This is a genomic window from Methylobacter sp. (genome assembly GCF_004322395.1).
Taxonomy (GTDB): Bacteria; Pseudomonadota; Gammaproteobacteria; order Methylococcales; family Methylomonadaceae; genus Methylobacter_A.
Genome location: NZ_SCTW01000110.1, coordinates 1 through 57,671 on the forward strand (window position 1 = coordinate 1; position 57,671 = coordinate 57,671).

General features: G+C 47.3%; 45 protein-coding genes and 1 riboswitch. Of the genes, 23 read left to right on the forward strand and 22 right to left on the reverse strand.

Annotation, left to right across the window (positions count from 1 at the left end; translation table 11 throughout):
* The 4 genes from EPO18_RS14990 to EPO18_RS15005 all read right to left on the reverse strand — a co-directional run.
* Positions 1–280 (reverse strand): Rnf-Nqr domain containing protein (locus EPO18_RS14990; protein ID WP_292434580.1); only part of this gene is annotated, 280 nt, incomplete at its 3' end.
* The gene (locus EPO18_RS14995; protein WP_292434582.1) at positions 277–1,200 is read right to left on the reverse strand and encodes a Na(+)-translocating NADH-quinone reductase subunit C; all 924 of its coding nucleotides are present in this window, start codon (positions 1,198–1,200) and stop codon (positions 277–279) included. The genes EPO18_RS14995 and EPO18_RS14990, both read right to left, overlap by 4 nt.
* Positions 1,193–2,395: an NADH:ubiquinone reductase (Na(+)-transporting) subunit B gene (locus EPO18_RS15000; protein ID WP_292434584.1), complete on the reverse strand. Its 1,203-nt coding sequence runs from the start codon at positions 2,393–2,395 to the stop codon at positions 1,193–1,195. Before EPO18_RS15000 ends, EPO18_RS14995 begins: the two co-directional genes overlap by 8 nt.
* On the reverse strand, positions 2,395–3,744 hold the full coding sequence (locus EPO18_RS15005; RefSeq protein ID WP_292434586.1) for a Na(+)-translocating NADH-quinone reductase subunit A: 1,350 nt from the start codon (positions 3,742–3,744) through the stop codon (positions 2,395–2,397). The genes EPO18_RS15000 and EPO18_RS15005 overlap by 1 nt, the downstream gene beginning before the upstream one ends.
* A 429-nt stretch (positions 3,745–4,173) precedes the next feature.
* On the opposite strand from EPO18_RS15005, the gene EPO18_RS15010 reads away from it, so the two are divergent.
* A complete protein-coding gene (locus tag EPO18_RS15010; protein ID WP_292434587.1) occupies positions 4,174–7,113 on the forward strand; it encodes a chemotaxis protein CheB in 2,940 nt (979 codons plus the stop codon).
* A 571-nt stretch (positions 7,114–7,684) separates the two neighbouring features.
* Positions 7,685–9,910 carry a sensor domain-containing protein gene (locus EPO18_RS15015; RefSeq protein ID WP_292434589.1) on the forward strand — a complete coding sequence of 742 codons (2,226 nt, stop codon included), beginning with the start codon at positions 7,685–7,687 and terminating at the stop codon, positions 9,908–9,910.
* A 574-nt stretch (positions 9,911–10,484) separates the two neighbouring features.
* Here the strand turns inward: EPO18_RS15015 and EPO18_RS15020 are convergent.
* The 4 genes from EPO18_RS15020 to EPO18_RS15035 all read right to left on the reverse strand — a co-directional run bounded on the left by EPO18_RS15020 (position 10,485) and on the right by EPO18_RS15035 (position 16,034).
* A complete protein-coding gene (locus tag EPO18_RS15020; protein ID WP_292434590.1) occupies positions 10,485–13,334 on the reverse strand; it encodes a methyl-accepting chemotaxis protein in 2,850 nt (949 codons plus the stop codon).
* Positions 13,335–13,623: 289 nt separating this feature from the next.
* Positions 13,624–14,109, reverse strand: a complete 486-nt coding sequence (gene ssb, locus EPO18_RS15025) for a single-stranded DNA-binding protein (RefSeq protein ID WP_292434592.1) — start codon at positions 14,107–14,109, stop codon at positions 13,624–13,626.
* A 35-nt stretch (positions 14,110–14,144) separates the two neighbouring features.
* Positions 14,145–15,527: an MFS transporter gene (locus EPO18_RS15030; RefSeq protein WP_292434684.1), complete on the reverse strand. Its 1,383-nt coding sequence runs from the start codon at positions 15,525–15,527 to the stop codon at positions 14,145–14,147.
* A 177-nt stretch (positions 15,528–15,704) separates the two neighbouring features.
* Positions 15,705–16,034: a hypothetical protein gene (locus EPO18_RS15035; RefSeq protein ID WP_292434594.1), complete on the reverse strand. Its 330-nt coding sequence runs from the start codon at positions 16,032–16,034 to the stop codon at positions 15,705–15,707.
* An 88-nt stretch (positions 16,035–16,122) separates the two neighbouring features.
* Between EPO18_RS15035 and uvrA the strand changes: the two genes are divergently transcribed.
* Entirely contained in the window at positions 16,123–18,939 is a 2,817-nt protein-coding gene (gene uvrA / locus EPO18_RS15040; protein WP_292434597.1) for an excinuclease ABC subunit UvrA, read from the forward strand.
* Positions 18,940–18,947: 8 nt separating this feature from the next.
* Here the strand turns inward: uvrA and EPO18_RS15045 are convergent, their stop codons facing one another.
* The 5 genes from EPO18_RS15045 to EPO18_RS15065 form a co-directional block, all read right to left on the reverse strand.
* A complete protein-coding gene (locus tag EPO18_RS15045) occupies positions 18,948–19,877 on the reverse strand; it encodes a DNA adenine methylase (RefSeq protein WP_292434599.1) in 930 nt (309 codons plus the stop codon).
* Positions 19,878–19,890: 13 nt separating this feature from the next.
* Positions 19,891–21,363, reverse strand: a complete 1,473-nt coding sequence (locus EPO18_RS15050) for a hypothetical protein (protein ID WP_292434601.1) — start codon at positions 21,361–21,363, stop codon at positions 19,891–19,893.
* 210 nt (positions 21,364–21,573) lie between these two features.
* Positions 21,574–21,984, reverse strand: a complete 411-nt coding sequence (locus EPO18_RS15055; RefSeq protein WP_292434603.1) for a type II toxin-antitoxin system HicB family antitoxin — start codon at positions 21,982–21,984, stop codon at positions 21,574–21,576.
* The gene (locus EPO18_RS15060) at positions 21,975–22,148 is read right to left on the reverse strand and encodes a type II toxin-antitoxin system HicA family toxin (protein WP_292434604.1); all 174 of its coding nucleotides are present in this window, start codon (positions 22,146–22,148) and stop codon (positions 21,975–21,977) included. The genes EPO18_RS15055 and EPO18_RS15060 overlap by 10 nt, the downstream gene beginning before the upstream one ends.
* 929 nt (positions 22,149–23,077) lie before the next feature.
* The gene (locus EPO18_RS15065) at positions 23,078–23,524 is read right to left on the reverse strand and encodes a hypothetical protein (protein ID WP_292434606.1); all 447 of its coding nucleotides are present in this window, start codon (positions 23,522–23,524) and stop codon (positions 23,078–23,080) included.
* A 158-nt stretch (positions 23,525–23,682) separates the two neighbouring features.
* Between EPO18_RS15065 and EPO18_RS15070 the strand changes: the two genes are divergently transcribed.
* Together EPO18_RS15070 and EPO18_RS15075 are read left to right on the forward strand one after the other, a co-directional pair.
* Positions 23,683–24,345, forward strand: coding sequence for an ABC transporter ATP-binding protein (locus tag EPO18_RS15070; protein WP_292434609.1), 663 nt, complete (start codon positions 23,683–23,685; stop codon positions 24,343–24,345).
* Positions 24,332–25,123: an ABC transporter permease gene (locus EPO18_RS15075; RefSeq protein ID WP_292434610.1), complete on the forward strand. Its 792-nt coding sequence runs from the start codon at positions 24,332–24,334 to the stop codon at positions 25,121–25,123. The genes EPO18_RS15070 and EPO18_RS15075 overlap by 14 nt, the downstream gene beginning before the upstream one ends.
* Positions 25,124–25,224: 101 nt before the next feature.
* Here the strand turns inward: EPO18_RS15075 and EPO18_RS15080 are convergent, their stop codons facing one another.
* Together EPO18_RS15080 and EPO18_RS15085 are read right to left on the reverse strand one after the other, a co-directional pair.
* Entirely contained in the window at positions 25,225–26,181 is a 957-nt protein-coding gene (locus EPO18_RS15080; protein ID WP_292434612.1) for a bile acid:sodium symporter family protein, read from the reverse strand.
* Between the two features lie 150 nt (positions 26,182–26,331).
* Positions 26,332–26,895, reverse strand: coding sequence for an amino acid kinase family protein (locus tag EPO18_RS15085; RefSeq protein WP_292434614.1), 564 nt, complete (start codon positions 26,893–26,895; stop codon positions 26,332–26,334).
* 320 nt (positions 26,896–27,215) lie between these two features.
* Here EPO18_RS15085 and EPO18_RS15090 point away from each other — a divergent pair, with 320 nt between their 5' ends.
* Positions 27,216–27,704, forward strand: a complete 489-nt coding sequence (locus EPO18_RS15090; RefSeq protein WP_292434616.1) for a flavin reductase family protein — start codon at positions 27,216–27,218, stop codon at positions 27,702–27,704.
* 254 nt (positions 27,705–27,958) lie between these two features.
* Positions 27,959–28,168: a cold-shock protein gene (locus EPO18_RS15095; RefSeq protein WP_292434617.1), complete on the forward strand. Its 210-nt coding sequence runs from the start codon at positions 27,959–27,961 to the stop codon at positions 28,166–28,168.
* 438 nt (positions 28,169–28,606) lie between these two features.
* On the opposite strand, the gene glnA is transcribed toward EPO18_RS15095, so the two are convergent.
* Positions 28,607–30,016 carry a glutamate--ammonia ligase gene (gene glnA / locus EPO18_RS15100; RefSeq protein ID WP_292434619.1) on the reverse strand — a complete coding sequence of 470 codons (1,410 nt, stop codon included), beginning with the start codon at positions 30,014–30,016 and terminating at the stop codon, positions 28,607–28,609.
* Positions 30,017–30,432: 416 nt separating this feature from the next.
* On the opposite strand from glnA, the gene EPO18_RS15105 reads away from it, so the two are divergent.
* From EPO18_RS15105 to EPO18_RS15170, 14 genes are all read left to right on the forward strand, one after another.
* Complete coding sequence (locus EPO18_RS15105; RefSeq protein ID WP_292434620.1) at positions 30,433–31,806, forward strand: porin; 1,374 nt, start codon at positions 30,433–30,435, stop codon at positions 31,804–31,806.
* 125 nt (positions 31,807–31,931) lie between these two features.
* Entirely contained in the window at positions 31,932–32,270 is a 339-nt protein-coding gene (glnK, locus tag EPO18_RS15110) for a P-II family nitrogen regulator (protein ID WP_292434622.1), read from the forward strand.
* 15 nt (positions 32,271–32,285) lie between these two features.
* Positions 32,286–33,683, forward strand: coding sequence for an ammonium transporter (locus EPO18_RS15115; protein WP_292434624.1), 1,398 nt, complete (start codon positions 32,286–32,288; stop codon positions 33,681–33,683).
* 200 nt (positions 33,684–33,883) lie between these two features.
* Positions 33,884–34,222 carry a P-II family nitrogen regulator gene (gene glnK, locus EPO18_RS15120; RefSeq protein ID WP_292434626.1) on the forward strand — a complete coding sequence of 113 codons (339 nt, stop codon included), beginning with the start codon at positions 33,884–33,886 and terminating at the stop codon, positions 34,220–34,222.
* Positions 34,223–34,237: 15 nt separating this feature from the next.
* A complete protein-coding gene (locus EPO18_RS15125; RefSeq protein WP_292434628.1) occupies positions 34,238–35,533 on the forward strand; it encodes an ammonium transporter in 1,296 nt (431 codons plus the stop codon).
* 114 nt (positions 35,534–35,647) lie between these two features.
* Positions 35,648–38,662, forward strand: coding sequence for a DUF748 domain-containing protein (locus tag EPO18_RS15130; RefSeq protein ID WP_292434630.1), 3,015 nt, complete (start codon positions 35,648–35,650; stop codon positions 38,660–38,662).
* Positions 38,663–38,696: 34 nt separating this feature from the next.
* A complete protein-coding gene (locus tag EPO18_RS15135; RefSeq protein ID WP_292434632.1) occupies positions 38,697–39,488 on the forward strand; it encodes a hypothetical protein in 792 nt (263 codons plus the stop codon).
* Between the two features lie 50 nt (positions 39,489–39,538).
* A complete protein-coding gene (locus EPO18_RS15140; protein WP_292434634.1) occupies positions 39,539–39,745 on the forward strand; it encodes a (2Fe-2S)-binding protein in 207 nt (68 codons plus the stop codon).
* 158 nt (positions 39,746–39,903) lie between these two features.
* Positions 39,904–39,980: riboswitch (cyclic di-GMP riboswitch) on the forward strand.
* A gap of 514 nt (positions 39,981–40,494) precedes the next feature.
* Positions 40,495–43,149: an MGH1-like glycoside hydrolase domain-containing protein gene (locus tag EPO18_RS15145; RefSeq protein ID WP_292434636.1), complete on the forward strand. Its 2,655-nt coding sequence runs from the start codon at positions 40,495–40,497 to the stop codon at positions 43,147–43,149.
* Positions 43,150–43,282: 133 nt separating this feature from the next.
* Positions 43,283–44,728, forward strand: coding sequence for a phosphomannomutase (locus EPO18_RS15150; protein ID WP_292434638.1), 1,446 nt, complete (start codon positions 43,283–43,285; stop codon positions 44,726–44,728).
* A gap of 410 nt (positions 44,729–45,138) precedes the next feature.
* Positions 45,139–45,327, forward strand: a complete 189-nt coding sequence (locus tag EPO18_RS15155; RefSeq protein ID WP_292434640.1) for a hypothetical protein — start codon at positions 45,139–45,141, stop codon at positions 45,325–45,327.
* A 461-nt stretch (positions 45,328–45,788) separates the two neighbouring features.
* The gene (locus tag EPO18_RS15160) at positions 45,789–47,558 is read left to right on the forward strand and encodes an ArnT family glycosyltransferase (RefSeq protein ID WP_292434642.1); all 1,770 of its coding nucleotides are present in this window, start codon (positions 45,789–45,791) and stop codon (positions 47,556–47,558) included.
* A gap of 1 nt (position 47,559) precedes the next feature.
* Entirely contained in the window at positions 47,560–49,431 is a 1,872-nt protein-coding gene (gene asnB, locus EPO18_RS15165) for an asparagine synthase (glutamine-hydrolyzing) (RefSeq protein WP_292434644.1), read from the forward strand.
* A gap of 181 nt (positions 49,432–49,612) precedes the next feature.
* Positions 49,613–50,356, forward strand: coding sequence for a hypothetical protein (locus tag EPO18_RS15170; protein WP_292434646.1), 744 nt, complete (start codon positions 49,613–49,615; stop codon positions 50,354–50,356).
* Positions 50,357–50,504: 148 nt separating this feature from the next.
* On the opposite strand, the gene EPO18_RS15175 is transcribed toward EPO18_RS15170, so the two are convergent.
* The 6 genes from EPO18_RS15175 to EPO18_RS15200 form a co-directional block, all read right to left on the reverse strand.
* Complete coding sequence (locus tag EPO18_RS15175; RefSeq protein WP_292434648.1) at positions 50,505–51,755, reverse strand: tyrosine-type recombinase/integrase; 1,251 nt, start codon at positions 51,753–51,755, stop codon at positions 50,505–50,507.
* A 1,193-nt stretch (positions 51,756–52,948) separates the two neighbouring features.
* Positions 52,949–53,629 (reverse strand): 3'-5' exonuclease, encoded by a 681-nt coding sequence (locus tag EPO18_RS15180; protein ID WP_292434650.1) that lies wholly within the window; start codon positions 53,627–53,629, stop codon positions 52,949–52,951.
* A 287-nt stretch (positions 53,630–53,916) separates the two neighbouring features.
* Positions 53,917–54,249, reverse strand: a complete 333-nt coding sequence (locus EPO18_RS15185; RefSeq protein ID WP_292434652.1) for a helix-turn-helix domain-containing protein — start codon at positions 54,247–54,249, stop codon at positions 53,917–53,919.
* Positions 54,250–54,258: 9 nt separating this feature from the next.
* Positions 54,259–54,492, reverse strand: coding sequence for a type II toxin-antitoxin system RelE family toxin (locus EPO18_RS15190; RefSeq protein WP_292434654.1), 234 nt, complete (start codon positions 54,490–54,492; stop codon positions 54,259–54,261).
* Positions 54,493–54,666: 174 nt separating this feature from the next.
* Positions 54,667–55,434 (reverse strand): hypothetical protein, encoded by a 768-nt coding sequence (locus EPO18_RS15195; RefSeq protein WP_292434656.1) that lies wholly within the window; start codon positions 55,432–55,434, stop codon positions 54,667–54,669.
* Between the two features lie 266 nt (positions 55,435–55,700).
* Positions 55,701–56,720 (reverse strand): hypothetical protein, encoded by a 1,020-nt coding sequence (locus EPO18_RS15200; protein WP_292434658.1) that lies wholly within the window; start codon positions 56,718–56,720, stop codon positions 55,701–55,703.
* A 423-nt stretch (positions 56,721–57,143) separates the two neighbouring features.
* Between EPO18_RS15200 and EPO18_RS20735 the strand changes: the two genes are divergently transcribed.
* Both EPO18_RS20735 and EPO18_RS15205 read left to right on the forward strand, forming a co-directional pair.
* Positions 57,144–57,314: a BrnT family toxin gene (locus EPO18_RS20735; RefSeq protein WP_363331516.1), complete on the forward strand. Its 171-nt coding sequence runs from the start codon at positions 57,144–57,146 to the stop codon at positions 57,312–57,314.
* Complete coding sequence (locus EPO18_RS15205; RefSeq protein ID WP_292434660.1) at positions 57,307–57,645, forward strand: BrnA antitoxin family protein; 339 nt, start codon at positions 57,307–57,309, stop codon at positions 57,643–57,645. Before EPO18_RS20735 ends, EPO18_RS15205 begins: the two co-directional genes overlap by 8 nt.
* Positions 57,646–57,671: the final 26 nt, after the last annotated feature.

Below are 57,671 nucleotides of genomic sequence, written 5' to 3' on the forward strand. Positions count from 1 at the left end.
CCTTCAATATCTGATCGACCACGATAACCAGCGAAGCAATAATAGTCATCTGCACGATGATCCTGATGCTGCCGGGAATGTGGTTTCTGATCGCACTGATTGCCGCACTGGAAAACGCGGTCACCAAAGTCAACGCCAACGCCATAATCAGCGAAGTCGACATTTGTGAAGTTACCGCCAACGCTGAACAGATACCCAGAACTTGTAAAGTAATCGGGTTGTTGTCAACTAATGGCTCTATCAATACTTTTTTGGTTTCATCATTTAAAATTTCACTCATGACTTAACTCCTTTAACCGCTCTTACTTTAGCTATATACGGGGCAAAACCTTCTTTGCTCATCCAATATCTGACTAGGTTAGTCACACCGGCGCTGGTTAATGACGCACCCGCCAGACCATCGACCTGATACTGCGACCCCGGCTTGCTGTTATCGACCACGCCTTTAATCAAGGCTAGCGCAGGCTCGCCAATCTCGGCTTCCTCTATAACGCCTTTTTCCAATGAAGCCTGCTCAGTTTCGGCATAGACTTTTTTGCCTTTCCACAGCGCACGCCAGTTCGGGTTGACTACTTCACCGCCCAATCCCGGAGTTTCCGCTTGGTCGTAAAAATTGATGCTTTGTACGGTTTGTCCATCGGGATCCAATGACAGGAAGCCGTATAAGGTTGACCATAATCCATAACCGTTTATCGGCAGAATAATCGACTTAAGAGCTCCACCTTCCTTAACTAAAAAGACTTTCGCATATTTGGCTTTTACCCTGATATGAGCAATATCTTTCTCTTTAGGAATCACAACGCTTAAATTAGGATCTTTTGCCGCTTTACGTTGATCGTATTCAGCAGGATTCATATCCTCAACATAATCGCCCGTTTCCAGGTTGACGATTTTAGCTTCGATTTTGTCGCTAAACGCCTTGTCAATATCGCCACTTTCCTGAAGCAAGCCCGCCACATCAAGAATATTCCTCTTCATGTCCAGTTCTTTGTTATTGACTTGAAGCGGCTTTAACGCAACTGCGGAAAATGAAACCAGAACCGCGCAAACCAAGCAAAGCGCAACCGCGATGGCAATAGTTTTTTCCAGGCTGTCATTGCCCATGGCAAGGACTTTATCCCGGTAGACTTTAAACTTCTGGTAATGCTCGCATTTATCCAATGTTTCGCAAATTTTATTAAACTGTTCGCATTTAAGCATGACGTTTCATCCTTCTTCTGATATTGGCCTGAATGACAAAATAATCAATCGTAGGCGCGAACATATTGGAAAATAGAATTGCCAGCATAATGCCTTCCGGGAATGCCGGATTAACAACCCTGATTAATACCGTCATAACTCCGACTAGCCCCCCGAATATCCAGCGGCCGGTATCGGTCATTGCCGCGCTGACCGGGTCGGTGGCCATATAAACCATACCGAAAGCAAAGCCACCCATCGTCAGATGCCAGTACCAAGGCACCGCAAACATGTGATTGGTGTCGCTGCCGATAAAGTTGAACAACAACGCAGTAGCAACCATGCCTAGAAACACGCCGCCCATAATGCGGTATGATGCCACCTTGGTGTATAACAGGAAGGCCGCGCCGATCAAAATAGCCAGCGTTGATGTTTCGCCTAAACAGCCAGGTTCGAAACCAAAGAAAGATTGCATCCAACCGTAGTTAGCTGCGTAAACCGCATCCATACCGCCATTTGCCGCCAAACCTAAAGGCGTTGCCGCAGTATAACCGTCAACCGCAACCCAAACGGAGTCGCCGGAAATGGACGCAGGATAAGCGAAATATAAAAACGCCCGTCCGGTCAACGCAGGATTCAAGAAGTTTTTACCTGTGCCGCCGAATACTTCCTTACCGATAACAATACCGAAAGAAATACCCAAAGCCACCTGCCATAAAGGCATATCGGGCGGCATAATCAATGTGTACAACATTGACGACACCAGGAAGCCTTCGTTCACTTCATGTCCGCGAACGGTTGCGAACAATACTTCCCAAACACCACCGACAGCCAGCGTCACAATGTAAATAGGCAAAAAATACAAAGCGCCGTGCACCAGGTTGGAAAACGGATTCATCGTACTGTACCCAAAGATCATCATCGGGATACTGCGCCAGCCCTGAGCTTGTTCCAAGCCCATTTTTGCCATGGCCAAGTTAGCTTGATAACCTGTGTTATACAGGGCCATCAAAATACAAAAAAACGTAGCGATGACCACAAAAGTCATGGTTCGTTTCAAGTCATTGCCGTCGCGAACATGCGTGGCGCCACGCGTTACATCGGCCGGCGTGTAAATAAAAGTATCCACCATCTCGTAGAGGCCGTAATACTTTTCGAACCGCCCACCCTTGGTGAAATGCGGTTCCATGCTATCTAAAATATCTCTAGGCGACATTATCCTTCCTTCTCAATTTTAGTTAAATTCGCTCTCAGAACAGGAGCGAAATCGTGTTTACCAGGATCCACAAACGTAAATAAGGACACGTCTTCCTCATCAAGCTCCAAACAGCCTAACAATTGAGCCTGATCCGAATCTCCCACTACCAGCGCTTTTAGCAGCGGCGTAGGTAAAATATCCAGCGGCATCACGGCTTCATAAACGCCGACCGGAACAATCGCCCGGTTGCTGCCGTTTTTGGTGGTTGTTAATGGAAACTTACGATCCAGCTTACGATCAACGCTTGATGTATAAACATTAAGTGCGGAATATTTGTCTTTACCGGGAACAATCCAGCCGAACAATTCGCGGGCACGACCTTCTTGCAATACCGAAACCTGAGTATTGTAGCAGCCCAAAAAAGCAGCCCAATCTGCCGCAAGATGCCCATAAAGCACTGAACCCGAAATCACCCGGTTTTCAACTTCTTCCAATTGACCGGCAACCAAATCATCGGTGTTAGCGCCGGCACGGGTACGAATCAATCTTGGCTTCTTAACAGTAGGGCCTGCCAATGAAACAACGCGCTCGACATTGATTTTGCCGGTAGTAAACAATGCGCCGATTGCAATCACCGCTTGATAATCCAGATGCCAGACGAATTTATCGATAGCAACAGGATCAATCAGATGAATATGAGTGCTTGGCAATCCCGCAGGATGAGGGCCGGAAAACTCGGCGACGGTTACAGGCGCATTACCGGTTGCAACATCAGCACCGGTCGCCTTACAAACATAAGTTTTACCTTCCGTCAGCTTGGCAATAACAGCTAAACCATTAGCAAAATCATCACCGCGCTCTTTAATAATAACCGCAGGATTAGCCGCTAACGGGCTGGTGTCGATTGCAGTTACAAAAATAGAACGAGGTTTGCTGTCCACAGTAGGAATTTTGCCGTATGGACGCGTGCGAAGCGTCGTCCACAACCCGGACGCCAACAGGTTTTCTTTAACCTGGTCTGCCGATAAACCACTTAACTCGGAAACCTTGTATTTTGCAAACGACTCCTGCGCCGTTCCTTTCAGTTCGATAACAACAGATTGCAAAACCCGCTTTGCGCCGCGATTAATAGATTGAACAACACCCGCACCGGGCGAAGTAAAATTGACACCAGGATTTTTCTTGTCAGTAAAAAGCACTTGGCCCAGCTTGACCGTATCACCTTCACTAACCATCATGGTAGGCTTCATGCCTACATAATCCATCCCCAGAATAGCAACGGATTTAACCTTATTGCCATCCTCAATAACTTGTTTGGGCTCTCCCGTGATAGGTAGATCCAAACCTTTTTTAATAATAAATCGCATAGTTAATAGCCTGCTCTCCAATCAAGTTGCGGCGAAACCATCCTTTCATTTCAAATACCAATAAAACAAAGGCGCATAAAGACGTAAAACCGCAGTATTAAACCATAAAAACGGGGCATTCTCAACACTGGCAAGGCTTACTTCAAGCCTTTTAAGCGGCTTAAAAACATTGATTTCTATAGCCCGGACTTACCTGACTTTTTCCTACGGCCCGTAAACCATAAAAGAAAACGCAAGCCGGTAGCCGAATCGATAAAGATAAATTGATTTCTCGCCATCAATTTATTGGCTTTTTGCTTCCGCTCACTCGAATTTGATTCTTCAGTGCTAAGGGGTTGACTTTACTCTGGCAAAACATCATTAAACTTGATAAATTCAAGCAATTCGCTTACCAGCCGCATCATCGCCGCACAAACAGAGCATATCGCAATGACCCAAAATCAAACCAAATCGACTCAAACAACTCCTCCGGAAAATCAACCTAACCGCGCCAGCGGTTTCCCCATTGCCGGCTTGGGCGCATCCGCCGGCGGCCTGGAAGCTTTGGAGCAGTTCTTTCACCATGTCCCTGCCGATAGCGGCATCGCCTTCGTAATAATCTCGCATCTCGATCCTAGCCATGCCAGCATTCTCACAGAAATTTTGCAACGAACCACGCCAATGCCGGTGATTGAGGCGCAAGATCAAATGCAAGTTGAGCCTAACTGCGTCTATGTGATTCCTCCTAACCGCGACATGTCTATCTTTCACGGTTCATTGCAATTAAGCATACCGACAATGCCGCACGGGCTGCGCATGCCCATTGATATGTTCCTGCGCTCGCTGGCTGAAGATCAGTCGGAAAAGGCCATCGGCATTATCCTATCCGGGACCGGCAGCGACGGCACATTGGGATTACGCGCCATCCTAGGCGTTGGCGGCATTACACTGGCGCAAGAGCCTACTACGGCTAAATTCGACGGCATGCCGTCCAACGCCATTCAGGCAGGCTATGTCAGTCATGTTTTACCGGTAGAGAAAATGCCGGAAGTACTGATGTCCGACGCGCGAACACTGATCCTTCAAGAGTCGGCCCTCACTCCTCCTAAGTTAAGCGGCTTCAATCACATCATGATGCAGTTACGCACCGCCACCGGCCACGATTTCTCTCTCTACAAAAAGAGCACCATTAATCGCCGCATTCAAAGACGCATGTCGCAAAACGGCATTGAAGACACCGAAATCTATGCCCGCTACCTGAAGGAAAAACCATCCGAGGTTACGTCGCTGTTCAAAGAACTGCTGATTAATGTCACCAACTTTTTTCGCGACCCGGAAGCCTTTGTTGTGCTTAAGCAGGATATCCTGCCGACAATGCTTGCGAACAAACCTATTGAGTCTGTTTTCCGTGTCTGGGTGGCTGGTTGCGCCACAGGTGAAGAGGCCTACTCCTTCGCGATGGTATTGCGCGAACTAATGGATGAAAAGCACTACGAGTTTAAAGTGCAAATTTACAGCACCGACCTTGCCGAAGATACCATCGCTATCGCCCGCGCCGGCTTATATCCGCCCAACATCACTATCGACGTCACGCCTGAACGGTTGCGCCGTTTCTTTATCAAGGAAGACGGCGGCTATCGGGTGAAGAAAGAAATACGCGAGATGATAGTATTCGCCGTGCAAAATATCATCAAGGATCCGCCTTTTACCAAGCTCGATCTGCTCAGTTGCCGCAACCTGATGATTTATCTGGAGCCGGAACTGCAAAACCGCCTGATTCCGGCCTTTCACTACGCACTCAAGCCGGGCGGCGTACTGTTTCTGTCACCGTCGGAAGGTATTGGCAACCATACCGAACTGTTTACGCCGCTCAACCGCAAATGGAAGTTTTACAAGGCCGCTCCCACCCCGGCATCAACTCGAGTTATGTTGACCAGTAATTTGAACTGGACGGCAGAACCGGCATATAAAGCGCCTGAAGAAATCATAAAAACCGCCAAAGACAGCAATTTGGCCGAACTGACCCGGCGGATGCTGCTCCAATTCTACTCGCCCGCCTCGGTGTTAACGGACATCAAAGGCAATATCCTCTATGTCTATGGCGAGACCGGCAAATATCTACGCCCTGCACCCGGCCATGCCAGCCTTAACATCATCGAGATGGCGCGAGAAGGTCTGCAGATGGAACTGCGCTCCATTATCCAGTCAGCAGGCCAAGACACAACGACAATCCTGAACCGGGAACTCTCGGTCAAGACCAACGGCGATTTTCACCCGGTACTGCTTAGCGTACGCACCGTATCGAATCCTCAAGATCAGCAAAGCCTGCTGCTAATGAGTTTTCAAGAAATAAAGTACCCGGCGACATCCTACAAATCGACGCCCACCAAACACAAACGCGCTTCCAAACCGAACGAACTGCACCATATCGAGGACCTTGAGCGCGAGCTGGCTTATACCAAAGAGAGTCTCCAAGCCACTATCGAAGAACAGTTTGCATCCAACGAAGAGCTTAAATGCACCAACGAGGAGATGCAATCTACCAATGAAGAGCTGCAATCCACCAACGAAGAACTGGAAACCTCCAAAGAAGAACTGCAATCCATCAATGAAGAACTAATCACTGTAAACTCCGAACTACAAGCCAAAATTGGGCAACTGGCCGACATGCAGAATGACATGAAGAACCTGCTCGACAACATCCATATCGGCACTATCTTCCTCGATCAACACCTGATCATCCGGCGTTTCACGCGCGAGGCAACGCAAATCTACCGTCTGGTTGCCTCTGATGTGGGCCGCGCATTGAGCGACATTAAACCCGAACTGGAAGGTGAAGATTTGCTGGATGCCGCTCATTCCGTGCTCGATAACCTGGTACCCGTCGAACGTGAAGTAAAGACAGTGAACGGCAACTGGTATCTGGCGCGCGTCCAGCCCTACCGGACACTGGAAAACATGATCGACGGCGTGGTGCTGACCTTCACCAACATCACCGATCGTACCCAGGCTACACAGGCACTGGAAACGAGGCTATTGGCCGAAGACATCGCCAAAACAGTGCGCGAACCGCTACTTGTACTTAATGATAAATTAGAGGTCGTCACCGCCAGCCGCTTGTTTTACCAAAGCTTTCAGGTTACTGCTAATGATACCGTGAGTTATCCGATCTACGAACTAGGTAACGGCCAATGGAATATCCCCGTCTTGCGCAATCTGCTGCAGGCCGTTCTGTTGCACAATCAGGCTTTTGAGGACTATCCGGTGGAGCATGATTTTCCCGCCATCGGTCAGCGCAAAATTCTGCTCAACGCCCGCAGCATCATCGGCCTGACCGGTGAGCCGCAATTGATTCTGCTGGCGCTGAATGATGTTACCGGCAAGGCGTAAACAGGATTTATCGTTCTTACGTTTCGGCGCACCTCGACATGCACAAAGTTTTCGGAGAATTGGCATACCGGCAGGAAAGCCGGTCCAACGCCATGGATGATAAGTTGCCATATACTCCGAGGCTTGAGTTAGACAGCTCGTATTCTTATAACCGGAACCGGCATCACTATTCAACCGCTGAGCTGTGACGATGTAAAGCACTAGTCCAACAAACAGCTCGCCTGATAGGTGATAGTACTTATTGATTGAATCAGTTGAACTCCCTATCCTACCCCCCCTTGTATGACAATGCTGTTGACTTAAGCAGTACAAAGCCCTCTCCAGAGGGAGAGGGTTGGGTGACGACTGCAAGGATGCAGGAGGTAGAGCAACGCAGGGAGCAGTTGCCGAGGGGAAATTCAAATAAGGAAAAAAGCTTATTTACCCCCCTCATCCCAGCCTTCTCCCTAAGGGAGAAGGGGCGCACACGCTTAAGTCAACAGCATTACCCTTGTATGACACCAGCCGATTTTTAGGATATTCCCAAGGAACAAACCGTGCAGGCTATCTAAAATATCGGTGAGAAGTTTATATGAGCAGCAAATCCACGAAACTGAATCATCAATTAAAGCCACGTACCGACCCCCAGGAACGACGTACCCGAATCACCAAAGAACCGCCGTCCCGCTCTATAGAAGAACTGCTGCATGAACTACAGGTGCACCAGATCGAGCTGAAGATGCAAAACGAGGAGCTACAGCGCGCCCGTGACGATCTTGAAGCATCCCATAACCGCTACCTCGATCTTTATGAATTCGCTCCCGTTGGTTATTTAACCCTGACGGTCGAAGGTGAAATCATCGAGACCAATCTTACCGCCGCCGCTTTAGTCGGAGTGGAGCGCTGCAATCTGATCAATCGTCATTTTTCCAGCTTGATCTCACCCAAAGACGGCGACCGTTGGCATCTTCTACTCAAGAAACTGCTAGACTGCGAAGGAGAACAGAATAATCTCGAACTGAGGTTGAAACGCGGCGACAGCTACTTCCATGCCCGGCTGGACTGCCTGCCGGCAATAACCGGCGACCATACGCCAGTGCTGCGCATTACCCTTACCGACATCAGCGAAAGCAAGCATGCCGAAGAGGAATTACGTATCGCCGCCGCGGCCTTTGAAGCTCAAGAAGGCATCATGATCACCAATGCCGATAATATGATTTTGCGGGTTAACCGGGCCTTTACCGAGATTACCGGCTACAGCACCGAAGAACTCATCGGGCAAACGCCCCGCATATTCAAATCGGGACAGCACGACTCGGCCTTTTACGCTGAAATGTGGGATTGCATCAATCGTACCGGGTCCTGGCAGGGCGAAATATGGGATCAACGCAAAAATGGTGAAATCTATCCCAAACGGCTAACCATCACCGCAGTAAAGGACAGCGATGGCAACGTCACTCACTATGTCGGCTCGCATACCGATATATCCACACGTAAGGCCTCGGAAGAGGAAATAAAACAACTGGCTTACTATGATCCGTTGACCGCCTTGCCGAACCGCAGACTGCTGCTGGACAGGCTGCAACAAGCATTGGCCACCAGTACGCGTAGTAGAAAATACGGCGCATTGCTGTTCCTTGACCTGGATAACTTCAAATCCCTTAATGACCATCTGGGGCATGATATGGGCGACATATTGTTGCAACAGGTCGCACAGCGCCTAATGGATTGCGTGCGGGAAGGCGACACCGTGTCACGTCAAGGCGGCGATGAGTTTGTGATCATGCTGGAAGAACTGAGCGAAAATATTGAAGAAGCCGCTGTCAAGGCTAAAACCATAGGCGAAAAAATTATTGCTTCATTAAACCAAGCCTACCAGCTCAGCAAGCATGAGTATCGAAGCACCCCGAGCATCGGCATCACGCTATTTATCGATCATCGGCATGAAATAAACACCCTGCTGAAACGGGCGGATATCGCCATGTATGGCGCCAAAGCGGCAGGCCGCAACACCTTGCGTTTCTTCGACCAGGACATGCAAGAGGCGGTTACGGCTCGGGCCGCTCTGGAAGCGGATTTACGCTTTGCGCTGATGAAAAATCAATTCAAGCTCTATTTCCAGCGGCAGGTGCACCATAATGGACAGATTATCGGCGCCGAAATGTTGTTGCGCTGGAAACACCCTAAACGTGGCATCGTCTTGCCGCATGAATTCATTCCACTGGCTGAAGAAATCGGCTTAATAATACCTATTGGGCAGTGGATGCTGGAAGCCGCCTGCGCCCAGCTTAAACGCTGGGAAAGCCATGCACAAACCCGCGACTTGCAGCTTGCCGTTAACGTCAGTGCGCGTCAGTTCCATCAACCTGACTTTACCGAACAAGTACGCGCCATGCTGAACAAATTCGCCATCAAAGCGGATCGGCTCAAACTCGAATTCACCGAAAGCCTGTTATTCGACGACATCGACGATACCATTGCCAAAATGAAGACACTTAAAGAGCTTGGCGTGAGCTTCTCCATTGATGACTTCGGCACCGGCTATTCATCCTTGGCTTGTCTAGCGCAACTGCCGTTCGATCAGCTGAAAATCGATCAGTCATTCGTAAGCAATATCGGGATCAAACCCGCCGATACGTTGATCGTGCAAACCATCATCGGCATGGCCGATAACTTGGGGATGGACATCATTGCCGAAGGCATAGAAACAGAAGAGCAACGCGCATTTCTGGAACTTCACGGCTGCCATGCCTTTCAGGGCAACCTGATAGGCATGGCAATGCCGCTGGCGGAGTTTGAACGTTTCTTGGGAGATTAAAGTATTGTGATCCAAGGTTAGGTATGGAGTAATGTTGACTTAGGCTCCTCCCTTAACACCTATCACTTTACTCAAATAGCACGTCATACCGGCATGGACTGCCGGTATCCAGAACACATGGATGTGATGTCTGAGTCTTGCCATCCCTGGCTTCTGGATTCCGGCAGTCCATGCCGGAACGACGTATTGGATATTCTCGTTAAACTGATAGGTGTTAAGGGCTCCTCCCATTTACCCTGATATTTCTACAATATCCCCTTAAGATAACGAGTTTTGATTCATGCCGGGCGCGCTAAGAAACGCTCAGGCTTAAAACTAAAAAACTTGGGTCCGATACTTCCGGGCGACCGGCCGGCAATGCTGTTGACTTAAGAGTACGTACCCCTTCTCCCTGAGGGAGAAGGTTGGGATGAGGGGGGGGTAAATCAGCTTTCTTCCTCATTTTGATTTCCCCTCACCCAACCCTCTCCCTCTGGAGAGGACTTTGCGCTGCTTAAGTCAACAGCATTGCCGGTCCCGGTCGCCCCTATAATGGTCACAATGCTTTGGTTAACTGATTTTTTAGGATTACGTACTAAAACTCTTCCCAGTCATCGCTGGAAGATTGGAGGATCGGTTTAGGTTTAACTGATGCCGATTTTTTAACTGCTCCGGCTTTAGCGATTGCGGTCTCTCTTTGCGGCGGCGCTGCACGGAAAGAGCTTACTTGAGCCATGCTGTTATGCGCATAGCGAGAGTAACCCTCCACTTTGAATTGCGCTACGGTGGCCGATAGGCTTTGCGCCTGTTCTTCCAATGATTCCGCTGCGGCGGCAGCTTGCTCTACCAAAGCGGCATTTTGCTGAGTTACGTCGTCCATTTGACTGATAGCTTGATTAACCTGCTCGATGCCGCTCGTTTGTTCCGCTGAAGCGGCGCTAATTTCAGACATCATGACGGTAACGCCGCGAATGGAATTAACAATTTCTTCCATAGTTTGACCGGCTTGTGTTACTAATTTACTGCCGCCGGTAACCTTGACGACCGAGTCGTCAATCAAGTTTTTGATTTCTCCGGCTGCTGTAGCGGCGCGCTGCGCGAGGTTGCGCACCTCTACAGCCACCACGGCAAAGCCCCTGCCCTGTTCGCCGGCGCGCGCCGCTTCAACGGCAGCGTTCAGGGCAAGAATGTTAGTTTGAAAAGCAATGTCGTCGATCACCGAAATAATGTCGCCAATCCTGCGGGAAGAATCATTAATAGTATCCATCGTCTTAACCACTTGACCGACCACTTCAACGCCTTTGCCGGCTATATTGGATGCATCAACGGCTAGTTGATTAGCCTGTTTGGCGTTTGCGGCATTATGCTGTACCGTTGAAGTCAGTTCCTCCATGCTGGCCGCTGTCTCTTCCAGGCTGGCGGCTTGTTCCTCGGTGCGATGCGACAAGTCATTGTTCCCGGAGGCGATTTCTTTAGCCCCGGTGTTGATGCCGTTGGTCGCGTCCTTGATTTGCCCGATGATTTCCTTAAGTTTTTCCACCGTGGTATTGGCGTCATCCTTGAGTTGTCCGAAACTGCCGGCATAATCATTGGTAATAGTTTGTGTCAAGTCACTACGGGATAGAGCGCCCAATACGCGTACCACATCGTTAATGCCGCTCTCGGTCGTTTCCAGCAGTTCGTTCAGCCCTTCGCCCAATTGTTTAAAGAAGTCTTCTTTGCCCTGTATGTTAATACGCCTTGTAAAGTCCCCCATAACCGCACCATGCACAAGGGCGGCCACTTCCTGCTCTACAGCGACTTCATTGGTGCGGTCCTGCCATTCGGCTACCGCGCCCAGCCGTTGGCCCTGTTCATTAATGACCGGATTGGCGCTCACCACCATAGATCGTCCGCCGAGATTTATTTTGGCGACATAGGTATTGTTGAAAGTAGACAAAAGTTTTTCTTGCTGCGAAGGAGCTAGGTGAAAACCGTCAATATTGGTGCCGACCAGATTGGCCGCTGAGAAGTTCGGCAACTGTTTACGAATATCCGCTTCGGCCTTGCCGAGGATATCAACCACAGATTTGTTAACATAAATAATGTGGCGAGCATTGTCTGCGATCATCACGCCGGTGCTGACATTATCCAGGCCGATTTTGATGCGTAAACTCTCGTCGGCAATGCGTTTGCTTTCCGCCATATCGAAACCGAGCTTGGTCTGCATGGATTTAAGCGCTTCCATGACCTTGCCGATTTCATCCTGGCGTTCAATGTCTATGGCATTGTTATATTTGCCTTGGGCTATGCGGCCGAAGTGGCTGATAACGGCAGCAAACGGGCGCGCAATCCCGCGGATCAGAGTAAAACCCAGCCATAGGGCCAGCATAATGCCTAGCGCGATCAAGCCGATGGCGATGTTGCGAGTGTGGCCGTAGCGGGACTGCGCCGATTCAAACTCCTGCTTGGCGACATCGATCTGTAATTGCATCAGCCGGTTGATGCCTTCACCGACAGGTTTATAAAGCGGGTTAATCCGGTCTACGACAAGCTTGTTGGCGAGTTCGAGGTCATGGGCTTTCAGCGCTGCCATAGTGGGCTTCAAACTTTCTTCTACGAATAATTTCCTGTCGGCGGCGAATTTGTCGGCCAGGTTTTTTTCCTCCGGGGTTAAGTAAGTGGCCATGTAAGCAGCCCAAATCCTGCTTATTTCCGTAATGTTTTGTTCCACTTCAGCACTATTTTTCTGGATCATCTCAGCAGTTGGCGTAAGCAAGACGGAGGTAATGTTCAGCCGGTTGGTCAACAGCAGTTCCTTGATAGTGGATATCTGGTCCATCGGCATTGTGCGATCCTCATACACTGTGCGCAAGCCTTCGTTGGCCTTGCTCATGCCATGTAAGCCCATGCCGCCGATAATTATCATTAGTGCGCTGAGCATGCCGATAACATTGATTAAACGGCTTTTGATCGTGAGACTCTTGAATGGGTTAAGTTTTCCCGGAAAAGTCGATTTGACGACTTTCCCGTCCTGTATTTTCAGGTTGCCGGCCTTGCCTTCCTTAAACAGCCGGTAGGCGGCATCTGCCGCATTGATTTGTTCGAAGCTGGGTTTGCTGCGCACCGACATATAACCGGCCAGTTGGTCGTTTTCATAAAAGGGTATGGCATTGGCCAGCACCCAGTAAAAATCCCCGTTTTTGCAGCGGTTTTTTACCAACCCGGTCCACGGGCGATTCTCTTTCAACGCCTTCCATAGATCCGCAAACGCTTCCGGCGGCATGTCCGGGTGCCGCACTATATTATGCGAGACACCGATCAGCTCTGCTTTGGTAAATCCGCTAATGCGCAGGAAGTCCTCGTTGATATAGGTAATCGTCCCCCTCAAATCAGTCTTGGATACTATGGAATCAGTCTCTTTAAGCTTGTATTCCACGTTAGTTACCGGCATGTTGATTTTCATAAACTGTCTCTTAATGATTTTTTTGGCAGGAGAGTTGGCGAATGCTTAAAGTCATATATATTTGATGGTGATTTACATCCTGAATCAGCAAACCACCAGAGAAGCGCTGAACAAATTATTTTTCAGCCATAAATTGCGACCCTGATTTTTTAAAAAGCGATACGTTGAGTTTGAAATTAGACTATCAAAACCAATTTGTAAAGGTACAAAAAATTTTCTTTGCACCAATAAAAAAGCCCCTGATAACAGAGGCTTGGCAACATTACATACAATTTCTACAAAACAATTTCTAAAACGGAATATCGTCGTCGAAATCGTCGTAATTAGGCGGTGGCGGCATGGAACCGGACGGATGTTGCGGCGATTGTTGGGGCTGAGCGGGTCTTGATGAAGGCGCTGCATATCCGCCCTGAGGCTGCTCGCCGCCAAACTCGGAAGTGCCGCCACTGCGGCTGTCCAGCATGTTCATGGTGTCGGCAACGATTTCAGTCGTGTAGCGGTCCTGACCGTCTTGGGCTTGCCATTTCCGAGTACGAATATGCCCCTCTATATAAGCTTGACTGCCTTTTTTCAAATATTCGCCGGCGATTTCAGCCAAACGATTAAAAAGCACCACTCTGTGCCATTCGGTTTCTTCGCGGCGCTCACCGGTTTGCTTATCTTTCCAGCGCCTGGAAGTCGCCAGACTCAATGTCGTAACTGCACCGCCGCTAGGCATGTAACGAACTTCAGGATCGGCGCCCAGCCTTCCTATCAACATCACTTTGTTAAGCATATATTTCTCCTATGGTTTTTTCGGATTCTATCAGATTATGCGTTGACGTAGTGTGTAATCAAACTTTGTAATTGCTCTTTATTCAATTGTTGATTATCAACTTTAAGATAAACCAAAGCCTCTTCATAATGCAGCGTGACGTCTTCTACACCATTGATTTTAAGCATTTCGGCAACGAATTCATTTGCGTCCTGCTCACTGAGCCGTTCCAATGCAATCAGCAAATTTGCCACATAGCGAGGCGGTTTCATCCACAGCGATACTATCAACCAGCTGAACGCAGCAGCAGCGCAAAATAAAAACACCGCCGTAACCCCAAACTTACCGTTAAACCAGCCGCCCACCAGTCCGCCCATAAAAAGCCCCATGAACTGCGAACTCGAATAAGCGCCCATCGCCGTACCTTTCAAGTCAGCCGGTGCAGTCTTCGATATTAAAGAAGGCAGTGTCGCTTCAAGCAAATTAAAGCCGCAAAAAAACAACCACAAGAAACCTACAATCCCGATCAAATCTTGATGAATCGCCGACAAGCCCAATTCAGCCATTATCAACACCGCGATAGCGCCCAAAAACACCTGTTTCATTTTGCGCTTCTTTTCTGCCAGAATCACGAACGGCACCGCGAATGCCATTGAAATAACAAAAACCGGCAAATAAACCTGCCATTCATGTCCGGCTATTAATCCCGCGTTTCTCATCAACGACGGCACCACGACAAAGATAGCCATTAAAATCAGGTGCAAAGTAAAGATACCGTAATTCAGGCGCAACAGATCCGGATTTTTCAGCACATGCAACATTTCCTCGGGAACGACTTCCGCATCCCGATGCAATTTGGATTGTTGAGGATTAGGCACGATATAAATGATCGTTAAAATAGCCAGAAGCGTGAGCACCGCAGTCACCCCAAAAACGCCCTGCACACCGCCGAATCCGGAAATAACAGGCCCGGCAATGATGCCGACACCAAAGGATGCACCGATACTGATTCCGATAATCGCCATGGCTTTGGTACGATGAACTTCCTGAGTCAAATCCGCGACCAAGGCCATGATAACCGCCGAAACCGCGCCGGCGCCCTGGAAAGCCCTACCGACTAAGACTCCGTAAATGCTTGTCGACAGCGCCGCAATTACGCTGCCGATAAAGAACAATACCAAGCCGATAATAATCATTTTTTTACGGCCGAAGCGATCCGATAGCAGACCGAACGGGATTTGCAACAAAACCTGAGGCAAGCCGTAAATACTCATAGCCAGACCGATCAGTGCAGGCGTTGAACCTTCAAGCTGCTCGGCAAATAACGACAACACCGGCAAAATCATAAATAGCCCCAGCATCCGCAACGCATAAATGCTTGCCAACGACCATGTGGCGCGTTTTTCCGATGACGTCATCGAACTTGTAATGTCTTGCATTGTTGTCAAAACCAGCTTCTCCTTTTTGAACCAATTTCAATAAATGTAGAGTGCGCATCGCGCACCTTTACTGGGTTTAGAAAAATGGCATGTATACATACCTCACTAACCCAGTGGTTTATCTCACTATTTTAATGGCGTCCATTATAACAAGCTTTGTCCGCCCATTTCCGCTGATTAAGTAAACAGCGCGACGACTTGACTTAAAAAGTGCTGCCAGACGGACTGAAAATCAACGACAGAAAAATGACTGGCCCTGAACATGCCGACAATGCCGACCATAATCCAGAACACGTTCAGCAAGGTATAGGCGCTGTCTTTCTTGAGCATCGAACACCAGGAAAGTATCACCGCATCGGTGGTATTAAAAGCCCATACAAACAGAAACGGACTTTCCGGCCCCAACCAACTGACCAGCGAAAAACTGAAAATCCGCATCAGTACGCCGAGCATTTCGATGAATTTAATGTATTTAAAAATGAATGAATTTAATGTATTGATGAGCATTGTTTAAGGCCGTCCAGTATGTAGCCGTTTGTGTTAATAAGGCTTTGCTCGTATATTATACGGTTGTTTAAATTGCCGGATTTATTTAATGGATACGATCAGCATTCGTGGCGCCAGAACCCATAACCTAAAAAATATCGATCTTGACCTGCCCCGAGATCAGCTCATCATCATTACCGGACTGTCCGGTTCGGGCAAATCGTCGCTGGCATTCGACACCATTTATGCCGAAGGACAACGGCGCTATGTAGAATCTCTGTCTACCTACGCGCGCCAGTTTTTGTCGATGATGGAAAAGCCCGATGTCGACCATATCGAAGGCTTGTCCCCGGCCATTTCAATTGAGCAAAAATCCACTTCGCACAACCCGCGCTCCACGGTTGGCACCATCACCGAAATTTACGATTATTTAAGACTGCTCTATGCCCGAGCCGGTACGCCGCGTTGTCCTGAACACCAGGTTTCACTGGAAGCGCAAACGATCAGCCAAATGGTTGACCATGTACTATCGCAACCACAAGATCAACGCTGGATGCTGCTGGCGCCGGTGGTTAACGACCGCAAAGGCGAGTATATCCAGTTGCTTGATGACCTTCGCGCCCAAGGCTTCATTCGCGCCCGGATCGACGGCACCGTATACGACCTGGACGAGACGCCGGCGCTGGATTTAAAAAAGAAACATACTATTGAAGTCATCGTCGACCGCTTCAAGATTCGCGACGACATCGCGTTAAGATTGGCCGAATCGTTCGAAACTGCGTTGCGCATCGCCGACGGCATCGCCATCGCCGCCTGCATCGATGATGCGGCCGAACTGCTGTTTTCCGAGCGCTACGCCTGCCCTCATTGCGGCTACTCGCTGCCCGAACTGGAACCGCGCATCTTCTCGTTCAACAACCCGAAAGGCGCATGCAGCAGTTGCGACGGTTTGGGCGTGCGGCAGCATTTCGATCCCGAGTTGATTATCCATAACCCGGACATCAGTTTGGCAGGCGGCGCGATTCGCGGCTGGGACCGACGCAACGCCTATTATTACCAAATCATCTGCTCGCTGGCCAAACACTATAACTTCGACCCGGAAGTGCCGTTTTCGGAACTGTCCCAAGAAGTCCAGGACATCATTCTTTATGGCAGCGGCCGTGAATCGATTGAATTCAAGTTCATGACCGGAAACGGATCGGTCAAAAAGCGGCGCCACAGTTTTGAAGGCATCGTCGCCAATATGGATCGGCGTTACCATGAGACCGATTCGCAAATGGTGCGCGATGAGCTGGCTAAATATTTATCCAACAAACCCTGTAACGCTTGCGAGGGTGCGAGGCTGAATGTTTCAGCCAGGAACGTGTTTATCGAAGATTTGCCGCTACACCACCTGACCCGCTTCCCAATCCGTAAATCGTTAGACTTTTTTGCCCATCTTCAGTTAAGCGGCAGACGCGGCGAAGTTGCGGTAAAAATCATCAAGGAAATCCAGGAACGGCTGGAATTTTTAGTCAATGTCGGCCTCGATTATTTAACACTGGACCGTAGCGCGGACACGCTATCCGGCGGCGAAGCGCAACGTATCCGCCTTGCCAGCCAAATCGGCGCAGGCTTGGTCGGCGTGATGTACGTGCTGGACGAGCCATCGATAGGCCTGCATCAACGCGACAACCAACGTTTGCTAAACACTCTGTTCCGCCTGCGCGACCTCGGCAATACCGTTATCGTCGTTGAGCATGACGAAGATGCGATCCGCGCGGCCCAGCATATTGTCGATATAGGCCCCGGCGCCGGCGTGCATGGCGGACAGATCATTGCGCAAGGCACGTTGGAAGACATTATCAACACCCCTGACTCGTTAACCGGCCAGTATTTATCCGGAAAAATCGGCATTACCGTGCCTGAAAAATTAACGCCTGTCGATAAAGACAAACAAATAGTCATCCGCAATGCCCACGGCAATAACCTGAAGAATGTCGACATTGCCTTCCCTATCGGTTTACTGACCTGCATAACCGGCGTATCCGGTTCCGGCAAATCGACGCTGATCAACGATACCTTGTATTGCCATGCAGCGCGGTTAATCAACCGTGCCGGCGTTATTCCCGCGCCTTGCGATGCAATCGAAGGCCTGGAGCATTTCGATAAAGTCGTCGATATAGACCAAAGCCCGATCGGCCGCACGCCCAGATCGAATCCGGCCACTTACACCGGCCTGTTCACGCCGATACGGGAATTATTCTCGGCAACGCCGGAAGCAAGGTCGCGCGGTTATTCACCCGGCCGGTTCAGCTTTAACGTCAAAGGCGGCCGCTGTGAAGCCTGCAAAGGCGACGGCGTGATTAAAGTCGAAATGCACTTTTTGCCGGATATTTTTGTTAATTGCGACAGTTGCGGCGGCAAACGCTACAACCGCGAAACGCTGGAGATACGTTATAAAGGCAAAACCATCAACGAAGTACTGGACATGACCGTGGAAGACGCCGCCGAATTTTTCAGCCCGGTGCCGGTGCTGGCTCGTAAACTACAGACCTTAGTCGAAGTCGGCTTAAGCTACATCACCCTGGGACAAAATGCGACCACTCTGTCCGGCGGCGAAGCACAACGGGTAAAACTCGCCAAAGAACTGTCCAAACGCGATACCGGCAAAACCTTGTACATACTGGATGAGCCAACCACCGGCCTGCACTTCCACGACATTAAGCAATTACTGAACGTATTGCATACCCTGCGCGATCACGGCAATACCGTCATCGTCATCGAGCACAACCTGGATGTCATCAAAACCGCGGACTGGATTATTGATATGGGACCGGAAGGCGGCGATGGCGGTGGGACGCTGGTTGCCGAGGGTACGCCTAAGCAGGTTTCCGGGAATGTGGCTTCACATACTGGGGTTTATTTGAGGCGTTTTTTTGAGTGATACGGTATCTAAGGTACTAATCCCGCCCGTGTTTCTGGCAGCCCAGCATGCAATATACTTGAATTTTTGTTGAGCGCATGGGCGATATAGGACAATGATGATCTGCGAGGAATAACTAATTGGTCAGAAAATATAAACACCTCGTTTCCTTTATAGGCTCTCGAAGCGTTATATTGAAGTTCATAAAGAAATTTCCGGCGATTTTTATAATAAGCTAATATCTCATCAGCACCATCATAAGACACTATCCATTTAATGTTATCTAAACCTTGAGTCAGCTTGGCAATTCGTTCGTGGTCGTCTTGTTTATAATGATTCAGATACAACCGACTTCCCTTTTCGAAATAAGGAGGGTCGCAATAAACCAAACTATTATTGGGTAGCGTTGGAAAGTGAGTCAAAAAAAACTGTTCTGCGTCCAAATTGCACAAAGTAATGTGGTCTCGTAATGATCCAATAAGTTCAACCCTTCTAATGAGGTCGTTCATTGGGAAACGAGCATCGATTTTCCACTTGCCATTTTGATTCAACCCGCCAATAACACCCGCGTTAAGAATTCCGGATCGATTGGTACGGTTTAAATAAAAAGTGGCAAAACCAACTTCGAGAATACTGTGTTGATCAGGATGGCGAAGGATTTCGCGATGACCAAGCCATTCTTCGACATTAACAAGCGACCGGGATATCTTTGAACAAAACGCCTCGGTCTGTGTTAACACCGATTGCCAGAACGAGTATATGTGATAAGAAGAATCGTTTAAGTGTACATGGTCAACGTGCCCGTCAACTAATAACTCCATAGCAACGCCGGCTCCGCCTGCATAGGGTTCAACATAATGGCCGCCTTCCAGACCATTTGCCATGATGATCTCCAAAATAAATGGAGTCAGTTTTTGTTTTCCTCCTGGATAGCGGAGCGGTGTGCGATTTTGAGCCATCGATAATATTCGGTTATTTGTTCATTTGATCCAGTAACGGAAAAATATTCGAAAACAATGTAGGAATATCACTCGGTATGATCGTAAATGACGGGTTGTGGACTAATTGATTCATTGACGTAATTGACAAAATGCCATCATGGCGTTGAATTTCTGTCAGTGGTCCATGAAGTAATCTTACCATTTGCAGGTCTTTTTTATTTTGAGTTAAATAAGTGACAATGTCGCGAAGAATATCTGCAAGTATTCTATCACTTCCGTCACTCTTTAAATACGTTGGAGCATTTGGCTGAGAAGCGTGGTCTTGACAATATGCTTTTGCCGAAATCTCGAACATGCTGCGAAGCAAAAAACAGAATGCAATTGGATTGTCTTCTAATTTTAGTTTCAAAATTTCTTTGCGGAGAGTTTCAATTTTAGCCCGATTTGCACCATATAGCTTTAGCGATTTTAAGGTCTTTTTTACCGATTTTTCGTCGTTGGTGGCTGTAGCTAATGTCTTGCGGCCTGTAGTTGGGGTGCTACTACCCTGGGAAGTTGGGTTAGGATTAGTCTGACTTCCGGCATTAACCGGATTGGCTGTAGGATTTGTTGCCGCTTGCTTCCCGGAACTGCCTCCAACATTCGGTGGTGCTCCGGTTCCAGTTTTTCCGCCCGAAGACTTCGTAGTAGGATTTTGTCCGGTTGAAGGCGGTAATGGTGGGACGCCAAATCTCAACGCAAAGTCTATTGACTCTCTAATTGCCGGAAAAGTGAGTGATTCCATGCCGATGGCATGAATGATATCGTCAAGCGGTTTCTTATGGGAAATCTTGGGGTACAGCTTTGCCAGTTCGACACTTGAACTCGCCCCTAAGCGTTGGGCTGTTTTCTTTATGGCTTCGTCAAGAACGGTCAGATGGTAATCGCCGGCCCATCTAAGTTTCTGTTCGTGCGTAAGATTGGTTCCATGCAATAAATACTTTTCCAAAAGATCCAAACCGGGTTCCGATGCGCCATTTTCGATTTTGTTGTGCCGCGCGCGAGCAACTGATCCCCATGCATCTCTACCCGCTTTTTCACTCTTGCCGTGTATAAGAGTAACGATTCGATCGACAATGGCCGCTTCCGATAATTGATAGATCGTGCAAGGAATTTGGGTATTCGAATTAATCCAATCCGCGGAAAGTTGCCCAATACGCTCGACAATTTTGTTTGGGAGTTCCAAATCGGTTAAGGCAATCGAACCAAGCATAATTTTTAAGGAGGCAACGCGCCGATTTCCCTCTTTTACCAAATACCCACTTGTAGCGTCTCCAAGAACGATGATGTTTTCAGTCGGAAGATAACCATCGTCGAGCAAACTTTCCATCAAGCCCCAAAAGTACTCGGGCTTAATAGAGATCATCGCTTTGATTGCTTCGACTTCGTTTTTCTGAGCCACAGTACGAAAATTCTGCAAATCAATGGCAAGATCGTTTACCGGTAAGAGTTGTGTTCGCTGCATCTTGTCTCCTAAATTTATCTCAAAGCCCTTCGTAATTATAGCAGACAAACGTCCATTCTAACCTGCCAAGTGCTTAGACGAACCACATCAGTCGCGATCGATGTGCTTCACGTTGTTCAGCGCATTCCTATACCGGACGGAGCATGCTGCCCAGTCCGCAAAGTTTCACGCCCCTTATTATCTATTTGTCTATTAAACAGCAAACATAACTCATACTACACGCCCCTTTTGTATTTCCGCCAGCGCCGCACGTGCCAAAAAACCGGATCGCGTTAAATGATGCGATTTGGCGTAGCGATCAATGTCTTGCAGCAAATTTTCCGGCAAGGAAATATTGATGCGTACCGGCTTGGTTGATAACCGTGAAACATCGACATCCACAAGCAGCCATGCTCCGCCTTCATATTCAGGGCGAGATACTAATTGTTCTAACGGGGTTGGCGCGGGGATTTCCATATCCTCCCCTTCGCAATACAATTCAATAGCTTCCTGAATATTAGCCGGCAACGAATCCCAATCATCCGCCGCCGAGAAGCACCCCGGAAAATCGGGAATGGTCACACCATGCGCGTGTTTATCATCCCCCAAATGCACATAAACTGAATATAATATTATTGCCACTCCCAACCGGCTTGCCGGTAAATATTTCTTAATATGCCTACCGCCACGTCTCTACGTGAATGCGGCACAACCACATGACCTTGCTTATCCGGATGCTTGAATTTGATGTGGTCGCCTTTACCGCCCACATTAATCCAGCCTTCTTGAGTTAACCGCTTAATCACGTCTTTGCTGTTTATATTTCAGTTATATACAAAATTACACAAATTTAGTCATGGCGTTCGCACTGCAAAATTTTTATCGTTTCCACACTCCAGCGCTCATCGTTATACACAAGTCTGTCCAAGAGTGTCATTCTGCATGGGTGCTGGAATGGCGGACTCGGATGTAGGCCGGAATAAGGCCATCCAAGGCTCTCCTGAGCAAAGCCGAAGGGCGCGTAGCGCGAGGTGGCCGAGGTGGCGTTTCCGGCGAGTTTGGTAGGTGTTTACCGGAAAAGCTTCCGCTCCTCGGCAACTACTCCTGCGTCGCCTAAAGCGCCTACTGTTGGTACTCTACCTCCTGCATCCATGCAGTCGTGCTCACGCCCCTTACCTACATAATCCACATGGATGTGGTGGCCGCGATTGCTCCATGCAATCTTGCGGCATTTCCTCCATCCGTGGAGGTCAAGCGGATATTGCAGGAGCAAATATCTGTCCATGTAGGCAACGCCAATTCTCGCTGTCGCTCGAACCGGCCGCTTCGACAAGCTCAGGACAGGCTTATTCCGTCCTACATCCTGCAACGTCTCGCCTGCTCAGAACGTTGCCAGTTAGACCTTCCAGGTTTTAAAAACCTGGAAGGTCTGCATATCGGCATGTTTCTGAGCAAGGCCCGTGGGAACGATGGGGGATGCGGTGTACCGCAGACACTTGTGTATAACGATGAGCGCTGGAGCGTGGGAACGATAATTAAGATGTAATTTGGATTACGGACTGTCGTCAACAAGGTGTGGTGCAGAAGGCACGCCTAAGCAGGTTTCTGAAAATAAAGCTTCGCATACCGGGGAGTATTTGAAGCGGTTTTTTGAGTAATGCGTAGACCCACATAACTCCCACTCTCCGGCATGGGAGTTATAAAGCCCTATGAACTTGTAATTTATATGCCGGCATCAGGGGTGACGCAGCAGCGGCACTCCCGGTGCTTTGGGAGGCACAGGGCGTTGCCCGGGTTTCACAGCCATATTATAGGTTTCATTATAGGTTTCGGCATCACTCTGTCTTTCAACCGGTCTATGTTTATCCTGCGGCGGCCTATATGGAAAGCTTCGATCACCTAATGGCCTCACAAAAGTATAGTTGGCGGGCAAGAGAATTAAAATTTTGCCGGTTTTGACAAACGCATCGTGTGGCTCAGGTATGGAAGCCAAGGCCGTTAAGGGACTTATCCCGATATACAATCCGGTGCCAATAATTGTTGCGGCCAAACCCACGGGCCGGTAAAGCAGGACATCCAACAATACAAAGCCAGGCCGCACTTCCTCGACGTCTTGCGAGTGCGCAACTGTGGAGCAAGAGATTATCGATACTAAAATAAAAAAGCCGGTCAATTTTTTCATAATCTCCTGCCTTATAGTTAGTTTTAGTTAATGAAAAGAATCTAATCTAATTTTTAATCATTGTCCAGAGCCGAAGGTTTCAGCATACGATAAGACGCGCCTGCTTTTGGCGTCCGTATGCTATTCTGCCAGCTACTGAATAGCTTCTTTCAATTTATATGCTCCCTATCATTCGATTCGATCAAGTATCGGTCACTGCCCACGGAAAATCGATACTCTCCGACGTCAGCTTTGCGCTGTTCGCTGGCGAAAAAGCGATGTTATGCGGCAAATCCGGCTCCGGTAAAAGCAGCGTGCTGAGAACCTTGCTGGGGCTGCATCCGCTAAAATCAGGCACGGTGTATTTTCAGGAACAACCGCTAACGCCGGAATCTGTTCAATTCATTCGTAGCTGCACGGCTTACATCGGACAGGAACCGATATTGGGTGCTGAAAGCGTGCGGGAAGCACTGTTATTGCCGTTTCAATTTAAAACGCATCGCGACCACCGGCCCACACAAGCCCAATTGACTGAGGTGTTGCAACGATTGCAACTGCCTGAAGACATTTTAAACCGGGACAGCAGCCGTATTTCCGGTGGCGAAAAACAGCGGATTGCGCTGGCCCGCGGGCTGTTGTTAGGCAAGAAACTGTATCTGCTCGACGAGGTAACCAGTGCGCTGGATGCGGAAAGCAAACAAGTGGTGTTCGATGTGTTCTCCGATCCGCAGCTGACCGTGCTTTCGGTCGCTCACGATCCTGAGTGGATGGAACGTTGTGGCAGTGTTTATGAACTTGAAGCGGGTCGATTGACTCAGGTAAAACGCAATGGAAACTCTTGATATTAAGTTGCCGCAGATGGCGCTGCTTTACGGTCTCTGTTTGCTGCCGTGGTTCTTGCTGTGGCTGATCGGCCTGCGCTTGAGCCGGGATATTGGCATCGGCATTCTGCGCATGAGCATTCAGTTAGCGCTGGTCGGTATTTATCTAAAAGCGCTGTTCGATCTTAACAATCCCTGGCTCAATGGTTTATGGATTTTGGTGATGCTGTTGGTCGCCGATTTGAGTATTTTGCGCCGCGCCGGGCTGAAAACGCGTTATTTTATGCTGGCCACCTTTATCGCGATTGCCACCAGCATACTGCTCTCGACCGCCTATCTGGTGATTCTGGTCATCCAGCCGACGCACTTTTACGATGCTCGCTATATCGTTCCATTGGCGGGTATGATCCTGGGCAACTGCCTACAGGGCAACGTTATTGCGTTGGAGCGCTTCTATTCGACGCTACGAAAAAACGAAAACGAATACACGACCTTTTTAATGCTGGGCGCGACCCGGTGGGAAGCCGTGCGTCCGTATTTTAGGGAGGCCGTTAAAGCCGCGATCAATCCGACTATCGCAGGCATGGCCACCATGGGACTGGTATCCCTACCCGGCATGATGACGGGGCAGATTCTCGGAGGCAGTGAACCTTGGCTGGCCGTGAAATACCAAATCGCCATCATGATCTGCATTTTCACCAGTACCACCATTGCCAGTATCATCAACTTGAAACTCAGCTTGGCTATTGCATTCAATGCGTTTGATGTGTTGCGGGATGAGGTGATTAAGAAGCCGTGATCCAAAAATCGTAACCATTCAACTCATAGAAAAATGGAACACGGATGCCAAAAGTAGGCGACAGCTATTCAAAGCAAGTTTTGATTGCGTAAGCGGAGCGGTTACTTTCTTCTGCCCCAAATGCCCGCCAGTGCGCTACCGATCAAACAATGAAATACCGCTGAAATCGCGGCGGGAACGGGAGCCATAGCCATGCCGGCGAAGTGCGTTTTAGCCAGCGATGCACCTAGCCCGCTGTTTTGCATACCCACTTCTATCGATACGGTGCGGCATTCTATCTTGCCGTAGCCCAACCATTTCATCACAACATAACCTAACGCAAAGCCGGTAGCGTGAAATAAAAAAACCGAACAGAATAATTTTGGCCCGACCAGCCCAATCGCCGCTTTGTTGCCAGCCACGATACTGCTTACCACCAACACAATCACTGCGACGCTGACGATAGGGCCGACCGTATGAATAACGGCGCGTACGACATGACGTTTATGCTGCTGAATACGATCCAATGCAGTATTGATTAATAATCCGGCTATCAAAGGGATCAATACCACTACAACCATCGAACGAAACAAACCCCAGCCGTCAACCGGCAAATAAGTGCCCGCCAGCCATTGGGTCAGTAATGGCGTCATCACTACGGCAGCGAAGGTAGAGCACATTGTCAACAGTACACTTAAGGCCACATTGGCACGAGCCAAATAAGTGATCACATTAGATGCGGTGCCGCCGGGACAAGCGCCAACCAGAATCAGCCCTATCGCCAGGCTCGCCTCCAGATCCAGCACTTTTGCCCAAAAGTAGGCCGACAGGGGCATGATGATAAATTGCGCCAGAACGCCGATAGCGATAATCTTGGGCATGCGGAACACTTCCGAAAAATCGGCCAGCCGCAAGGTCAGGCCCATGCCTAGCATGATCACGCCGAGCCCGATGGCAATGTAAGGCAGGAACCATATCCACACTTCCGGCTGCCACCATGCCCATAAGCAGCCGATTACAATCCACAACGAAAACCACTCGGCTATTTTTACGCAGGTTTTTTGCCAGACATTTAACATTGATGTTCCTTTTGATTTGCTTTTTTGTCACTTGGGTTACGGCACGAATCTATCTGGAACAGATTTGCACTAACCTGAAAGCCTGACGTGACCCGACAGAGCGCATAGCGAACTCTGCCAAAATGACGGTTTAAAACGGCTTAAATCAGGTTATCTCAATCCCCAGCTTTGGGCATTAACAATCTGTATTTTAAACGCTGATTGCGCGACTAAAGCGCAAAAGGCTTTATCGACTATGTTTTGCTCGGCAAGTTGTTGCAGGCTAAAGTTAGTATCAATGGCAGCTGACTTCACCAAGATCAGTTCGGTTGCCGAAATGGTGTTAGCCAGCCATGCCGCGAGGCTGTCTGAAGTTATATCCCAAGATGCCGCTATGCCCGCATTATCCAATTCAACAATATCCGGCGACCAAATAACGGTTTTTTGCCGATTTAGTCGGTCTTGAATCGCTGAGACGGTGCGAGCTATAGCAAAATCAGGTTTAAGTCCTTTAAACATTAAGGCCATTTGCTGCATGGATAGGAGTGCCATGTGATGTGCGGTGGTATCGTCAAATTGCCAGTGTTGCTGAGCCAGCCTGACCTGATCGGCAAACGCACCACCGCCGGGAACAATAACCACGGCCCTGCGCTGATAGTTTTTCTCCACTGCATTCAGAGAGTTAACAAGAGCATCCGAATAGGACAGGCTACCGCCCAGTTTGATAATAATCATGTTTAGTCCATAGCGGAGTAAATTAAGAAAAATAAACTCTAAAACCAGCCGCGTTTTAAGTTTTTAGTTATTCAGCAATCTGTTATCAGCTTGGCTACCGATTAAAAACTATTCCAAATTCAGTAGGCTTTATTAGCTTATCATGAACGAGGCTTTAAGCTTTTTCAGACTCGTTTTCAGTTAAAAATATCTCCCTAATTTTATAATGAAAATAGCTATCATTTAACAAGTCTGCGCCGCTGCTGTATCATAAAACCCGCGTGCCCCCTTTTTTTCAATCAAAAAGGGGCAATATCTTTACAAAATAAGCGAGGAAATTAATGACTGTTGGTGTTGATGATTTTAAAAAAGCTATGCAACTATGGGCCAGCGGTGTCACCGTTGTTACGACATATTCTGAAAAACTGGGCATTCAAGGCATGACAGTAACTGCTTTCTCCAGTGTTTCGGTTAATCCACCTCAAGTATTGGTTTGTATTAATGAATCCGCTGACACCGGCGCTGGAATTCAAGAAAGCCAGTGTTTTGCTGTCAATATTCTAAACTCAACCCAACAAGACGTTTCTAATCAATTTGCCGGCGGCAGCAGCCAAGAGCAGCGGTTTGCAAACACACCGTGGACAGCAGGTATTACCGGCGCACCCGTTCTAGATAACAGTCTGATGTCTATGGAATGCAAAGTCATAGAAAAAGTTCATGCAGGCACTCACTGGGTTATTATCGGTGAAGTACAAGATTGCGTGTGCCGTTCGGGTCAGCCTCTTTTATATTATCGCGGAGCTTACCAACAGCTGGCGGTTCATTCATAAATAAACCTACTCCTTTGCTATAGGACATCACCATACCACCGTAAGTTGGACAATAAACTCCTCGCCTTATAGCTTTTTTGATATCAGCATTATATTCATGATGGAATTATCTTTGAACCTAGTTAAAATACTTTGCTCTGCTCATATTTTTAATGCTATTATTTGTCTTAATTAAAGTTTGAGCCGGCTTTATTTTATGAAGCGGGAATTTGTAACGCTGAGAAATTGGCGATTTTTTAAGTTAAGAGTGTGATATGTCAGAGCAAGTTGTAGGTACCGTTAAATGGTTCAATGATGAAAAAGGTTTTGGATTTATTGAACAAGAAGGTGGCAAAGATGTTTTTGTTCACCATAGTGCAATTAACGGCTCTGGCCGCAAGACCTTGAAAGAAGGCCAAAAAGTTACTATGGAAGTAACACAAGGCCAAAAAGGACCGCAAGCAGAAAATGTAACTCCAGCTTAACAAGCTCATATACTTGACCCAAAACTCGACCGAGTTTTGGGTCAAGCTAGTATTTTGTTATCTTAATATCAAACGCCCAGCAGCATGTATCCGCTGTATAATTTGTTATAGTCAATATCTATTTCATTTCAGTTAAATCGAACGCATTCTCTGTAGCGCCCCCTGTTTGAACAAGTTTTAGCTTATACAGCTGCTCATTTATATATCTTTGTAAAACCACACATTCTATTCTAGCTTTGGTTTTGTGCATCTAAAAATTCTTATTAGCAATCTTCCTTCATGGCGTTTGCTGGGAAGTAACAGTTCGGGGCTGTTTTTTCCAGACTTTTAGGAACTCAGCAAAATTTCAGTCGTATTTTAGACATAAAAAAACGCCCTGTTAGGGGCGTTTTTTTTACATCTAGCAGAGCGACTCGTATTAAAAAGTCGCCCCGGTTTTTATAAGCTGTAATACATATCGTACTCAGCTGGATGAGTACTCATCCGAATGCGAGTCACTTCTTCCATTTTTAATGCAATAAAGCCATCAATAGCGTCGTCTGTAAAAACACCGCCGCGTGTCAAGAATTCACGGTCAGCGTCCAGAGCTTCCAGTGCTTGGTCAAAAGAATGACAAACTTGTGGGATGTTTTTAGCTTCTTCTGCTGGTAAGTCGTACAAATCCTTATCCATAGCATCGCCAGGATGGATTTTGTTTTGAATACCGTCCAGACCAGCCATCATCATGGCTGAGAACGCCAGATAAGGGTTTGCAGTTGAGTCAGGGAAACGAACTTCGATACGACGGCCTTTTGGATTATTGACAAAAGGAATACGGATAGAAGCTGAACGGTTACGTGCAGAGTAAGCCAGCATAACAGGCGCTTCAAAACCGGGAACCAGACGCTTGTAGCTGTTGGTTGATGAGTTGGTGAAAGCATTCAATGCTTTAGCGTGTTTAATGATACCGCCGATGTAGAACAGAGCAGTTTCAGACAAGCCGCCGTACAGGTCGCCAGTGAACAGGTTAACGCCGTCTTTAGCTAAAGATTGGTGTACGTGCATACCGCTACCGTTGTCGCCAACCAGTGGTTTGGGCATGAAAGTCGCTGTTTTGCCGTATGCATGTGCAATGTTGGCAACAACGTATTTCAATTCCAGAACTTCGTCAGCTTTTTTAACCAGAGTGTTGAACTTCACACCGATTTCGCACTGGCCGGCAGTTGCTACTTCGTGGTGATGAACTTCAGTGGTCATGCCCATTTCTTCCAGTGTCAAACACATTGCAGAACGCATATCTTGGAATGAATCGACAGGAGGCACAGGGAAATAACCGCCTTTAACGCTTGGACGGTGACCGGTGTTGCCGTCTGGATAAACTTTTTCCGAGTTCCAGCCCGCTTCTTCCGAATCGACTTTATAGAAAGAGCCGCTCATATCGGTGCCCCAACGGACATCGTCAAAAATGAAAAATTCGTTTTCAGGACCGAAAAATGCCGTGTCTGCAATGCCGGTTGATTTTAAGTAGGCCTCCGCGCGTTTGGCGATAGAGCGTGGGTCGCGTTCGTAGCCTTGCATGTTTTTAGGTTCAATGATGTCGCAACGCAAGATCAGTGTGTTGTCATCAAAGAAAGGATCCATAACCGCAGTAGATGGATCGGGCATTAAGATCATGTCTGATTCATTGATGTGTTTCCAGCCGGCAACCGAAGAACCGTCAAACATATTACCTTCTTCAAAGGTATCTTCATCAATTGTATGAGCAGGGAATGTTACATGTTGCTCTTTACCGCGGGTATCACAAAAACGAAAATCGACGAATTTCACGTCGTTTTCTTTGATCATTTTAAGTACTTTTGCTGCCGACATTTTATTTTGTCTCCTGAGATGGATTATTGGAATCTATGTTTTATGCCAAACGACGTAACGATACCATTTTTTTTGTTGGATTAGCCACTAAAAAAATGAAGCGAATAAAGTTACTTTAAAAACTGGAAATGAGCAGCCAAATGAAGATCCATTATGGTGCGAAAACAATGCGTGACGCCCAAAATATGTGCATGTCACTTCTATTTTATTGCACCAAACTTATGATTATTAGAGAGTTTCAGATAATTTATTTTATCGATAGGTGTTTTAACTTATTGATAATTAATAATATTAATTCAGTATAGTTGAGATTCCCACCTAACGAATTTATTGCACAAATACAGTTGGCATTTTACTTGCTCTTGGTTGTTTAACGGGCATCTTGCCTTGAGTTTAACTAAATTAAGGATTTTGAAATGAAAAACCATCTAACCAATAATAATTTCAAACTGAAGCCACTGGCTTTGGGCATAGCTCTGGTTTCTGTTTTTGGGGCAGCACAAGCTAAGAGCTTGACAGAGGCCACCACTTTACTTGAAACGGTAGGTGATCCTAATGAAAGCCAGTTCATGAAAAATATTGGGGTGAAGATCGGTGGCTGGGCCAATGCTGGAATCACTTATAACGCGGCAAGCCCGGATAATAACTTCAACGGTCCGGTTACTTTTGGTGACCGTTCCGGCGAATTCCAGTTAAATCAATTAAATCTGTTTGTACAACGCGCAGTGGCTGCGGAAGGCGATGCCTGGGATTTTGGCGGACGCTTCGATGTGATGTTCGGTACGGATGCTATTTTTACTCAAGCATACGGTGTTCCCGCATTTGATGTAAATACCGGACTGCCTTTGAATCGGAACCATTGGGATCTCAATATGCTCAATAGCAACGACAACCGTTTTTACGATATTGCGCTGCCTCAGGCTTATGCCGAAATTTATGCGCCTGTCGGCAATGGTTTGAACATTAAAGCCGGTCACTTTTATACACCGATCGGTTACGAGACGGTTCCGGCCCCTGACAACTTTTTCTACACCCATGCTTACACCATGCAATATGGCGAACCGTTCACCCATACCGGTGTGATGGGCAACTATACCGTCGATAAAAATTGGGCGGTTATGGGTGGTGTAGTCACCGGCAGTGCGACTGGCGGCTGGGATGGCGGCTGGGACAAACAGTTGGGCAGTTGGGCAGGCTTGGCCGGTACTACCTGGACCAGTGATGACAAAAACACCTCTGCCAATATCAGCGGTACCTATGGCGGAACTTCCGAACATAGCAGCCAATCCTGGGGCCTGTACAGCTTAGTGTTGAAGCACAATATCACCGATAAAACCCATCTGGTTTTGCAGCATGATCATGGTTATGCCAACGGTGTTTTAACAGCTGTTCCAAATGTCGATGCCGAATGGTATGGCGTCAATTCTCATCTAACCTATGACATAAAAGATAATTTGACAGCGGGTATTCGAGCTGAATGGTTCCGCGATCAAAACGGTTTCAGGGTCTGCTCTCCAGGTCGTGTAGCTGCCGCAACTAATGGTGCAGGCAGTAGTTTTGCCGCTGCCGGCAATTTCACCTCTACCTGTAATGCCGGCAATGGCGCCAGCTATTACGGAATTACCGCTGGTATGAACTGGAAGCCGATGAAATGGCTGAATATTCGTCCCAATGTCCGTTATGACTGGGTGGATGGAACAGTTGCAGCCACAGGCGGACAGTACCGCCCCTTCGGCAACGCCAAGCAGGATCAATTTCTATTCTCTACCGATTTCAATGTTAACTTTTAACGCAGCTTGATGGATACATCAAAGTAGGCGCTTTAAGCGATACAAGAGCAATGTAAGAGTGCCGAAGAAAAGATTTTTCGGCTCCTCTACTTAAGCTGGATTTTAAATTTACAAAAGAGGCTCAAATGAAACTAATAACTGCTGTTGTTAAACCCTTTAAGCTCGACGATGTTCGAGAAGCGCTTTCGGATATAGGAGTTTCCGGAGTAACCGTCACCGAAGTAAAAGGTTTTGGTCGTCAAAAAGGGCATACCGAGCTTTATCGCGGCGCTGAATATGTGGTTGATTTTTTACCCAAGGCCAAAATTGAGGTGGCGGTGGCTGACACCATGCTGGAGCAAGCCGTAGAAGCCATTACCAAAGCTGCCAATACCAGCAAAATAGGCGACGGTAAAATTTTTGTAACCAATTTAGAGCAGGTTGTCCGGATCCGTACCGGAGAAACAGGCGAAGAAGCGCTTTAATATTAAGGGGGAACTATGAAACAACTTTTAACTACCTTAATCCTGTTTGCCTTGCTAGGTTATGCAGGATTCTCTGTTGCGGAAACTGCCGTTCCTGTTCCGCCTGCAGCCAACAAAGGCGATACCGCGTGGATGATTGTTGCGACCGTGCTGGTTATCCTGATGGTCATTCCAGGATTGGCATTGTTCTATGGCGGCATGGTGCGCGCCAAGAACATGCTGTCCATGTTGATGCAAGTGTTTGTGATTTTCTCGATGATGGCTATATTGTGGGCGATTTACGGTTACAGCATCGCATTTACCGAAGGCAATGCGTTTTTTGGCGGATTTAGCAAGATGTTCCTTAAAGGCATAACGCCGGACTCGCTTGCAGCCACTTTCAGCAAAGCTGTTTACGTGCCTGAGTATATTTATGTCGCATTCCAGCTGACCTTCGCCGCTATTACTCCTGCGCTGATCGTTGGTGCTTTTGCCGAACGGGTTAAGTTTTCTGCTGTACTGTTGTTTATGTTCTTGTGGTTTACCTTCTCTTATCTGCCGATGGCGCATATGGTTTGGTATTGGGCCGGTCCTGATGCTTATACTGATGCATCGGCGGCAGAAGCGGCTACTGCTACGGCTGGATTTTTGTTCCAAAAAGGTGCACTGGATTTCGCCGGCGGCACGGTTGTGCATATTAATGCCGGTATTGCCGGTTTAGTAGGTTGCTTGTTGATAGGCAAGCGTATCGGTTACAAAAAGGAGTCGCTTGCACCACACAGCGTCACCATGACTATGATTGGCGCCTCTTTGTTATGGGTCGGCTGGTTCGGCTTTAACGTTGGCTCTAATCTGGAAGCCAACGGCCTTGCCGCTTTAGTCTTTGTCAATACTTTACTGGCCAGCGCAGCGGCTACTCTCGCATGGGTAGGTGCTGAATGGCTGTTGCGCGGCAAACCCAGTATGTTGGGCGGTGCTTCCGGCGCTGTTGCGGGGCTTGTCGCCATTACTCCTGCTTGCGGCTGGTCCGGCCCTATGGGTGCTATTTTCTTAGGATTAGTTGCCGGCGCGGTTTGTTTCTGGGCGGTTACTACTTTGAAAAGTATGCTTGGTTATGACGACTCCCTAGATGCTTTTGGTGTTCACGGTGTTGGTGGAATTATCGGTGCATTGGGTACAGGCATCGTCGCCAGCCCATCGCTCGGCGGCACCGGCGTTTGGGATTATGTTGCCAACGGGGTAGCTGAATACAGCATGATCGGTCAAATCACCAGCCAAGCTTGGGGCGTAGGAGTCTGTATCATCTGGTCAGGTGCGGTATCTTTTATCGCTTATAAAATCGTGGATATGTTGATTGGGCTTCGGGTTAGCGAAGAAGTCGAGCGTGAAGGGCTTGACGTTTCCGAACATGGCGAGACCGCGTATCATATTTAATTGGTGGTGAACTTTTCTCAAAAATGACCTTTGGGTAAACAACGGGCGCGCGATGCGCCCGTTTTTGCGTTTAAGAAAACGAAAAAGCACGTCAATTTAGCGTTTTTATCCGGTCTATTAATTGTATGTTGATTGATAATTCACTATGATTGCAAGCCATATTACCAATACTTTTTGCCATCTACCGTGAGAGAGAGAACATGAAATTAATAACCGCGATCATTAAACCGTTCAAATTGGATGATGTCCGAGAAGCATTATCTGAGATTGGAGTTGCTGGCGTTACTGCAACGGAAGTAAAAGGCTTCGGCCGCCAGAAAGGTCATACCGAGTTATATAGAGGTGCCGAGTATGTAGTTGATTTTTTACCTAAAGTTAAACTGGAAATCGCCGTTTCCGATGATGTGCTGGATAAAGCTGTCGAGACCATCGTTAATGCAGCCAATACCGGCAAAATCGGCGATGGAAAAATATTCGTATCAAATTTAGAGCAGGTTATTCGTATTAGAACGGGTGAAACCGGCGAAGATGCCATTTAGGCGCAAAGGAAAAAAATGTTGTTAAAAATAATAAATAGAAAGCTGGTTTTAGGCTTCCTGATGTTTCCCGGTCTTGCTTTTGCGGATCAATTAAATCAAGCTGACACAGCTTGGATCTTAACATCGACTGCATTGGTTTTGTTTATGACAATACCGGGCCTGTCGTTATTTTATGCCGGATTGGTTAGAAGCAAAAACGTTCTGTCCGTATTGATGCAGTGTTTTGCGATTACCTGTCTGGTTTCAATTCTTTGGCTTGCCGGCGTTTACAGCTTTATTTTCGCCGACGGCGGAGAACTGCAAAAAATCATCGGCGGCGCTTCAAAAGCATTCCTGCCCGGCATAGGCGTCGCATCGTTGAAAGGTACTATTCCTGAAACAGTCTTCTTCATGTTTCAGATGACTTTTGCGATTATTACACCGGCGCTGATAGTCGGCGGTTTCGCCGAGCGGATGAAATTTTCGGCGATGCTGTGGTTTAGCGGCTTATGGTTGATTATTGTTTACCTGCCGATATGCCACTGGATGTGGGGCGGCGGTTGGTTGGCCGATTTGGGCGCAATGGATTTTGCCGGCGGCATCGTCATCCACATTAATGCCGGCGTTGCGGCTTTAGTATCGGCCTTGGTATTAGGAAAAAGAAAAGGTTTTCCAAATACAGCAATGCCGCCGCATAACATGACCATGGTAGTTACCGGTGCGGGCATGTTGTGGGTCGGCTGGTTCGGGTTTAATGCCGGCAGCGCGTTGACCGCAGACGGGCGCGCAGGAATGGCAATGCTGGTGACGCATATCGGCGCTGCTTCCGGCGCTTTGACCTGGATGTTTATAGAATGGAAACGTTTTAGCAAGCCCAGCGTATTAGGTATTGTGACCGGCATGGTTGCAGGTTTGGGCACCATCACCCCCGCTTCAGGCTTTGTCGGCCCTTTCGGTGCGCTGGTGATTGGCATTACTGCCGGCGCCGTATGTTTTTATGCTACCCAATATGTAAAACGTACCTTGAAAATCGATGATTCTCTGGACGTATTTTCCGTCCATGGCGTAGGCGGCGTGACCGGCTCATTATTGACCGGTGTCTTTGCCGCAAGCAGCTTGGGCGGCCTCGGTTTAGCAGAGGGCGTTTCAATAATGGACCAAGTCAGCGTTCAGGCGTTGGCGATCGTCGTTACTGCGACCTGGAGCGCGCTATTCAGCTACCTGATTTTAAAATTACTGGATAGATGGATAGGTTTACGCGTAACTCCCGATGAGGAAGTGCAAGGCTTGGATAATGTTCTGCATGAAGAAACCGGCTATCTTGATTTATAGGTTTTTTCATTAGAATTTTCGATTTAAAAAAGCGGCTTCCTCAGTAATCTGAGGAAGCCGCTTTTTTTTGTTTATAATGGCGATAAGTTAAAACGGATGAGGTCACTGGATTTTATGAAAGTTCGACACATAGTATCTAAAATTAAAATCGCTGTTTTTATAGTGGTCGGTCTTCTGGGTATCTATGCTGCGCTGGGCTTTTACTTGTTGCCTACGCTGGCAAAGTCGAAACTGCCGACATTCATCCAGCAGGAAACCGGCAGAAAGGCATCTGTTGCAACGGTTAAATTTAATCCCTTTTTGTTACAGTTAAGCTTACAGAAGTTCGAGCTTCAAGAACAGGACGGCCAACTGTTTGCCGGCTTTGACGATCTTTATGTCGACATTAATGCGCTACGATCCATCGATCAGCGAGCTATGGTTATTGATACGGTGTCGCTGAACAAACCAGTCGTCCGTATCGCCATAGACAAAAACGGGGCATTCAATTTTACAGATCTGCTAAAAGACAACAAAGACAAGCAGGATGACAATAAAATTTTCCCGGTCAATATCGCAAAGCTATCGATAATCGAAGGAAAGCTGAACTGGGAAGATGCGCATTTAACAAATCCCGAAAAGGAGACTGTTTATCCGATTAACCTTGCCATTGAAAACTTCGCGACAAAAACCGACAACCAAGCCAAATTAGGCTTAACCTTGGAATTAACGACAGGCGGCAAGCTGGATTGGCAAGGCGCCATCGCCCTTAATCCGCTCTCTTCATCCGGGCATATCAAATTAAATAACGTGCAATTGCCAAGAATCCGAGCGCTGGCCTTGCAGGACTTCTTGCAACTGGATTTGCAAGGCTATGAACTGTTCGAAGCCGATTACAAGGCCGATTATATAAATAATAAATTTAACGTTAACGTCAATCAGGGCAAATTTGAACTTCGCGATGTTCAGGTTTCAGCATCGGCCCAGGACAACCCACTGATTAAAACGCTTCAGTTGGCCGTGCAGGGCATCGGCTTTAACCTTGGCAACCATGAGCTAACGATTGAATCCGTTTCAGCAAATGACGGCGATTTTAAGGCGTGGTTGGATACCGAAGGCACGCTTAATTATCAGGCCTTTCTGCCTGAGGCCAAACCCTCTCCCGCAGAATCGGAACAAGCGCCGTGGATTATCAAAATCAACAACATCGCACTGAATAACTTCGGGCTCAGCTTTGAAGATCGAAGCCTAAAAAAGCCCATCACCATCAACGTCAAGCCTATCAATTTAAAGCTGACGAATTTCAGCAATAACGCCGCTGCGAACCTGCCTTTTCAGTTCAGCGCCTCGGTTAATGAAAGCGGCTCGATCAAGCTTGACGGCAATGCCGTTATTGAACCCTTATCCGCGCAGATAGCCGTTGATGTTAAAGACATTGCACTGGAAAATTTCCAGTCTTATGTCGATAAGTTCGCGCGTTTGGATATCATCGACGGAGCTTTAGCGATTGACGGCAATATCCTACTCGCCAAATCGGCGCCGGATAAACCGGATATTAAGTTTACCGGCAATACCAAAATTACCGACTTATTAACCCGCGATCAGATAAAGAACAAAGACTTTGTTAAATGGCAGAATTTAACTCTTAAAGGTATCAATATTGATTTGCCAACAAAACAATATAGCGCTGAATCACTGAGTATTAACAAACCTTATGCCAGAGTCATCATCAGACAGGACAAAACCGTCAATTTTAGCGAAATCATGATTGCCGACAAAAGCGAATCCCCCCCGACCCCCCTTTTACAAAGGGGGGGGACGGCTTTGCATAAGTCCACACCTTTGCAAAAGGAGGAGAATAAGCCTCGCCCTTTACAAAAAGATGGGAATAAGCCCCCCCCTTTGCAAAAGGGGGGCCGGGGGGGATTGGAACCTCAATTTAAACTGGGCAAAATCCAAGTCATTGACGGCTCTTCCGATTTTGCAGACCTTTCGCTGATTTTGCCGTTCGCCGCGCAAATCAAAAGCTTGGACGGCGGCGCCAGCGGTATTTCCTCTGATCGAAAGTCAACAGTCAAAGTTGATTTAAAAGGAAATGCTTATGACTTGGCGCCTGTCGACATCAAAGGCGAAATCAGTCCTTATTTGGGTGATTACGATGTGAAAGTGAAGTTTACCGGCATGCCGATGCCGTTGATTTCGCCTTATATGGTGCAGTTTGCCGGTTATAAAGTTGAAAAAGGCAAAATGTCGTTGGAGCTAAATTACAAAGTTGCCGACGGAAAACTAACCGCTTCCAATAACATCTTGATTGAACGGTTCGAGTTGGGTGAGAAAGTTGAAAATCCCAATGCCGTGTCATTACCGCTGAAGCTGGCGGTGGCTTTAATGAAGGATTCCGAAGGCAAAATAAAAATGGACGTACCCATTACCGGCAGCCTGGAAGACCCTCAATTCAGCATAAGCCACATCGTTGTCGATGCGTTGGTTAACGCGATAACTAAAGTGATCGGCTCGCCTTTTCACGCATTAGCTTCATTAATAGGCAGCGAAGAGGATTTAAGCACTATCAGCTTCCCTGCGGGTAGTGCGGAATTAAGTAAGCAGGAAACCGACAAGCTGGATGATTTGGCTAAAGCGTTAAAAACGCGTTCTATCTTACAATTGGAAATTAAAGGAGCGGCTTTTCAGGAGCAGGATTGGCCGGCGGTCAGCGACGATGCTTTATACGATCAGCTTAAAAGAATAAAAGCCGACGAAATTAATAAGCAAGGCGGCAGAAAAATACGGGCAGAATATGTCGTAATTTCCGACCAGGATTACAGGCGTTTGATGGAACAGCTATTTGCGGAAAAGTTTCCGTTGATGGTGGAGAAATCCTTACTGGGTAAGCTACGTCTGGTCGGCAGTAAGGCTGATACCAGCACCCATGAGTTTTATGCGGTCGCCAAGGAGAAGCTGTCAGCCATCATTAAGCCGGAAGAGCAAAGGCTAAAAAACCTGGCCGCAGAAAGAGCGCAAGCGATTGCCCGTTACATCGTGCAAAAAGGCGGCATAGCGAACGAACGGGTGTTTATACTTGATACTGTAGTTGCCCCCAAAACAGAGAATAACGAGATTGTTAGTACCTTGTCATTGAAAACCGATTAACACGTTTAATGCCATTAATAACAGCCGATTAGCCATGACTTTATTTAAAATTATCCGCATCCTTATCTTATTGACTGTGTTTGTAGTCGTGGCTTTTTATGCGAAAAACCAAAAATTAAAATCCAGGTCGTGGACAGAACCTTTAAGCGTGGTCATTTATCCCATCAACGGCGATAACAACAGCCCGGTCGTCAATGAATATATCAATGACCTGGACGACAGCGTGTTTGTACCCGTTGACCGGTTTTTGCAACAACAAAGCGAACCATATAAGCTCATCACCAAACAACCGACCCAAATACACATCGGGCCAGTGCTGACGGTGCTGCCGCCCGAAGCGCCGCTACCCGGCGAAGGTTATGCGGCAATAATCTGGTGGGCGCTTAAATTCCGCTACTGGACCTATAAAAACACGCCCGATTCGGATTCCACTATGCCTCGTATCGATGTTTTTGTGCTTTACCATGAAGCAACGCCAGGCAGGAGTTTGCGACATTCAGTAGGGCTCGACAAAGGCTTGGCAGCCGTAGTTCATGCTTTTGCCTCTATCGATCAGGATCAACAAAACAATATCGTCATTGCCCACGAATTCCTGCACACAGTCGGTGCGACGGACAAGTATGATGCCGATAATAAAGCCCTGTTTCCGATCGGCTATGCCCACCCGGAGCAATCGCCCCTTTATCCGCAAACCAAGGCTGAAATCATGGTTGGCCGCATCCCCCTGTCGGCAACCAATGTGCGCATGGCGGCCGATTTGGACGAATGCGTGATTGGCGAACAAACAGCGAAAGAAATCAACTGGGTGCAGGCAAAGGATCCGTAGTTTGCGTCCACATTAATTGCTTTGGATAAAGATAGCGTTGAGGATCTTATATGAACGACATTACCCCAGATAAAACAACGAACGTTATTTGTCACTGTAGCGGAACTACTAAAGAGCAAATTATGGGGCTTATTAATAATGGAATCGACAACCTGGACGGAATATCCAGAATGACCGGAGCTTGTTCAGGATGTGGAGCTTGTGATGTTTTAATATTGGAATTGCTGGCCGAGAATATAGCTAACTGTAGTGCTTAATAGAGGCAACATCGCCCTTCCCTTTTCGACTGGCATTTGTAAATAGTGCGCGATATTTACCCCACCTGGCTCATTTACCACCAAAACATCCTACGTAAAAAACTTTAAGTAGTTGTATGCATAGACATTTATTAAATACTGACACACAATTTCATCACACACGATAAAGCCAATCCTGCCGAAAGACAGGAGCAGAAAGTCGCGGATCCTATCAACGGAAAGCCGGACTGCCGAAGGTGACTACAAAAAAGTCACACAATAGGTGGTTCGGCTTTTTTGTTTTTGGGCAAATAGGAAAATAATCTCAGGCTAAGGCCTGAGATTACTACAGGAGGGCATTAATTATGTTATATAAAAATATTGTTTTTCGTCCTGCCCGTATCATGTTATCGACCTTAAATGGGCTTGTCTTCTTATCGCTAATTTTATTGAGGGTATTAACACTTCCGAAATGAAATTCTTTACTTTAATAATATAGAGCAGTTTCACTTCGTGCTCTAACGGGTCAAACCGCCAATCACTTAAAGTAGGCGCTCTACTGCAGGCTATCCATGGCCTAGTGTAGCGGTGCGCCGAGGTGACGTACAATATCAAAATGCCTGGACAGCTCTCAGCTTGAAAAAGTCCGAGGGGGGCATCAGGTTCATGGCTTCTATCATTACAACCAAATATCGGCTGAATTTAACTTGACAGAAACCTCTAAAAGCCGGTTACTGCATAAATTATGCTTAACCCATGCAGGAACCGGCATGACAAAACCAAACAACAGATCTCAAGCAGATGCCGAAAAACATCGCATACTGGCACAAAGCAGCGGCAAAGCGGCATGGCGATTATGGGGGCCGTACCTGAGCGAGCGCCAATGGGGCACGGTGCGCGAAGACTACAGCGAAGACGGGAACGCCTGGGACTATTTTAGTCACGACCACGCTCGCAGCCGAGCTTACCGCTGGGGCGAGGACGGCATCGCGGGACTCTGCGATGAAAAGCAGCGGCTGTGTCTGGGTTTGGCTTTATGGAATGAACATGATCCTATCCTCAAGGAACGTTTGTTCGGCTTGACTAATGGCGAAGGCAATCACGGCGAGGATGTCAAGGAACTTTATTACTATCTCGACGCAACGCCCAGCCACTCTTATCTTAAAATGCTGTACAAATACCCGCAGCAGGCATTCCCCTACACGGCACTGATCGAACAAAATCGCAATCGCGGCAAAGACATGCCGGAATTTGAATTGTTGGACACCGGCATATTCAACGACAAACGTTACTTTGATGTATTTATAGAATACGCCAAGGCCGGCGTCGATGACATCCTGATGTTAATTACCGCCCATAACCGCAGCGCGGACGCTGCCCCGCTGCATATATTACCGCAGATCTGGTTTCGCAATACTTGGAGCTGGGGCTATGATGCCACTCGCCCGACGCTTTCCGCTACCGGAACCGGCAGCATCATAATCCAACACTCCGACCTGGGCGGCTACCATTGCTATTTCGACAATGATCCAGAGCTGCTGTTCTGCGACAACGAAACCAATATACGCCATTTGTATAACCAGCAAAGCGCCGGTTATTTCAAAGACGCCTTCCACGAATATATCATCCACGGCAATCGCAACGCCGTGAATCTGCAAAGGAACGGCACCAAAGCGGCAGGACATTTTAGCTTTTCCGTTCCGGCTCATGGCAAGGTGGAAGTGCGTCTGCGCCTGAGTAAAGATCAAAACCTACAGCCTTTTAACGGCTTCGATGCCTTGTTTAGCACCCGCCGCAACGAAGCTGACGACTTTTATGCCGGGTTGCAAACTGCTTTGACGGATGCCGATGCCAAATTGATTCAACGTCAGGCCTTGGCCGGTATGATCTGGGGCAAACAGTTCTATTACTATGACATCCCCCAGTGGCTGAAAGGCGACCCGGCAACGGTTCCGCCGCCGATAAAACGTCGCTACGGACGCAACAGCGACTGGCAACACCTGAATAATGCCGACATTATTTCTATGCCCGACACCTGGGAATATCCGTGGTATGCCGCATGGGATCTGTCGTTTCATTGCGTAACACTGGCAATGATCGACCCTGCCTTTGCCAAAAACCAACTGCTGCTGATGGCACGGGAATGGTATATGCATCCTAACGGCCAGTTACCTGCTTATGAATGGAAGTTGGGCGATGTCAATCCGCCTGTTCATGCCTGGGCCGCGTGGGAGGTCTATAAATCCGAATGCCAATGCGCTGATGGCACTGGCGATCTCGACTTCCTGGAACGAATCATGCATAAATTGATCATCAATTTTACCTGGTGGGTCAACCGTAAGGACGCTGACGACAACAATGTTTTCCAGGGCGGCTTTCTCGGTCTGGATAATATCGGCGTATTCGATCGCAGTGCGCCCTTGCCGGCTGGCGGCCGCATCGACCAGGCCGACGGTACCAGCTGGATGGCGATGTATTGTCTAAACCTGATGCGCATTGCCTTAGAGCTGGCGTTGCATGATCGCGCTTATGAAGATATTGCCACCAAGTTTTTCGAACACTTCCTCTACATTGCCAAAGCAATGACCAGTATCGGCGGCGAACAATGTATTGGTCTTTGGGACGAACAAGACGAGTTTTTCTATGACGTACTGCGTTCTCCCGATGGCAAAATGATCCCGCTCAAAGTACGGTCCATGATTGGCTTGATCCCTTTTTATGCGGTAGAGATTCTCGAACCCGAATTACTGAATAAGCTGCCGGACTTCAAACGCCGTATGAAATGGTTTCTTGATTACCGCCCCGATTTAGCCTCGTTAGTTGCCGATTGGAACGAACCGGGGAAAGGCAACCGCCACTTATTGTCCCTGCTTGGCGGTCACCGAATGAAAATGCTGTTGCGGCGAATGCTCGACGAGACTGAGTTTCTATCCGACTACGGCGTGCGCTCTTTGTCGCGCGCCCATCATCATGGTCAACCTTACGTAGTTAGTTGCGTCAACACGCCAATGAACGTGCACTACCAGCCGGGCGAAGCCGAATCCGGCATGTTCGGCGGCAATTCCAATTGGCGAGGCCCTATCTGGTTCCCGGTAAATTATCTGTTGATCACTTCGCTCAGGCGTTTTGCCGGCTTCTACGGCGAGAGCTTTAAAATAGAATGCCCGACCGGTTCCGGTATTTTTCTATCTATCAATGAAGTAGCCGATGAGCTGTCTGAACGGCTAATCCGGATTTTCCGCAAAGACGAAAATGGGCGAAGACCCGCCTATGGTCACGATGAAAGATTGCAAAACGATCCGCACTTTAACGATTACCTGTTATTCCACGAATATTTTCACGGCGATACCGGCTATGGCTTAGGCGCGTCGCACCAAACCGGCTGGACCGGTTTGGTGGCGAAACTGCTGCAACCGCATCCGTGAAACGGAATCTGTCTATTTGTCAGGATTTAAGTTCAGAGACGATTTCGAAGAGCAATGGTATAGTGGCAGATTGTCTCAAGACGAATCCGCACAGCTTTTTCCCACATTTACAACCTTACCAACCAAACATTCCATGACAAAAATCAATATCCAACAAATGATGGCCGAGAGCGGCGTGGCGTTCGGCACCAGCGGCGCGCGCGGACTGGTCAGCCAAATGACCGATCAAGTCTGCGCCGCCTATAGCCTAGGGTTTCTGCACGGTCTCGGCTTGAGTAAACCGGGGCAAAAAATCGCCTTGGGTACGGACTTGCGCCCGTCCAGCCCGGCCATCGCTCGCGCTTGTGCGGCAGGTATCCGCCAAGCCGGATGCGAGGTGGATTTCTGCGGCGTGCTGCCCACCCCGGCGCTGGCTTTGTATGCCCTGGTGCAAGGCATCCCGGCAATCATGGTTACCGGCAGCCATATTCCGTTCGATCGAAACGGCATCAAGTTTTATCGGGCCGAAGGCGAGATCAGCAAAGCCGACGAAGCGGCTATCGCCCAAGCCGAGGTTGAATTGCAGGCGATTAACGACGACGCACTGTTGCCGACTGCCAATCCAACCGCGTTGCAGCAATATCAACAGCGCTATACCAGCCTGTTTAGCGCTGATCTGCTGAGCGGTTGGCGGATCGGTATTTACGAACATTCCAGCGCCGCGCGCGATTGCCTGCGTGATGTGCTGAGCGCTCTGGGCGCGGATGTGGTCGGTTTGGCGCGCACCGACACCTTTGTGCCTATCGATACCGAAGCAGTCAGCGATGAAGACCGCCAACGCGGACTAGCCTGGGCGGCAGAGCATCATCTGGATGCCATTATCTCCACCGACGGCGACGGCGACCGGCCGCTGATTGCAGATGAGACCGGCAACTGGTTGCGCGGCGACATCGTCGGCTTACTGTGCGCGCATTATCTAGGCGCCGACACCGTAGTCACGCCGGTGAGCAGCAATACCGCAATCGAAGCATCAGGACTGTTTCGACAGGTGATTCGCACCCGCATCGGTTCGCCGTACGTGATTGCCGGTATGGAGCAGATGCTCGCAACCGGTAGCTCCAGCGTGGTCGGTTTTGAAGCCAACGGCGGTTTTCTGGTGGGCAATGATTTGATGGTGGACGGAAAACCCCTGGCCGCGCTGCCGACCCGCGACGCGATATTACCCGCGTTGGCAGTGCTGGCGATGGCTCGGCGACAAGGCTGCAAAGTATCGGCCCTGCTCGCCGGTTTGCCGCAACGTTATACCGCCAGCGACCGCTTGCAGAATTTTCCGGTTGCCGACAGTCGGGCCTTATTGGATAGATTGCAAAGCGACGACACCGCCTATCGAAGCCTGTGGGGTAATGAGGTAGGCGCGCTTGCCCAGCGGGATTTGACCGACGGCCTGCGCCTGACTTTCGACAACGGTGACATCGTGCATTTGCGTCCGTCCGGCAACGCGCCGGAATTGCGTTGCTATGCGGAAGCCGCCGGCATGGAACGGGCTCAAGCGCTGGTTACATTAAGTTTGCAACGCATAGCCATGACCAGGAGATGTTGATGGGGGACATTCTGAATGCAGAGCTAAATAATTCGCTCAGTCAGCTTTGCCGGATGATTCAACCACCGATTTTTATATATCAGTGCTGCTCAGCGTTTATAACTGAGCATCCAAACTCAATAATTTAAGTAAGCCAATTGTTTCATCGTAATCCCCCAAGACATCGGCAGCTTCTTCCAGTGAGGCTTTGCGACGATGTCTTGCGGCTTTAATCTGTGCACGATCTGACTTATGTTGACCTCCTTGATCTTTACAAGCTACTAAAAGTTTTAGATTTCCTATTGATCATGTTTCACGAATGAGCTTGAGTCTTATGCTGCTTTCGGACAATTGAGTAGTCATGCTGATTGATTATATTGATTTTTTACATAGAATCAGAAAAATCAACTAACTTTGAATAGGAGGTTAATATGAAACTGATCAATGAATCATTGCTGGAAATAACTATCGATTTTCTAAAAGAGGTTAGAGAAACTAACGGAATATGTCTTGTCGGATTAATAGAAGATCTTGAAAAGATAATGGAATCACCAAATTTTAGCGACGATAAACAGCCCCCTCTCCGCAGGCGTAGAATAACTGATGAGGTAGATAATTGATTATAATAGCTTTCATCCCCTACCCCTATTCTTCCCACCCAAAATTATCCGCATAGTTATATCAACATCGTATCACTGTTCAGCGAACAATAACGCTACGATAGGTATTCGTACATATCTCAAACCGCTAAATTAACACTTAAACTAGCGCTCATCAGTTATACTTACATAGAAGTAGCTTGGTCGTTAGAAACTCGAATTGATGCACGGCAATATTAACGGTTTATTCTTCAACAAAACCGACATTCCGCTCTGATAGCCCAATTACTTTGGGACTTGCTCTCAAACGGATATTGAATGGCTTATGCTAAAACGACGCAAGTAAGACCTTCCAGGTTTTTAAAACCTGTAAGGTCTGGCGTATAGCGGATTGCTATACAAAATCGAGTTAGAAATTAATATTTTTACCTGCTCCTACCTTTTACTTTTTTAAATTAAAAACCACTGGCAGAGCCTAAATAATGATGACACTTTCTTCCTCCCAAGTAAGCCGCGCAGTTGAAGGCAGAATATCTTCTATCAAGCCGAGTCTCCTGATTCCGGCTTTTTCATTCATTATCAGCGCCTATATGATATTCGGCCGTTTGGGAGACTGGCCATTAATGAGGCCGGATGAAGGACGCAACGCTGAAGTGGCAAGAGAAATGAGTCTATCTGACTCCTGGCTGGTGCCAACTTATAACGGCCTTGTCTATCTTGATAAACCGGCTTTTTACTTCAAAACAATCGCATTATCTTTTTCCCTGTTCGGGGAATCCGAAGGCGTCGCCCGGCTTTCTTCTGCTTTATTCGGATTTTCGCTACTTGTGGCAGTGTTCCTGTTTTGCCGAAAAATATACGACCAGCGTACTGCCATTCTCGCCATTCTAATCATAGCCACGACACCGCTTTATATAACATTTTCGCGGTTTGTCATTTTTGATATGTCCTTGGCCTTTTTCGTAAGCTCAACCATTTTCGCATGCTTTCTGGCCGAGGAAGGCGAAGCAACGCAACGGATGCATTGGTATATGGTTGCAGCCTTATCAGCTGGAATTGCCACACTGATTAAAGGTCCGGTGGGATTTATTATTCCCAGCCTCGTGATAATTATCTTTAACTGGCTTGAAGGTAGGCTGGGAGTTATGAGACATGCCTTTGCCCTGCGCAATTGGGTTATTTTCTTAGCCGTCGTGCTGCCGTGGTTCATCGGTTTATCGCTACTTCGCCCCGACTTTCCTTATTACGGCATTTTGAAGGAATCGGTTGCCCGTTTTACCACCACAGAATTCCACCGCACAGCGCCTTTTTATTACTACGCACCTATTATTCTAGGAACTTTTTTTGCCTGGAGTCTGCTGTTACCGGAATCGATAATTGCGGCCTGGAAAAAAAGGAAAAACTGGTCTCGCGCCGATCGCCTGTTTATTGTCTGGGCTATTTCGGTCGTGTTGTTTTTCTCGGTTTCACAATCGAAATTGCCCGGCTATATTCTCACTGCGGTGGTCGCCCTTGGAATCTTGACTGCACGTATTTTTGCTATGGCATTGGACAACAGTAGCGGACAAGCAGCTCGAACTGTCTGGCGCGGAACGATTCCATTATTTCTATTAAGTACCCTGGCGGTTCTATTCATCAGCATTATCGCCTTTAATCCTGAAATACTAAAAAGCAGGCTCAGGTTTAAACATGAGCTGTTTGATCTATTTATACCGACGTTTCTACCTATGGCGATATCGTTCGGTATCGTTGCACTTCTTTCAGCGTTCGCCTTCCTGACTCGTAATACGCGACTGATATTCGCTGCCTTTATAAGCTTTCCTTTACTTTTACTGAGCGTTAATTTTGATCTTATAGTCCTTTACGCACAGAGCCGGTCCTCGCGTAATTTGGCAGAACAAATCTCAAAAGATTTAACGCCTACTACTGAACTAGCCTGCTTGCAATGCCTGCCTAACGGACTGCCGTTCTATCTCAAACGCTTAGTGACTGTATTAAGCAACAACGGCAATGAACTAACCAGCAACTATATCGTTTTTACGCTAAATTCAGGAAAGCCTTGGCCAGAGGGTCTCGTACCGACAGCACAATGGCATAATTGGCTCGTCACCCGCACTCACCCGGTCTACCTGCTTGCCAAGAAGGGCCAACTGGCACAGCTTAAAGATATTGCATTGGAGCATAGCGCTGAAGTATTTGACCTTGATGCCGACTATTTTGCGGCCTTGCTGCCTGCTCCGGTTAAAAAATAATATGTGCGGCATTTGTGGTGTAGTTGTCCATCAGGGGATAACGGAAAAGGATTTCGTACAGCTACAGATTACCCGGATGGTTGATGCGTTAAAGCATCGAGGGCCGCATGATGCCGGGATTAGCGGCGACTCAACAGCGCTGTTCGGCATGACCCGGCTTGCTATCCGAAGCTTAACCGATGGAAAACAACCGATTGTAGACTCTGCCAGTGGCGTGATTATGACTTGCAATGGCGAAATTGATAATCACAATGAACTCCGCGAATGGTTGCTGGCCCGCGGAAGAACTGTTGAACAAAACACCGATGTGGCGGTCATTCCCGGCTTATACCTGGAACTCGGCGATGCGTTTGTGGAACGGCTTCGGGGCGCTTTTGCGATTGCGATCTGGGATCCTCGCAATAAAAAACTGCTTCTTATCCGCGATCGAGCCGGTGAACGCCCGCTTTTTTTCTCGATTAACGACGGTATCGTTGCGTTTTCCTCGTTGATATCGACCTTGGTAGTATCCGCCTCACGCTCTTTTAGCATCAGCACAGACGCTGTTCATAGCTATATGCAACGAGGATTTTTTACCGCGCCTGCGACGCCTTTCACTGACATTCAAAAAGTATCGCCCGGAGAAATGATAACGATAGATGCCACAGGCATTCAGCGTAAACGTTATTGGCGCTGGAACGTAAGACAGACGGCCAAGCAGAGCGGTTCTTTGGATGCGTTCGACAAAATTTTTCGGGAATCCGTACGTCGGCAAAGCGAAGTTGATGTCGATTTTGGCTTATTTTTAAGCGGCGGTGTTGATTCTTCTTTAATCACCGCCGTAGCGAGGTCCATTCGTCCGGCATCTGCGTTCAAAGCTTACAGTCTTCGCTTTAGCGAAGCCTCGTATGATGAAGGGCATTATGCCGAACAAGTTGCCAACAGCCTAAATGTTGAGCCCGTACCGGTTTGGGTGCATCCGGATGACTTTCCGCCAACTCTTGCCCAACTGATTCGGCAGGTCGGCGAACCTCTCGCAGATCCGGCATGGGTTCCTAACGCTCTTTTGGCTAAGCGCGCGGCGCAAGATGTGCGCGTCGCATTGGTTGGCGAAGGAGCGGATGAACTTTTCGGCGGTTACCCGACCTACTTTGGCGCAGGGATTGCCAACCAGTATGCCCGGTTTCCTTATTCCGTCCGATCACTGATACGACGAACCATAGAAAGCTGGCCGCCCAGCGATAAAAAAGTAACCCTCCCCTTTCTGCTTAAGCGCTTCATTCAGGGTGATGACTTAGACTTCATGGGGCGTCATATTATCTGGAACTCCTGCATCTCACCCGTCGTTTTAGCCCGCTTGGGTGTAACACCGCCATTGCTTACCAGACCCGGGAACTTACCGACAGCCATGCTGGATCGGCTTCAACAGCATGACCTGGAAACTTCGCTGGCGGAAGGATTGTTAACCAAAGCGGATCGAGCCGGCATGAAATCGGCTTTGGAACTACGTGCGCCTTTTCTAGATCAGCACGTCATGGAATTTGCCGCCTCTCTGCCGGAAAAACAACGCGTCCGTCGCTTACAAACCAAGGTCTTTTTAAAGCAGTATGCGTTGCGGTATTTACCTGCGGAGATAGTGCACCGCAAAAAGCGCGGGCTTTCCGTACCCTTGAACAGCTGGTTACGCGAGCCGCTTTACCACTGGGCCGAATCGAGATTAGCCTCGCCTCTGCTGGATCGCGTCGGCGTTAATCGTTACGTTGCCCAGGAACTATTGCAGGAACACAAACAACATAAGGCCGACCATAGCCGGTCCATCTGGACACTCATAGTGCTTAGCGAATGGCTGGAGTGGGTATCTGAAGAGTATTTATTGCCTTATGACCCACTCTAAAAGCATCTCGACCGGAACTTTTTTTTAGGAGCGGTCTCGTGGAAAATGGTTTAGTGGAAAGCAGCGTCTAAAATTTGCCAATTTCATATTTACAAAAGCTCGATAGGATACTGCCGATTATCGGCGAGGCTTAGTCACAACCTTGCAGGTGAATTTGAATCCTAATAAATGCAAGTCTAAAATGACTGCCACACAAGCCCAACAAAAGGTACATCCCTTACCTTTACGTCAAATTTTCATGACTACACAAAGAAGCTCTTTAATTGATAGCGCCGTTGCACTCGCGGTAATCACGGCATTTTTTTACGCTATAAGCACCGCTTACTATGATGGTTATTTCCAACCTCTCCTGCTCGATCCCAACGTTCTGGATCGTAACGTTCAACAATCTTTATATCGCGGCTTCGTAATTTCACTTGAGCCAGCGACTAAGGTATTGTTTATTTACACCATTGGCTGCATCCTTTACTCACATTTTCTACTACCACGTTTCAACGGTTGGATCCGTCATAGCCGCTGGAACAAACGACAATTTCTTAAACAAAAGCACTTCTATCTGGGTAAACGAAAAGATCCGAAAATCGAGAAATCCCAAAAAAAGCATACGCTTACAGCCTGTTTGTACTTTGGCGTTTTTCTGGCGCTAATTTTTTCCCTGATGTACTTTGAAAACAAAGGTAAAGAATTAGCCTTTGCCGACTTGAAAAAAATTGAAAGCAATGCCATTCAGCCATTGGATCTGATAACAGTGAAGATAGACGACAAGCCAAAGCAGCTTCTGTCCTTGATGTGCGGCGCCAGAAACTGCGCCGGTATCGATCCTAATACAAAAATCATTTACTACTTCCCACAGAACGGCCACTCGTATCAGTTCATCGAAACTCAGACAAAACTGATTTCGTCTTCCGCAGAAAAAGCTCCGTAATATGGATAAATTTAACAGACCAAGTAGGCCAATATACGAAGTGCCATAGCCCCGTAGGGCGCGGTTCGCGTAGCAAACCGCCACATTCGCACAACGCCAATTACAGCTTGTCGTCGTGTGGGGCGGATTGCCTAGCTGCGAATCCACCTTATAGCTTTAGATTCCAATCCAAGCCATTTTCGCAAGAATTTAAAAACTTCGCCCATAGTTCCAGCGCCTCTTTGCGCTCTTGGAAATAATCATAGCGATCATAAATACCAGCCATGTCCGGTATCTTGTTATTTAAGCACCTCTCAGCGACGAACCGATCAGCTCCAATGTGTTTTATAAGGTTGGTTTTCATAGTTGTTCTAAAATCATGTATCGTGAAATTCTCAATGTCTCCCATCAAAGGCACTAATAAATTCTTTATTGGCTTATTCAAGTAGCCTTCATCAACATGCGGCTTTTTGCCGGTTCGCCCGCCCATCGCCGGTATAAGGTACTCACTAGTACCGATCCTCTGCGCTGTTAGCTCGCCGATAATGTCCAGTGCCGGTCGTGATAATGGAATATCAATGGCCGACTCCATTTTATTGTCCAGCGACATTCGCCACACTGCCTTTTCAATATCAAAGTCTGCAATCTTTGCTGTTAGTAACTCGCTTTTTCTACATCCAAGCAACAATAACAACTTAGTGCAAAGGTAATGATGACGGGTAAATTTATCGCACTCACGCATGGTATGAAACAGGCGAGCAAGTTCATCATGGCTAAGGTAGCGTTTGCGCAATGACTCCTTACCGCCGGCATCGGAAGAATTAAAGGCTGCTGCCGGATTGTGCTTAATGATCCGGAGCTTTATTGCATAGTTAAATATCTGTTTGGCGTGGCTCAATATGTCATTGGCGGTTGTGGGGGCGCCGGCACCGGTAATCTTATTCAGCATAGCTGAAATGTGAGTAGGCTCAACGGATTTAATGCTTAGTTTTCCAATAGCGGGGATTAAATATTTATTCACTCTCAATCGTCTGGTATGGGCCGTTTTCAATTTCCCGTCAACATTTCTCAGAAAAAACTCATCAACCAAATCCGATACGGTCTGTGCGGATTGTTCGATAATCGCCTTTTCCGCTGCAGCGCGTTTAAGCTCGCGCTTGGTTTCGGCCGGATTGTGGCCTTTCAAGATTTCCGATCTATGTATGGCTGCGCTTTTTCGTGCATCAACTAAAGAAATGTCCGGGTATCTGCCAAGTATTAGCCGCTGCTCTATTTTGGCGATTTTGAATCTTAAAAACCAGATAGGCGATTTATCTGTTTCCCGATAACGGATATATAGGCCGCTACCGTCCGATTTTGCATCGAAACGGATGTTGTTTTTTATCCACATCCTAATTTGTTTGTCTTCTAACTTAGCCATGCTCAACATCTCCCTTAACCATGCTCTTTGGACTTAGGGTACACTCTAGGGTACACCTTATGCATGAGCTTATATGGAACAGCTTGAGCTTGCAAGTAATTAATGTTTAACTATTTTTTAGTCACTTAAAAACAACATAAAGAACGCCTACTGCCGTAATAAACATTAACCCTTGCTCTTATTAAGAGCATGGACTAGTATAAAACACCAATTAAATTCACCATTACACAGGAGCAGCCAACCTGCTATTTCAGCCAGATTTTTTCCGGCATGAAATCGCACCCTTATCAACAAATACTAATATACCGTTACACAATAAGATTAAATAAATGGCATTTTTTATGCCGCTAAATAAAACTTCTGAATAACTTATTTCAGAAATATAAACCTAATTTTGCTGGTTCAGTTTTATTAAAAATGGCTTTATTGGGATGTATGGAATGATAGGAAATTTAATATTCGCCCTAATAACAAAGATGTCGGCTAAGAACAAAATCAATTAAGTTGCCGACATGACTGACAATTGCGAGCTTACTTTTAATACATTCACCTCGAGGAAATCTCCATGAAAAGTATAGGATGGATATTTAATAGCATTGTTCACCTCACCTTAATGGCAGTGCTACTGTTTGACCGGAAGACATATTTACACTGTATTGACCTTGACGATTAATTCGCAAGAGATCGTATAGTTCGTGAGTTTTTAATAAATGGAGCTGTACCAGTCTTTGATTTTTTTGATGGCTGGTGCAGCCGGACTGAGTTTTAAAGATTAATTCGACTTACCACCCATTACCATTAGCTCGTCGACGCTTGCAAGCGCTCTAGCTAAAAAGCCGGGGCTTTTCCTATCCTAAGGGGAAAACATCAGATTCATGGAGGGCTAACGGTCATTTTTATCGGCATACACATTATCAACAAGTTTCTTAAACCAGATAGGTCGAAAAATCACTATAAATAGTCCTATCGTACCGGTGACGGGAAGTATAGGTATCAACGAGAAGATAATAAGAACCAGGGCACATTTGATTCTGGCACCGATGGAGGACGCTATCATTTCTCTCTCCCATATCTGTTTTATTGAAATGCTAAAAGAATGTTTATCAATTGCCCAATATAGCCCTGTTTCATTAAATCGCAGACATAAAAAAGCTCGTGAAATAAGCATGAAGAACACATACGGGCAACACTGATTACAGTCTATCATCATGCGGTGGATTGCCTGACGCTGAATCAGCCTTACCGCTTTGGACCGAGGGCAGCACGTGGGGCGCAATTCTAACGAGCTCATGGTATACGCAAAGGCTGGCATAGGCATCATTTGCTGCGTAGAGCAATTGACGGTCGGACAGTGTTTTGGCGGCCCAATTGGAGGTAGTTAGCTTCTTAGACTTTTGTAAGTACTGACCAAGCACAACCGCTACCGCCGCTTGCACTCCAACTTGCTGTTTATAGCCTAAACGGCGTACCGCTACGGATAGTTCTATGGTCGGATGAAGCATAGCGCCCAATTTGTTGTAGAGCGGGCCGCGGTCTGACTTGAGCCCAACCCCTACCTTTACAATTTTATCCGACCGGATAATCCCGCTGAGAAGTTCATTGCCCAGCGAATAATCAAGTGTAAACAGAAACGCATACTGCTGGGTGGCGATTTGGACAAGATGGGGGCCTGTTTTCGGTTGATTGACAACGAAGTTTGGCTTGCTCTCTGTATCGAATCCGACGTGGCTAACTTTGGAGATTTCATCGTGCGCAAAAAACAAGTCGTCTGCTGTACGCACTAAACAAATTTTTTGTAGCGGCAATCCTTCAAACTTTGGCAGTTCGCGAATGGCTTCTTTTGTTGGCCTTTCCAAGAATTGACGGGTATTCATATCAGTGTAATGCTTGAGTTTTGTAGTTCCGTAGGACGGTTTCACGTAGCAAACCGCCACATTCGCACAACGCCGATGACAGCCTGTCGTCATGTGGTGTATTGCCTCGCGGCGCATCCACCTTACAGCTTTCGACGGTTATCGCCTGCCGGGACTTGAAGCGTGGGTTTGTGGGGGTGAGATGGGAGAAGCGGAGTTTGAGGGGGCAGTGGGGCGACTGGAGAAATAAAGGCTTTGTTGTGTGGGTTACGCTGCCGATAACCCAACCTCCAGCAAAGCCGTTCATCTCAATACGCCAACTGTTCCAGCGTAATACCCAAGGCATCGGCGGCTTTTTGCAGCGTGGCTTTGCGTGGACGCTTGGCGGCCTCAATCTGCGCATAACCTGCTTGGCTAATACCCATGCGCTCCGCCATGTCGGTTTGAGTCAGCATCAAGTATTCACGCCAAGCTTGCAGCATACTGACCCCATCCATGATGCGCTTACCAACGACAGCGTTCGGAATCGTGCCGGGGCGAACAACGCCAGACAGTTTTACGAAATCGGCATAGGGCAGCACCACAAACGCCGGTTTGCCGTCGTCGCCTAGAATGGTTTGATAATTAGTAAGTACGCTCATCGCGTTTTTTCACCTCTTCAATGTCAATAATACGTACGTCGCCCCGTCGAACTCGAAAAACACCCGAAAATCACCCACCCGCAGGCGGTAACTGTAGGCATGGTTAGTCAGCTTTTTAACGCCCTGGCAATTCGGGAAATCAGCCAATACCTGCGCTTCGGTGTAAATCCGCTGACGCATAGCGATTTCCTTGATCTTTTCAAGCTGCTTAAGGGCTTTGGGTTTCCAGCTGATCGTGTTCATAAGTCAAATTATAAGTATTTTATAAGACTTGTCAAAGATAAGAGGGGAAGGATTTAAGTTGTAGTCCCGTAGGGAGGTTTCGCGTAGCAAACCGCCGCATACGCACAACGCGGATGACAGCCTGTCGCAGTGTGGTGGATTGCTAAGCGAATCCACCTTACAGCTTTCCAACAGTCAATTGGATACGCTTGTTGACTGTATTTTCTGTTCAAGATATGAGTATCGATTCAGTTCAGAAATGAAGAAACGCGACAATACAGCTAAGGACGAGAACTTCAACAAAATAGGAACAGCCACATAAGTAACGATAAACATAATCGGTAAAACAATCAAAAAATACCCAAATATTATGAAGAATAGCGAAAACAAAAAATAGCTTTGAACTACATCCCACGGAACATCTTGCATCACTTGATATATACTGTATTGGCTTTCAGGCTTTATCACAGTTAAAATAGCTATTAAGCTAATCAAATAAATTATTAAGCTAAGAATCCTACTTTTAGATTCAGGGTCGTATAAAAACTTTGAAAAGTGATAGCCAATATTATCAAGAACAAAATTTCCATTCTTATTGTTAGTTTCAACAATTTCTTTAAATATCTTCATAGTTTCAAACAAAGAAGGGGCAACATGATACGTCAGCTCATGAAGATATAAGGCTTTGTGGTCTGAAACTTTCTTGCTCTCTAAATGCGAGTAAAAACTTAAATGACGAATTAAATTTTGGTCATATTCTTTTTTAGCCTGAGCCCAGAGAAAAACACATACAGAAATCGGTAACAACATGATATTTTCGGCATGTAGCTCAAAATCTAAATAGAGAGAAATAAGTAAAAATGGGGTAGAAAAAATCAAAAATATTCCCCCCTTGATTCCAAAAAACCTAATGCCCACCGTGTTCTGATAGTATTGAATTGATAATCTACGAAGTTCTTCCATTTACTTTAATATAGGATAATTTTTAGCGGTTAATAGTTTGCAGCTAATCTAATATACACAACATCAAATGTCTTATAGAAAGACAAAATTGTTATATTTCCTTAGAGCCCATCCAGTTAATTGTTTTAATTGATCTGAGCCAGTAGCCTGGATGGAGCTTGCGGAATCCAGGGTTTTAGAACTCGGCTCATAATATGCGCCTCAGATCGGAGCCGCAAAGTGTTGGGCTTCGTACCTCAGCCGAACCTACAGCACTGCTTCAATAACTACTTACTATCATCAGGAAGAGCCTGCGTATTATTAGCTAAACTCGGATAGTCCACCCCTAGCTTGAAAGTTGGAATCACCGCGCCAAGCGTCGAACCATTCGCGACATTCTTAACGCCAACTATGTTGGCGGTTGTAATCACCTCACCTTTTACCCTTCCAACTACGTTCAACAATATCGGCTTTTCCGTTGTAAATGCTTTCATAATGGAATCCATCTCATTAATGCCCAAATGGCCTTTCAAAAGCTCAGTTGGAATTGATTTACCGTCGGACATGCGAATAATTTCAATCCTGTAACTGTCGGACTTAATTTTCAAAGACGAAATTAAATATTCATCGTCAATGCGTTTCAGCTCGGTAGGCTGACGGTCTTGCTTGGTAATGGCTTCGATATGGGCTTTGCTCAGTGTCGTATTGTTTAGTTTCACTTTATCAGCATCCGGCACTGCTTTAAGAATATTGGTGAGATTCGCCGCCGTTTCATTTTGAATTTCCAGCAGCTTGGGTTGCTGTTGCATCAATTGCATCGTGATTGCATGGCGATTATTCTCGGCTTCAGATTCCTTCTTAAATTCGAGATAAGAATCAAATTTTGAACTTGCCGTATAAAGCACAGCGCTGCCCAATACAATTGCCACAACTTGCCTGCCAGTCATCTTATCCATTGCATTTTTACCTAACTCAGTAAAGAAGCCGCTTAAATCAGCGAATATATCAGAACTGCCCTTTTCTATCTCAAGCGCCGCCCTTTCTTCCGTAGTTAACGATTTGGCTGTCTTTCCGTAAATAACCTCAGCATAAACCCGATTTAAGTGACCTTGAAAATCGACCAAAGATCGCATTAATGAAGAAGGCAAAGTCGAATCATAACGCTGACCCTTGATATTAATGGCTAATATAGGCCAATTTTCAAACTTTAGTTCAATAACCTCATTATCATAAACTCCCTCTAATGCTTGAGAAATAAACTCCCACGCGTTTTCCTCCGATTTAATTTCCATTGCTTGGGTTGTCATATTAATACCTTATTGATTTATTATTTTTGCCTTGATTGCATAACTGTTTTTTATGCGAGCGGCCGAGATTCTTACAAACAAATTCAGCCGCTTTAGTTCCGTAGGGTGGTTTCGCGCCAGCAAACCGCCCCACTCGCGCAACGTCGATTATAACCTGTCGTCGTGTGGTGGATTGCCTAGCGGCGAATCAACCTTACAGCTTTAATATATCAAAACCGATTGAGAGCATATCCCTACAAATCACAAAAATGGTGGACAATAAAAAAAACGCCAAGCCCTACGGCTCTAATGATCTAAAGCAGTCTATCGGTTGAAAATGCATATTTTCATATGTAAAGTGTAACTATGGACTTCACCTGCAACCCGATTAAAAACGAAACTAATATCCGTGAACGCGGGCTACCGCTGTTGACGGCAAGGTTGATGTTTAACAGAGGAATGCTGGTACGAGAAGACACCCGCAAAACATACTCTGAGCGGCGTTTTATCGGCTATAACACAATAGACGGGCGATTAATCGTAGTGGTATTTTGTACGCCCTCCGATAACTGTATCCACATTATTTCTTTTAGAAAGGCGAATCGACGTGAGTAAACGAAATTTGAAAACCAAGCCCTCTAATATAGACTGGGCGGCGGTGGATGCCGCGCCCTTGGCTGATGTGCCGGATGAAGACAGCCCGGAATTAACTTCTGCGGAATTCTCCGAACTGCGGCCATTGGCCGAGGTATTGCCAGAGCTGAATTTAGGCAAACAGCGTATTACTATTATGTTGGATGAAGCAGTGGTTCAGGCATACAAGGCCAAAGCAGGTGGGCGCGGATACCAGACGCTCATTAATGACACATTGCGCCGGGCATTGGAGGTTGATAGCGTAAAAGAGGCGTTGAGAGAGGTGATACGGGAAGAGTTGCATCGGGCTTGATTGCTGCCAAATACCCTCCCCTCATT

What these genes read in the sequence shown, in the direction of transcription:
- EPO18_RS14995 (WP_292434582.1), bottom strand. Translation starts at nt 1,200, where the DNA reads ATGCTTAAATGCGAACAGTTTAATAAAATTTGCGAAACATTGGATAAA.
- EPO18_RS15000 (WP_292434584.1), bottom strand. Translation starts at nt 2,395, where the DNA reads ATGTCGCCTAGAGATATTTTAGATAGCATGGAACCGCATTTCACCAAG.
- EPO18_RS15005 (WP_292434586.1), bottom strand. Translation starts at nt 3,744, where the DNA reads ATGCGATTTATTATTAAAAAAGGTTTGGATCTACCTATCACGGGAGAG.
- EPO18_RS15010 (WP_292434587.1), top strand. Translation starts at nt 4,174, where the DNA reads ATGACCCAAAATCAAACCAAATCGACTCAAACAACTCCTCCGGAAAAT.
- EPO18_RS15015 (WP_292434589.1), top strand. Translation starts at nt 7,685, where the DNA reads ATGAGCAGCAAATCCACGAAACTGAATCATCAATTAAAGCCACGTACC.
- EPO18_RS15020 (WP_292434590.1), bottom strand. Translation starts at nt 13,334, where the DNA reads ATGAAAATCAACATGCCGGTAACTAACGTGGAATACAAGCTTAAAGAG.
- ssb (WP_292434592.1), bottom strand. Translation starts at nt 14,109, where the DNA reads ATGCTTAACAAAGTGATGTTGATAGGAAGGCTGGGCGCCGATCCTGAA.
- EPO18_RS15030 (WP_292434684.1), bottom strand. Translation starts at nt 15,527, where the DNA reads ATGCAAGACATTACAAGTTCGATGACGTCATCGGAAAAACGCGCCACA.
- EPO18_RS15035 (WP_292434594.1), bottom strand. Translation starts at nt 16,034, where the DNA reads ATGCTCATCAATACATTAAATTCATTCATTTTTAAATACATTAAATTC.
- uvrA (WP_292434597.1), top strand. Translation starts at nt 16,123, where the DNA reads ATGGATACGATCAGCATTCGTGGCGCCAGAACCCATAACCTAAAAAAT.
- EPO18_RS15045 (WP_292434599.1), bottom strand. Translation starts at nt 19,877, where the DNA reads ATGGCTCAAAATCGCACACCGCTCCGCTATCCAGGAGGAAAACAAAAA.
- EPO18_RS15050 (WP_292434601.1), bottom strand. Translation starts at nt 21,363, where the DNA reads ATGCAGCGAACACAACTCTTACCGGTAAACGATCTTGCCATTGATTTG.
- EPO18_RS15065 (WP_292434606.1), bottom strand. Translation starts at nt 23,524, where the DNA reads ATGAAAAAATTGACCGGCTTTTTTATTTTAGTATCGATAATCTCTTGC.
- EPO18_RS15070 (WP_292434609.1), top strand. Translation starts at nt 23,683, where the DNA reads ATGCTCCCTATCATTCGATTCGATCAAGTATCGGTCACTGCCCACGGA.
- EPO18_RS15075 (WP_292434610.1), top strand. Translation starts at nt 24,332, where the DNA reads ATGGAAACTCTTGATATTAAGTTGCCGCAGATGGCGCTGCTTTACGGT.
- EPO18_RS15080 (WP_292434612.1), bottom strand. Translation starts at nt 26,181, where the DNA reads ATGTTAAATGTCTGGCAAAAAACCTGCGTAAAAATAGCCGAGTGGTTT.
- EPO18_RS15085 (WP_292434614.1), bottom strand. Translation starts at nt 26,895, where the DNA reads ATGATTATTATCAAACTGGGCGGTAGCCTGTCCTATTCGGATGCTCTT.
- EPO18_RS15090 (WP_292434616.1), top strand. Translation starts at nt 27,216, where the DNA reads ATGACTGTTGGTGTTGATGATTTTAAAAAAGCTATGCAACTATGGGCC.
- EPO18_RS15095 (WP_292434617.1), top strand. Translation starts at nt 27,959, where the DNA reads ATGTCAGAGCAAGTTGTAGGTACCGTTAAATGGTTCAATGATGAAAAA.
- glnA (WP_292434619.1), bottom strand. Translation starts at nt 30,016, where the DNA reads ATGTCGGCAGCAAAAGTACTTAAAATGATCAAAGAAAACGACGTGAAA.
- EPO18_RS15105 (WP_292434620.1), top strand. Translation starts at nt 30,433, where the DNA reads ATGAAAAACCATCTAACCAATAATAATTTCAAACTGAAGCCACTGGCT.
- glnK (WP_292434622.1), top strand. Translation starts at nt 31,932, where the DNA reads ATGAAACTAATAACTGCTGTTGTTAAACCCTTTAAGCTCGACGATGTT.
- EPO18_RS15115 (WP_292434624.1), top strand. Translation starts at nt 32,286, where the DNA reads ATGAAACAACTTTTAACTACCTTAATCCTGTTTGCCTTGCTAGGTTAT.
- glnK (WP_292434626.1), top strand. Translation starts at nt 33,884, where the DNA reads ATGAAATTAATAACCGCGATCATTAAACCGTTCAAATTGGATGATGTC.
- EPO18_RS15125 (WP_292434628.1), top strand. Translation starts at nt 34,238, where the DNA reads ATGTTGTTAAAAATAATAAATAGAAAGCTGGTTTTAGGCTTCCTGATG.
- EPO18_RS15130 (WP_292434630.1), top strand. Translation starts at nt 35,648, where the DNA reads ATGAAAGTTCGACACATAGTATCTAAAATTAAAATCGCTGTTTTTATA.
- EPO18_RS15135 (WP_292434632.1), top strand. Translation starts at nt 38,697, where the DNA reads ATGACTTTATTTAAAATTATCCGCATCCTTATCTTATTGACTGTGTTT.
- EPO18_RS15140 (WP_292434634.1), top strand. Translation starts at nt 39,539, where the DNA reads ATGAACGACATTACCCCAGATAAAACAACGAACGTTATTTGTCACTGT.
- EPO18_RS15145 (WP_292434636.1), top strand. Translation starts at nt 40,495, where the DNA reads ATGACAAAACCAAACAACAGATCTCAAGCAGATGCCGAAAAACATCGC.
- EPO18_RS15150 (WP_292434638.1), top strand. Translation starts at nt 43,283, where the DNA reads ATGACAAAAATCAATATCCAACAAATGATGGCCGAGAGCGGCGTGGCG.
- EPO18_RS15155 (WP_292434640.1), top strand. Translation starts at nt 45,139, where the DNA reads ATGAAACTGATCAATGAATCATTGCTGGAAATAACTATCGATTTTCTA.
- EPO18_RS15160 (WP_292434642.1), top strand. Translation starts at nt 45,789, where the DNA reads ATGATGACACTTTCTTCCTCCCAAGTAAGCCGCGCAGTTGAAGGCAGA.
- asnB (WP_292434644.1), top strand. Translation starts at nt 47,560, where the DNA reads ATGTGCGGCATTTGTGGTGTAGTTGTCCATCAGGGGATAACGGAAAAG.
- EPO18_RS15170 (WP_292434646.1), top strand. Translation starts at nt 49,613, where the DNA reads ATGACTGCCACACAAGCCCAACAAAAGGTACATCCCTTACCTTTACGT.
- EPO18_RS15175 (WP_292434648.1), bottom strand. Translation starts at nt 51,755, where the DNA reads ATGGCTAAGTTAGAAGACAAACAAATTAGGATGTGGATAAAAAACAAC.
- EPO18_RS15180 (WP_292434650.1), bottom strand. Translation starts at nt 53,629, where the DNA reads ATGAATACCCGTCAATTCTTGGAAAGGCCAACAAAAGAAGCCATTCGC.
- EPO18_RS15185 (WP_292434652.1), bottom strand. Translation starts at nt 54,249, where the DNA reads ATGAGCGTACTTACTAATTATCAAACCATTCTAGGCGACGACGGCAAA.
- EPO18_RS15190 (WP_292434654.1), bottom strand. Translation starts at nt 54,492, where the DNA reads ATGAACACGATCAGCTGGAAACCCAAAGCCCTTAAGCAGCTTGAAAAG.
- EPO18_RS15195 (WP_292434656.1), bottom strand. Translation starts at nt 55,434, where the DNA reads ATGGAAGAACTTCGTAGATTATCAATTCAATACTATCAGAACACGGTG.
- EPO18_RS15200 (WP_292434658.1), bottom strand. Translation starts at nt 56,720, where the DNA reads ATGACAACCCAAGCAATGGAAATTAAATCGGAGGAAAACGCGTGGGAG.
- EPO18_RS20735 (WP_363331516.1), top strand. Translation starts at nt 57,144, where the DNA reads ATGTTTAACAGAGGAATGCTGGTACGAGAAGACACCCGCAAAACATAC.